Raw genomic sequence first — 41818 nt, 5'->3', positions numbered from 1 at the left:
GTACGGCTTGCGCTCACTCACCCGGCCATCTCAGCACACCCACGCCCACCAGCTAGGCATAACGCTACAGATTCACTCGATCACACTACGACATCAGGGGCATAGACCCGCGGACCGCCCTCTCAGAGTGCGTTCCGCGAGCTGATGCCCCTTTCGTCGTTGCGGTTGGGTTAGGTCGACTGGTCGGAAGCTCGCCGGTCGGGCCATCGGCGCGGCTGCGTGAACAATCCCGGCTCGGTCTCCACGAGAATGCCGCGGCTGGCCAGGCGTTTCAGCTTGGCGCGGACGTTCTGGATGTCGTTCTGCGTCAACGGCAGGTCGCCCCAGGCCAGGCAGTCCACGCAGCTGCGGACGCGGTTGAGGGGTTTGCGTGGGGACATCTCACACCGGCGGCAGTGAGCGTCCGTTTCGGCGTTTGGGTGTCACCGGCGGCCCGCCCGCCGAGGCCGCCGGCCTCGCCGGCGGGGGGTGCGGTCATCGCGTCAATCCCTTCAGGCGGGCGGCGGCACGCTGCTGACCTGCGATCCACGCGTCCTCGATGTGAGTGCCGGGGACGTGAACGTACTTCATGGTCGTGGCCAGCCAGGCGTGTCCGAGGACGGCCTGGATGGCCAGCAGGTCCATCCCGCCCAGGTAGAGCTGCGAGGCGCAGAAATGCCGCAGGACATGCGGCGTGACGGGGTCGGGCCAGTCCGGCAGGTAGCGTTCGGTGGTGACTGCGAGCGCCGCCCGGAGCGTCTCATCGCCGACCCGGGCGGCGCTGCCGTCGGTGTTCTTGCGTTCCGAGGGCAGCAGCGGGACCCCGGGCCGGGCGTGGTCGTCGCCGAACTGCCCTCACACGTCCTCGATGAACCACCGCAGGGTGGCTGCGGCGTTGTTGATCAGCGGGACCATCCGCTCGCGCGGACCGGAGCCACGGGCTCCCCTGCCGTGACGGACGTGCAGCTTGCCGAAGTGGCCCAGGTTCCACTTGATGTCGGATAGGCCGAGCTTGCAGGCCTCGTTGACTCGCAGCCCGACCTCGCTCATCAGCTTGGCGGCGGTGTAGTTGCGGGCGGCCGGCGCGAACTTGCGGCAGCTGGTCAGCTCTTCGCGCCACCCGGCGAACAGCTGGCCCACCTGGTAGGCGGTGGGCGGGATGCGCAGCCGAGCCTCCTGACGGCCGCGGGGCCGGTTCATCTCATCGATCGGGCATTCGACGACACGGCCGGTCATCTGGTGAATCTCGATCTTGTGCCGCAGATCAAGGAACAAGAAGTAGGTCTTGATGGCCTGCGCTTGCGACAGGCGGGTGCCCCTGGCGGCACCGCGCAGCACCTTGCCGAAGTACACGTCGGCGTCGGTGGGCTCCATCTCCCACAGCGACCGCCCGAACCATGCGCGCACCTGCTCCAGGTGCATCACGTCCGAGGCGATCGTGCCGTCCGACAACCCTGCCGCCGCTCGGGCCAGTACGAACCCGGCCAGCACATCGGTCTCCAGTGCCTCCAGGTCCTCGGCAGTGGCCGGGGCACGGGCCACCCGAAGATCCTTAACTACTGCCAGCGCCAACTCCGGCCACCTCGCCTTCACCATCACAGCAAGACGAACGACCTGGACGATAGACCTTCAGAAACCCTGAAATCTCATCAACACCCGAAGAAGCCGGAGCACCAGCAGATAAGCCCAGGTCCTGCGGCTAGAGAGACCCAAGAGGCTCAGACGAACTCAAGGGATATTGCACAGTCGGCTTCTGACCATCCCGCGTGATTGATCGATCACCGCCGTGGGACGGGTCGTTCCGCGGGCCGGTCAGCGCTTGGCTTTGGCGAAGCGGCTGGTGGCGTCTCGTGGCGGGGAGAACGGCAGGAACGCGAGCTTGATCTCGCGGTCGGGGTCGCCGTTGGCATGCATCACGACGTCGATGCGGCCGTCGTTGTCGTGGGCACCGCGCCGTTTGTAGTTGGGGTGGGCTTCGATGGCGGCCGTGGCGGACTGGACGGTCGCCGTCACGTCCTTGGTCCGAATGAACATCAGCAGGGCGGCCTTGGTATCGCGCCACACCAGAAAGCCGAGCAGAGCCCCGGCCGGCCCACCGGACGACTGATCTTCACCGCCCTGGAACGCATCCGGCTCATCTCCGCCACCGCCACCAGCCCATCCCAGGTCCTGATCCCTGACCTTCTGCAACACCGGCTGCTGGAGTTGCTGAACGTCGATCCCACCCGGCCACGCTGGCTGATGTTGTAATCCGTGATCCAGACGACCAGCCAGCGACAGCATTCACCTACCTGCGAAGAAGCGGGCTAGGGCGAAACGCCGTTCGCCCACTCGGACGCGTGGTCCTGGACGAACTCGTCGAAGGAGCGGGGCGGGCGGCCGGTCAGGTCCAGCACCGCGGTGCTGACCAGGTCGTCCCGGCCGGCGCTGAGGCCGGCGTCCACGGCGGCAAGGGCGGCGGCGAATTCGGCCGGCATGCCGGCGGCCCGGTAGCCGGCCGCCAGCTCGTCGGTTTCGACGGGCAGCACCTGAATCGGCCTGCCGGTGCGGGCGGTGATGATCGCCGCCGCGTCCCGGTAGCTCAACGCTTTCGGCCCGGTGAGCAGGTAGTCGCGCCGGTCGCCCGGCCCATCACTGAGCCACTCACCCCGCCTCTCACTGGGCCACTCACCCTGCCCTTCACTGGGCCTCTCGCTGGACCCGTCATCGGGGTTGGTCAGCAGGGCGGAGGCGGCGGCCGCGATGTCGCGCGCGTCGATCCAGCCCAGCCGGCCGCCACCGGCGGCGGTGTGGATCTCGCCGTGCCGCCGGAGCCGCTCGCCCAGCGGATGCGGGCGCAGGAAGTTCTGCATGAACCCGGACGCGCGCAGCACGACCCACCCGGGCCGGGTCCGTACCCGTGCGGCCAGCTCAAGCGCGCCGGGGGCGTTCGGCAGCACGATGGCGGAGCCGAGGAGCACCACGCGGCGCACGCCGAGCCGCTCCGCCTCGTCCAGGAACGGCTCGACCAGCGGCATCGGATTCACGGCGTTCACCGGAGGCACCAGATAGACGCGGTCCATCGCGTGCAGCGCGGCCCGATGCGTGCCCGGGTCGTTCCAGTCGAACCGGACCGCGTCAGGATCCCCGGCAGATGGGTTGCGAGCGGCCACCCGGACCGGTACGCCGTTGCCCCGCAGCAGCTCCGCCAGCACGCTGCCGGTCTTCCCGGTGCCGCCGGTGACCAGCACGCCGCTCATCGGGCGGCCCCCGAGCGCAGCGAGCCGAGCAACTCGGGCAGCGTCCCGGTCGCCGAGGCGGCGGCCAGCGGGCTCCAGTAGTCCCTGTAGTGCGTGATCAGGCCATCATGGACCGTGATCACGGAGATGTAGTCCATGCGGTAGGGCTCGCCGGTGCGCACCGTGTACCCGTGCGCGGTGAACTCCACCACGATGGTGTCCGGCCGTTGCGTGTGATGCACGGTCACTACAGGTATCTCCCGTACGTCCATCCGTTCCGGATATCCGGCCAGATAGTCACGGACGGCATCCCGCCCCGCCAGCCGCCGCGGCGCGTCCCCCGCAGCGAACGGGAACTCGCCGGTGCCCTGCTCCGCCCACAGATCGGCGATGGCATCCATGTCCTTGGCCAGCAGCAGATCCAGCAGTCGGCGGATCGTCTCCTCAGGAGTGCGTGGCATGTTCGTCCTCCGGTGTCCCGTGAAATGTGGTCATGCCAGCCTGGCCGCGGATCCGGGCGCCGCGGAACGGACGGGTAAGCCCCGGACCCCTGGTCCGTGGCTAAGGCGGCCGCCACTGTGGCAGCCTGGACGGGTGAGCAGAGCTGAACTGGCCGACTTTCTCCGTCGCCGGCGGGAGGCGCTGCGCCCGGACCAGCTGCCGGCCACGGCTGTCCACCCGCCAGGCCGCCGCGCCCGCCGTACTCCCGGCCTGCGCCGCGAAGAGGTGGCCACGCTGGCCGGGGTATCCACCAGCTACTACGAACGACTTGAGCAGGCCCGCGCTCCGCATCCGTCCCCGCAGGTCATAGCCGCGCTGGGCACGGCACTGCGGCTCACCGACGCCGAGCGCGAGCACCTGGCGCGGCTGGCCGGGCAGGCCCCGCCCGCCCCGGAGACCGGCCGGGCGCCGGTGCCCGCCTTCGCCCGCGAGCTGCTGGACCGGCTCGGGCCGGTGCCCGCCTACCTCACCGACGAACGCCAGGACATTGTGGCCTGGAACAACGCGGCAGCCGACCTGATCATCGACTTCGGGTCGCTACCCGCTGGGGAACGCAACGCCGTGCGGCTGTCCATCCGGCTGAACGGCACCCTCTGCTCGGCCGCCGACGGCTCGCAGGGCGAATACGCCCGGCAGACCGCCGCCCAGTTGCGCGCGGCCAGCGCCCGGTACCCGGCCGAACGCGTACTTGGCGAGCTGGTCAACGAGTTCGCCGCGCACAGCCCCGACTTCGCCGCCAGCTGGCGCAACCACGAGGTACGCCCCATACCGACGCTGCGCAAGCACCTGCACCACCCCGAGCTGGGCGCCCTGGAGCTGGACTGCCAGACTCTGCTGCTGCCCGGCACCGATCTGCGGATGGTGATCTACACCGCGCGACCGGGCAGCCCCAGCGCCGCCGCGCTCGCCCGGCTCGCCGCACGCGACACGTAGATCGAAGTCACGCTGTGAGATCGATCGGAATCCGGCGCAAGCCTCCTCCGTAAGCGGGAGCCAACAAAGACTCACTGACCAGTGGGAACCCCGTTGACGCCGGATTTCGTTCCACATCGGGTATCCAGCCGAGATACGGCCCGATCTTGGCACCCATTTCGGCGGTCAACCGTGATCAGTTTGAGTCGCCACCGTATAGTTGCCGGTTCTCCAGAGTCGACTGGTTGACGACGCGGACGAGGGCGTTGATGTCGGCGCGTAGCCGGGACAGCTCGTCCTGGTCTTCCTTGCGGAGTTCCTTGAGCTTGGCCACCTGCTCACGCAGGCGTTCGCGCGCTCCACCCGAGCACGACCAGAAGGAAGACCAGCGGAACCGCGATCACAAGCTTCGTCATGGCTGCCATGATGGCCCGGTGGCGATGGCGCGGCAGAGCCGGTCCGCGTCCCACGCGGGTTCTCCCAGGTCGAGCCGGTCCGGCGCCCGGAACCCGTCCAGCGCCAGGTGAACGTGGCGCCGCCACAGGGACGGGGCGGCGTGCCGGGTGGCCTCGGCTACCGTGCTGCTCGCCCACAACAGCAGGAAGAGGTCGGCGCCGGTGACGTCCGGGCGGACGACGCCGGCCGCCTGCGCCCGCCCCAGCACCCGTTGCGCGAGCGTGCAGATCTCGCTGTGCGCGGTCTCGGTGCGGTCGTCGCCGGGGAAGCGCCGCGCCAGGAAGTCGGCGAACGCCCGGTCCCCGGCCTGGGCCGTACACAGGACTTCGAGCAGGCCGCGGAAGGCCTGCCACGGATCCTCCAGGCCGAGCGCGGCCTCCACCTCCTCGATCACGTGGCACAGCTTCGGCTCGAGCACCGCGCACAGCAGGTCCAGGCGCGTCGGGAAGTGCCGATAGAGGGTGCCGACCACCAGGCCCGCCTCGCGCGCGATGCCGTCGAGGGCGGCCTGCGCGCCCTGCCCGGCGAACGCGCGCCGGGCGCACTCGAGCAGCCGCTCGCGGTTGCGGCGGGCATCCCGGCGAGCGGGCAGCGGGTTCCCCGTGGCAGGCATGAGGTCACCGTAGCAAAGTGCGATACGTATCAACTTTGAGGGTGCTCTCATATTCGCTACAGTGAGCAGCACCCAAAGGTGAGAGCATGCTCATTTTTCGAGACAAGGAGAGCGACATGGCGAAGCTCGGCGGGAAGGTCGCGGTGATCACCGGCGCAACCTCTGGGCTGGCACTGGCGACGGCGAAGCTGTTCGTCCAGGAGGGTGCGCACGTGGTCATCACCGGCCGCCGCCAGGACCGGCTGGACGCGGCGGTGGCCGCCATCGGCCACGGCGTGACCGGCGTGCTCGGCGACGTCGGCCAGATCTCCGACGCGGCCCGCCTGGCCGAGGTCGTGGCGGTCGAAGCGGGCCGGGTGGACGTGCTCATCGCCAGCGCCGGCGTCTGGACGTGGAACGAGCACATCGGCGACGTGACCGAGCAGTCGTTCGACGCCGTGTTCGGGGTGAACGTGCGGGGGACGTTCTTCACCGTGCAGAAACTGCTGCCATTGCTGTCCGACGGCGCCTCGATCGTGCTCATCGGGTCGGGCGCCGCGGACAAGGGCGATCCGGGAACGACCGTCTACGCCGCGAGCAAGGCGGCGCTGCGGTCGTTCGCCCGGACCTGGACCACCGATTTGAAGCAGCGCGGAATCCGGGTCAACGTCCTCAGCCCCGCCGCGATCGACACCGCCGCGTTCGCGGACCTCCCGCCGGGGTTCAAGGAGCAGATTGCCTCGCGGGTGCCCGTCGGCCGCCTCGGTGACGAGCACGAGATCGCCACCGCGGCGCTCTTCCTGGCCTCCGCGGACTCGAGCTTCGTCACCGGCATCGACCTGCCCGTCGACGGCGGGATCGGCCAGGTCTGACCACCGGCAAGGCGCTGAAGGTCAAGAGGCGGGGCTCCGTCCATACCCCCCCGCGGGCCCGGGCTCCACCGCCGGCCCCTGCTCCGGCACCGCTCCCGCACCGCCTCGGCCAGGCGGTCGCGGCTCGTCTGGACGAGGGCCAGTACCAAGTACGAGAGAAAGGGGCAGTGTTCCTGCCCTACCTGAGAGATCGCTGATCAGTGAGTACGGCGGCGGGGTGCCAGGACCTCGGTGACCCTGGCGATGGCTTCGGCGCCGGGTTGGACGTAGCGCATGGCGGTGCGGGGGTTCTTGTGCCGGGTCTTGCCCATGATGAGCGGCTCTGTCGCTGATCTTGGGACGGGTTGGGGATCATGTTCGGATCAGGATCCGCTTCCGCAGGAGATCGAAGTTGGCTCTCCCGTAGCCCTGCCGCTTGACCAGCTTCACTCGCGTGTTCTGCCCTCGGCCTGTCCGGAGTTCCACGGAACCGGCAGGCCGGCGATGATGGCGTCCAGGTCGTAGCGCAGGCCGTGGGCGAAACGGTGCAGGTGGGGCAGATCCTCTTCAGGAACTGCGTCGATCCAGGCGGGCAGACGGTCACCGCGAAGGTCGCGCATCATGGTGGCGAAGCTGCGGACATGGCGAAAAGTGGCATCCAGTTCGGGGCAGGCCTCGCGGACCTGCTGAAGGTCGGGCGCGTCGTCGGGACGAAGATTGTCGGGATGAGTCACGATCCAGGCTGTAATCTTGCGGGGTTTGGGCGTGGGCCTGGGTGGCGGCGGCGCGATACTGCCCTTGCGCAGCAGCCGGATGTAGCGGTCGACCGGGCTCGCACTGCCCTGGTATCCCTGTGCCCGGATCTCACGAAACAGCAGGCTCGCGTTGTGACACCCCTGGCTGAACCGCTCATCCAAATACGGCTTGTAGGCATCCAGCAGCGTGGTCCGGTGCGTAGCGGCGACCAGCAGCTCCTCCAGGCCGGCCGCGCGGGCGTAGCGGCGCACGGCGTAGTAGTCGAGATTCAGATCCCGGCTGATGCCCCTGAGCGAACGGCCCTGAGCCACCAGCTCCTGAACCTCGGCATATCGCCTGGTCGTCCGAGCCACCAGGGCTCGCTCGCGGCCGTGAACGTCCAGATAGCCGTCCGGCGGCTCGGGCGGGACCGCGCGCTCGCCGCCGTTGCCGGGCAGCTCGGCATACGCCTGCTTGACGCAGCCGTGGTGCGCACCGACCGTCTTCTCCACGGCTTCGGTCAGGTTGTTCCACACGTGCCAGCGATCAACAACTTGCAGGGCTTGAGGCGTTCCCGTGCGGGCGGCCTCGGCGTAAGCGCGGGCACGATCCCGGGTGACGATCTCCACCTCCGGGTGAGCGGCCAGCCATGTGGCCACCGGGCCCGCCTCCCGGCCCTGCAGCACCTCCACCGGACGCCGGGCCTCCAAAATCGACCACGATCGTGGCGTAGATATCGCCCTTGCGCAGGGCGACATCGTCCACCGCAACGGCCCGCACCCTCCCGACGGGCGGCTCGGGATGCGATCGGACCAGCCGCAGCAGGGTGTCCTTGGCGACCGGCATCTCGAGCCGAGCCGCCAGCCGGGCGCCCGCGCGGGCGGCCATGCTCACCGCCACTGACGTCAGCAGCTGCCTGAGCAGCGGGGTGAAGTGGGCGTGCGGGCTGGTCAGCCCTTCCACCTGCTCGGCGAACGTCGCCGCCGCGCACCTGGCGATGCGGGAGTAACTCCTCAACGCATCCCGGAACGCACTCCGCATACGATCAACTACCGGATCGTTCCACGTCCCAAGATCAGCGACAGAGCCCGTTTGCTTGTACATGACTCGGCACTGGTAGCCGCACACCGACACCAACCGAGCAGAGCGCTGACAATCAGCGCCCCGATAGATTGTCGCGACCAGGGCCAACACCGGTGCCATGTCGTTGAGCAGGTTGGCGTCGCGTCCGAGATTCGTTGACGGCCCGACGTCAACTGCACGTGTTCCTCGTCGACCGCCTCAGCAAACGACGCGAGGTGATCAGCTTCCGCAGCTCGGTGATCTACGAACGCGTCCAGAACCCCATCCTCGCGCCTCTCCCCGCACCGGGCTCGACTCAGCCGGGTCGGTGGGCCCGGACGGGAAGAAACACGTCCATGAAGACAGCTGACCGAAGTCAGTGGAGTCAGCTACTTCTCCAACGGATCCCCGGAATCTTCGCGTCAGGCCCGGCGGCGACTCGTGCCGGCTCGCAGGCGCGGATGACTCACGCGTCCGGTCGGGCGGCGAGCCCGTCGAGGACGATGCCGAGATGCCGTTCGAAGCGCTGGTCGCCGTCGTCGTGGAGGTGCCCGGCCTCCTTCACCAGTGACGCGCCTTCGCCGAGCCAGGCGTCGCGCTCGGTGGTCGAGTAGCGCGTCGGATCGGTCGTGGTGGACTGGCGCCGCTCCTGCTCCTCGATGACGAAGCCGACGACGAACGCGGTGACCACGTCGAGGGCGTCGTCCGCGTCGACGGGCTTCCAGCCGGCTGCGGTCCAGCGTTCGAACAACGGCTCCTTCATGCGGACCACGTCCGGGTCGGTGATCCGGGTGCCGCTGAAGATGCGGGCCCCGTCGCGGTGGAGCAGGTACTCCGAGCGTAGGACGCGGGCGTAGGCGGTGAGGTCGTCGCGCCAGCCGTCGGCGGGCGGGACCGCGGCGAAGGCGCTGCTCACGCGACGCATGACCTCGGTGGCCATCTCGTCGAGCAGCTCCTGCTTGTTGCGCACGTGCCAGTACAGGGCGGGTGCGCGGACGCCGAGCCGGGCGGCGAGCGCGCGGACGGTGAGAGCGTCCATGCCCTTGTCGTCGAGGAGGTCGAGCGCCGCCGCAATGATCCGCTCCCGAGTGATGCCCTTGGTCATACTTGACACCTTAACGTTGTTCAATCATGCTGGCCACAGCGTCTAACTTAGTTAAGGAGACAGGAAATGCGTGCTGCGATCGTCACTGCCCCCGATGTCTCACCCGTCTGTGGTGACTTCCCCGAGCCGGTGGTCCCGCACGGTCACGAACCGCTGCACCTCGTCGGCGCGGGCCTGCACAACGTCGTGCGCGGGCTGGCCTCCGGGCGGCACTACCACCACGGCCGGAGGGTGTATCCGCTGGTGCCCGGGATCGACGCGGTCGCCCGCACCGGTGACGGTCGCCTGGTCTACACCGGATACGCGCGTCCGCCCTTCGGGACGATGGCCGAGCGGCTGGTCGCTCCCTTCCAGGCGGAGGTTCCGGCGGGGGCGGATCCGCTCGCGATCGCCGCGGGCATGAACCCCGCCCTGTCGGGCTGGATGGTCCTCACCGCGCGACGCAAGGAAGTGGGGACGTTGGGCACCGTGCTGGTGCTGGGCGCCACGGGGATGTCGGGCAGCCTTGCGGTGCAGGGGGCGTTGGTACTCGGGGCGGAGCGGGTCGTCGCCGCCGGGCGCGATCCCGCGGCGCTGGAGCGGCTGCGCGGCGCGGGAGCGACGACTGTGTCGCTTCTCCAGGACGGACCCGACGGCCTGGAGAAGGCGCTGGCTGATGCGGTGTCCGAGACGTCGCCCGGTCTCGTACTGGACTACCTGTGGGGACCCGTCGCTGAGGCCACCTTCGCCGTGCTGGGTCGCAGCGGCGAGGACACCGAGGCAAACACGGCCTACGTGCAGATCGGCTCGCTCGCGGGCCTGGAGGCGTCGCTGCCCGCGGACCTGCTGCGCAGCAGACGGATCCGCATCACCGGGAGCGGCGTCGGATCGCGGTCCGCCGAGGAGATGCTCGCCGAGGCGCCCGAGGTCATGGCCCGCTTCGCCGACGGGTCCCTGCAACTGCCCTACACCGCGTTCCCGCTGAGCCGGGTCGGTGAGGCGTGGGCACACACCGGCCGCAGCCGCGCCGTCGTCGTGCCGGACTGAGCCATCCCACAGAACGTGATCGGAGAGAGGAAAGCCATGCAGAAGAGGGCACTGGTGGTGGGGCTCGGGATCGCGGGGATGTCCGCGGCGATCGGGCTGCGCCGGGCGGGTTGGACGCCGGTGATCGTCGAACGAGCAGCCGAGCGTCGGACGGGGGGCTACTTCATCTTCATGTTCCCGGAGGGTGTGCAGGCCGCGGCCGACCTGGGGATCGCCGACCACCTGCACACCCGCAACCCGGAATGGCGACCGGGCGGGAACTCGTGGTCGGTGGATCGTCGGGGCAGGCGGAAGCCGGCTCTTGGATTGCTGGACACGCCCAGCGGGCTGGCGGCGACGCTGCGCGGCGACATCGAGGCCGCGCTGTGGCAGAGCATCACCGGCGACGGGACCGAGGACGCGGTCGAGGTGCGGTTCGCGACCGCTCCGGTCGAGATCACCAAGGGCGCAGGCGGGGTGCAGGTCCTGCTCAAGAACGCAGGCACCGGGAAGCAGTACCGCGAGGACTTCGATCTCGTGGTCGGCGCGGACGGGATGCGATCGAGCGTGCGCCGGATGGTGTTCGGTCCGGACGAGGACTACATGGCGAACTGGAAAGCGATGATCTGCGCGTTCCAGATGAAGGAGCAAGTGCCCTCCTACGAGGCGAGCGACAGCATCATCGTCTCGCGCCCCAAGCGTGCGATGTGGGTGTTCGGACTCGCCGACCACGCGCCCTGCGCGTGGCTGACCTACCGCACAGAGGACATCCCGGACCGGTTCGCCGGGTCGTCGATCGAGCAGGTGCGCGCGGTCTTCTCCGGGATGGACGACGACCCCGTGGTGCGCCACGTCCTGGGCTCCCTGGAGCAGGCCCGTGACCACGTGTTCGACTCGATACACCAGGTGCGGATGCCCCGGTGGAGCAAGGGGCGGGTCGTGCTGGTGGGGGACGCGGCCTGGTGCATGAACACCTACTCGGCCATGGGCTCCTCGTCCTCACTGCGCGGCGGCGCCGCGCTGGGCGTGGCCCTGCGGGAGCACCCCGACGACCTCGCCGCCGCTCTGGACGCCTGGGAGGCCGGCCTGCGGCCCTACATCACCAGGCAGCAGCGCTCCGCGCGGATCAAGCAACAGAGGTTCGTCCCGTCCAGCCGCCTGGTCGAGGCGCTGGGTTCGGTCGTTCTCGATCTGATCCGCAGGGTCGTCCACCGCCGAATGGCAGCGGAGTACACCGCAGCGGCGGCCGCTGCCCTGTCCGGCACGGCGCGGTGACCGCCATGCGGAAGAGGGCGTTAGTGGTCGGGCTCGGGATCGCGGGGATGTCCGCGGCGATCGGGCTGCGCCGGGCCGGTTGGACGCCGGTGATCGTCGAACGGGCGCCTGAGCGGCGTACCGGAGGCTACTTCGTCGGGCTGTTCCCGGAAGGTCGGCGGGCCGCTGTCGACCTGGGCATCGCCGACCACCTGCACACCCGCAACCCGGAACGGGCGGCCGGCGCGAATTCGTGGTCGGTGGGTCGTCGGGGTGGACGCAGGCCGGCTCTGGGATTCCTGGACCAGCCCGGCGAGCCCGCAGCGGTGCTGCGCGGGGACATCGAGGCCGCGCTGTGGCAGAGCATCACCGGCGTCGACGTGCGGTTCGGGACCACTCCGGTCGCGATCACCGAGGGGCCTGCCGAAGTCCAGGTCCTGCTCAAGAACGCCGGCACCGGTGCGCAGTCCCACGAGAGCTTCGACCTGGTCGTCGGCGCGGACGGGATGCGCTCGAGCGTGCGCCGGATCGTGTTCGGTCCGAACGAGGACTACCTGACCACCTGGAACGCGATGATCTGCGCCTTCCAACTGAAGGAGCAGGCGCCCTCCTACGAGGCGAGTGACAGCATCATCATCGCGCGTGCGAAGCGGGCGGTGTGGGTGTTCGGGCTCGCTGACCACGCGCCCACCGCGCTGCTGACCTACCGGACGACGGACATCCAGGACCAGTTCAGCGGGTCGCGGGTCGATCGGCTGCGCTCGGTCTTCTCGGGCATGGACGATCCCGTGGTGCGGCACGTCCTGGACTCCCTGGAGCAGGCCCCGGACCACCTGTTCGACTCGGTGCACCAGGTACGGATGCCGCGGTGGAGCAAGGGGCGGGTCGTGCTGGTGGGGGACGCGGCGTGGTGCATGAACCTCTACTCGGGCATGGGTGCCACGTTCTCGCTGCGCGGCGGCGCCGCGCTGGGCGTGGCCCTGCGGGAGCACCCCGACGACCTCGCCGCCGCTCTGGACGCTTGGGAGGCCGGGCTGCGGCCGTTCATCACCAAGCACCAGCGCACCGCGCGGCTCAAGCAGCAGATGTTCGTCCCGTCCAGCCGTCGGGCCGAGGCGCTGCGGTCGGTCCTCCTCGGCCTGGTCCGCTGGATCCGCGGCCGCCGGCCGGCGACGGAGGCGGGCGGTCCGCACGCCCCGGCGCTGTCCGGCACGTCGCGGTGAGAACGATGTCCGTGTCAAGAAGGAAAGGGATCCGCCATGACGAGGCGTGACGCCAGGCCTGGGGCGCCACGGGCATCGCCGGGCTCGCGCCCCTGCTCGTCCCGCGTTCGGCCCTGCCGATGATGCTGGGGATGCTCGGACTGTCACGATCGTCGCGGGCCCGCGCAACCAGGTCACCAAGCCGACCAAGCGGCTTCCCTTGCCGGCCTGAGGCAACGGGCACCCAGCCCGTTGGTCATTTCGCGCGCCACTCGTTCGCGTGCTCCGAGACGAATCGCGCGAAGGTGCGGGGCGGCCGGCCGGTCAGGTCGAGCACCGTCGTGCTGACGCGGTCTTCGCGCCCGCGCCGGATCCCGTCCTCGACGGGTCGCGAGGGCAGCGGCGAACTCGGTTTGCAGGCCGACGGCCCGGAAGCCCTGGTTGGCTGAAGGATCCCCATCGGGTCGGGCGCAGTCGAATGCCCGAAGATGATCAAGGGGGCGGCTCTCCGGTCGGCGTTTTCATGAGGTCATGACTGATCGTCAGGCTCGACGGGGCGGGCGTCTCCAACTGGAAGGCCGTACCGTTGTGGCTGCGTGTCTCGCTGCGGTAGCGCCCGGGCGTGCGTCCGTGGGCTCGGGTGAAAGCGCGGGTGAATGCCGGTACCGATCTGTAACCGACCGCCTCGGCGATGGTCTCGAGGGAGCCATGACTGTCGCGTAGCTGCACGGCGGCCAGATCCATGCGCCAGTTCGCCAGGTACGCCGCGGGGGTGTATCCCGTGGCGGCCGGGAAGCGGCGGGCGAGGGTCGCACGGGAGACCGAGATGGCTTTTGCGAGCGTCGAGGTCGTCCAGGGGATGGCCGGATTCGCGTGCAGGTGCCGTAGCGCTTTGCCGATGACGGGGTCGTAGAGGGCACCCAGCCAGGTGCCGAAGCACTCAGGAGGATTCACCGCGAGCCAGGCGCGCAGCATCTGCACGAGCATGATGTCGATGAGGCTTTTCAGTACGGCAGGCGTGGCGAGCTGCGGTTGGGCGAGTTCCCGGGCGAGCATGCGCACCGTGTCGGTCAGCCCGGGCGTCCCCGCCTCGGCCCGCACGTGCACGGGACCTGGTAACAGGGTCAGGATCTGGGTGAGCGCGGCCGGGTCACAGTCGTAGTGAATGGTGACGATCCGCGTGGTCGCGGGCTGCGACCCGAGGCTGATCACCTCACCGGTGCCGCGCCCGCGAGCGGCCACATGCTCGCATCGACCGCGTCCGGCGCTGCCCGTGTCCGTGGGGTCGTCGGTGAGGCCGTGCGGGGTGTCGGCGGGCAGCAGGACCACGTCGCCGGCCGCTAGTTCCACCGGTTCGTGTCCGGCGACCGTGAGCCAGGTACTGCCTGCGGTCACGGCATGCAGTGCCGCCCCGGGATAGTCGTCCAGGGTGATCGCCCATCGGCCGCCTGCTTCGACACGGGTGCTCAGTGCCCCCTTGACGCCCGAGATCGCCAGGGCGTCGGTCAGTGGATCCATAACGTCGACGTTAGCACCTTGATCAGACGCAGATGAGGCAGATAATCAATCATCTGAGCTGTGCGGGCATGGTTCGCCTCAGTGGTTGCCACATATGGTCTTGGGAGCCGGGACTCACATCCGGCATCATCGAGAAGGAGTCACCATGGACTACCACAGCTGGGCAGGCCTCGAGATCACCGTCGCGGACGGTGTGGCCACCGTGTCGCTCGACCATCCGCCTCTCAATCTGATGGACGGCGTGCTGCTGCCGTCACTGCGTGGGTTCGCACATCAGGTGCGCACCGATGCGGCCGTGCGGGTGATCGTGTTCCAGAGCGCCGATCCGGAGTTCTTCAGCGCTCACGGCGACATGGCCTACCTCACCGACCCGGAGGCCCTGCCCGCCGCCACCCAGGCCGCGATCGACGCCGCGCCGGGCGCCGTGATCCCCGACGGCCTGAACATCCTCCAAGCCATGGGAGCCGAGGTCCGCGACCTCCCGCAGGTCACCATCGGCAAGGTGGCCGGTTTCGCCCGGGGCGCCGGCAACGAGTTCCTGATGTCCCTCGACATGCGGTTCGCCGCGATCGGCAAATCGGGTCAGGCCCAGCCCGAGTCCACCCTGGCGATCCTTCCCGGGGGCGGTGGCACGGTGAACATGACCCGCCTGCTCGGCCCGGCCCGGGCCCTGGAACTGCTCATCGGTGGCCAGCTCGTCGGCGCCGAAGTGGCCGAGCGCTACGGCCTGGTGAACCGGGCTCTGCCCGCCGACGAGATCGACTCCTTCGTCGACACCCTGGCCCGCCGGATCGCGGGAGTACGCCCCGAGGTCGTTGCCGCGATCAAGGCCACCGTCAGGGCCGCGACCCCGCCCGCCCCCAACACGGCCTACGTCGTCGAAAACGCCTTCCTGTACTCACTGTTCACCGAGGACATGGTCGAGATCGCCCGGAAGCAGCTGGCCGCGGGCGTGCAGACCCGTGACGGCGAGCGGGATCTCGAGGGGCTCGTCGACAACCTGTGACCTGGGTTCTGGCACGCATCTCAGCGGTAGGGCCCCACGTCCCGGAAGCTCGTCGCCCGAGCCGCGCTACCCACCAACCAGACGGTCAACGCGGCGACCGTCCTCGGCACCGGCGCCGGTGCCCATCCTGACCGCGGACCCGGCCGAGCCGACCCGCCTCTACCGCTTCGCCGGCGAGCGGGAGCAACTGGCCTCCGGGCCCGCACTTACGAGGCGTACCTGGCCGAGCTCGCCACCCCGGCCGAGTCCGACTCCGACATCGTCGGCGTGATCTTCGCGGGCCCCCGCAACCAAGTCACCGAGTTGACAAACGGCTCCCCCCTGCTGAGCTGACGGGAGGTGGCCGGGCGCCGGCCCACCGACTGTCACGCGGCTTCCGGTGCCTCCAGAACCAAAGGAAGCATCGTGAGGATTTCGGCGGCGTGTTCCAGCGCCCGGACGTCGACCCGCTCGTCGGTCTGGTGCGTGAGGTTCGGGTCGCCGGGCCGCACAGGAGAGTGGGAACGCCGGCCGCGGGCTGCTGGAGGGAAGCGTCGGAGAAGTAGCTGACCCCGCGGACTTCGGGCGGGGGCGCCGAGATCGCGGACCCTGCTGGTTAACTCGCCTCAGGCTGCGAGAGCGAGTTCTGCCAGTTCGAGGCGGGCAAGGTGGCTGGTGCGGGTCCGGTCGAGCGGGTTCCCGTTCCACCAGGCGTCCAGGCGGATGAGGTTGAGCGCCACGGCGGAGAAGACGTGTTCGAGGTGAACCTTCGCCAGTCCTCGGTAGCGGGCTCGGCGGACTCCGGTGACCGCGACGGCCTGGCGTATGGTGCCTTCGACTCCGGCGCGGAGCTTGTATTTGTCCTGCCAGCCCTTGGTGGTCTGATCAGCACGTGCCTGGTCAAGGGCTTGTTGAAGGGGGCGGGCGCGGATGGTGAGCTGGCGTCCGCCCTTCTTGGCCGAGGTGCACAAGGAGCGAACCGGGCACGGCCGGCAGATCTCGCCGCTGAATTTGACCACGATCGCCTCGGTGTCGCGCTGGGCGCACGGGCTCCACGAGGAACTCGCCCGTCCTTGCGGGCAGGTGACCTGTTCGGCGTCCCAGCCGATGGTGAACGCCGCACGGTTGTAGCCGGCGGCGGCGCGGGCTTGCGATGAGTGATCCAGCAGAACCGGGGTGATGAGCGCGATCCCGAACCTCTGGCGGGCATCGACGAGGAGTTCCGCAGACGGGTAGCCGGAATCGAGGTAGTGCTCGCCGGGCAGCAGCCTGCGTGCCGCGAGCATCTGATGGATCTTCTCGGTCATCTGGCTGTTGGGCACGGTCGCGTCCGTGGTGGCGACGTTCGTGATCAGGTTGGGCGGCACGATCGTCTTGCCGTTCGTGCCGGCGGGGGTGTGGCACGTCTCGCTGACGTGCAGCTTGTAACCGTTCCAGAACATGTCGTCGCCCTTGGCCGCCCACCGGGCATCAGTGTCGTAGGGGGAGGTCAGCCGCACTCTGACCGGCGGCAGTCCCTCTCCGCCGTCTTCGAGGGGCCGCCGCCGCTGAACCACCTCCCGCCCCTTGTGGTCGGTGACGCGCACATAGTTTTGGATCAACATGACCTGCAGCGCCTGCACCGCGGGCAGATTCCGTAACCAGGCCGGGGAGAACGGCGCATACACCGCTTCCACCAGCGCATAGCCATCGGCGCCGTAGGCGCGCGCAAGCTCATCGCGCTTCGTCTCCGATCCCGGCAGCCGCCAGGAGTCAACCCGTGCGCGACTGGCAGCACGCCCGCGGCCCGCACGTGACGAAGATGCCGGCCACGGGCCGCTTCCCGGCCGTGGCCACGTTCGTGCACGACGGCACGGACGTGGACGCCGAGACGTCCTTCGCGACCGGCCTCGACTGGGTGCTCGACGCCGTGGCCGCCAAGCTCGACCGGCCGCCGGCGTGACGTTCGAGATCTTCAGGAACGGCCCGCGACGTCTGCGCCTCAGCGTACGGTGATGACCAGCTTGCCCGTCGTGCGGCCCGTCTCCCCCTGAGCGTGGGCCCGGGCGCCCTCGGCGAGGGGGAAGGTGCCGGAGACGTGCGCGCGGAGCCTGCCCCAGGCGGCGAGGTCGGCGATGGCGCGCATCCCCGCCTGGTCGTGCTCGACGATCAGGGTGACCGCGCGCACCCCCGCTTTCTCGGCCGCGGCGCGGGTGTCCTCGGCGCCCCGCAGCAGGGAGACGAGGACGCCGCCGGGGCGGAGCACGTCCACGGAACGGGTGGTGGTCTCCCCGCCGAGCGCGTCGAGGACGACGTCGTAGCGCTCCTCGGTGCCGGCGAAGTCCTCGACGCGGTAGTCGACGCAGGCGTCCGCGCCGAGCTCGCGCAGGAAGTCGTGCTTGGGGGCGCTGGCCGTACCGGTGACGTGCGCGCCGCGCTCCTTGGCGATCTGCACGGCGAGATGACCGACGCCGCCGGCCGCCGCGTGGATCAGCACCCGCTGCCCGGCCCGCAGGCCCGCCGTCTCGACGAGGGCCTGCCAGGCGGTGAGCGCGGCGAGCGGCAGGGCGGCCGCCTGGACGTGGTCGATCTCCGCGGGCTTGGCGGCGAAGGCGCGGGCGGGGCCGGCCACGTACTCGGCGTGGGAGCCCGCCCCGTGCGGGTAGGGCAACATGCCGAACACCTCGTCGCCGGGCTGGAAGAGCGTGACACCCGGGCCGGTCTCCACCACGGTGCCGGAGACGTCCCAGCCGAGGGTCAGCGGCGGGGGCGGCAGGAAAATACTCAGGGCGCGGTGCTTGAAATCCGTGGGGTTGAGCCCCGCCGCGTGCACGGCCACGAGGATCTCCCCGACACCGGGCACGGGCCGCGGAACCTCGGTCAGCCGCAGCACCTCCGGGCCGCCGAGGGCCGTCTGGTGCAGGGCGAGCATGGTGGGGGCAGCACTGCTGTACGTCGTCGTCATGCCTCGATCCTGGCCGTACGGTCGCGCCCGGGTCGATGGCAAGAAGGTCAGCCTCCGATACATTCATGCCATGCCTGCCGATCCTTCCACCCGTCCCGCACCTCAGCGGCTCCGTGAGCTCGCCTGCCGCGCGGCCGCGCTGGCCCCGCCCCCGCGACCCGATGCCCACAAGGTCGTCGTCCTCGCTCTCGACGGCGTCTACCCCTTCGAGCTCGGCATCCCGCACCGGGTGCTGGGCTCCGCCGACGGCCGCTACGAGGTGCTGTCGGCGAGCGTGGACGGGCAGCCGGTGCGTACCGATGCCGACCTGACGATCGTCCCCGGGCACGGTCCCGAGGTGCTGGCCGAGGCGGACACGGTGATCATCCCTCCGTGCGCGATCTCCGTGACCTCGCCCACCGCCCCGGACCAGCAGGCTCTCGCCGCCCTGTCGCGCGTCCGCCCCGGCACCCGCCTGGTGTCCATCTGCACCGGCGCCTTCCTGCTGGCCGCCGCCGGTCTCCTGGACGGGCGCCGGGCCACCACCCACTGGGCGCTCACCGAGATCTTCCAGGAGCTGTTCCCCCGGGTCGAGCTGGACGCCGGGGTGCTCTTCGTCGACCACGGCGACGTGCTGACCTCCGCGGGGGCGGCGAGCGGCGTCGACGTCTGCCTGCACCTGGTGCGCCAGGACCACGGCAGCGAGGTCGCCAACCAGGTCGCCCGCCAGTGCGTCGTGCCGCCGTACCGGGACGGCGGGCAGGCGCAGTACATCGAGCGGCCGCTGCCGCCGGCGAGCGAAGCCGGCACCGGGCCGACCCGCGACTGGGCGCTGCGGCGGCTGGAGCTGCCCCTGTCGCTGGACGAGCTGGCCGCGCACGCTTCGATGAGCACCCGTACCTTCGCCCGGCGCTTCCGGCAGGAGACCGGTCTGAGCCCGGGCCGCTGGCTGACCCAGCAGCGGCTGCGGCGGGCGCGGCACCTGCTGGAGTCCAGCGACCTGCCGGTGGAGCGGGTCGCCCACGAGGTCGGCTTCGCTACCGCCACCTCACTGCGGCGGCATTTGGCGGCGGAGGCGGGGGTCGTCCCGTCGGCGTACCGGCGCACCTTCCGCGCCTCGGGTCCGGCCGGTAGCGGCCGGTCAACCTGACCCGGCGCTTCCCGGCGCCTCGGGTGCGGCCGAGAGCGGCCGGTGAATCCGGCTCCTTGGGTGCGGCCGGTGAACCTGGCCGGTGCTTCCCCGCCAGCCCGTTCACGGGCCGGGCAGCGCGATCACGCTCGCCTGCGGTAGTGGTACCAGCCGGGGCCCGGTGCGGGCCGGGGTGACCAGCGCGCACCGAGGAGCGCGGCGAGATCGGTCGCGTCGATCCCGGCCGGGCCGACACCGAGGCGGCGCGGGGCGGCGGCCCGTACCAGCAGATCGGCGCCGGGTGCAGCGAGCGTCTCGACCGCGGCGGCCCATCCGGGCCGCCGCCGGGATGGGATGCCGTGCAGGCAGCCGTTGTCGAGCACCAGCGTGACGGTGCCGCCGAGCCGGCCGCCGGGGTCGACGCTCGCCGGGTCCGTGACGTCGGCCGTCCGCCACGTCACCGACGCGCCCGGATCGAGACGCCGCGCCGCCGCCACCGCGGGCGCGGCGTAGTCCACGGCGGTGACCGTCCAGCCGCGCGCGGCCAGGGCGCGGGCCTGCCCGCCGGTGCCGCGGCCGAGGTCGACCGGGTGATCCATGCCGCCTCGCACGTCGGCCCCGCCGGGATCCTGCCCCGGGCGGGCACGCTGGGCTATGACATCGTGGCCAGTTCGAGCGCCGTCGTGGAGGCGTGCCTGGCGGCCGACGTCCCGCTGTGCGTCTTCAGCTCGGCGGAGGTCTACGGCCGCAGCGGCGTCCTGGACGAGCGGGACCCTCTCCGGGTGCCCACGGCCTACAACGCCAGGTCGCCAAGGCCGTGGTCGAGGCGATGACGGTCAACAGCATGGCCCGGGGGCTGCGGGCGGTGGTGATCCGCCCGTTCAACGTCGCCGGGCAGCGGCAGTCGCGCGCCGGGGGTTTCGTGATGCCCACCTTCGTGCAGCAGGCGCCGGCGAGCCGACCGTCAACATCGGCAACCCCGCCAATCGCACGACGATCGGCAGGCTCGCGGAGCGGGTGCGCGACCTGCTCGGCAGCGACTCGCTCATCATGCACACCGACGGGCGGCGCCTGCACGGCGGCGCCTACGCCGAGGCGGAGTCGTTCGAGAAGATGCCGGCGCTGCGCGCGGCGACCACGGCGGACTACTACGAGACCCGCGAGGACGTCAGGGGGCGCTATGCGCCGCTTTGACCGTGTTCTGCTGGTCTCGCCGCACGCCGATGACGAGCTGCTCGGGTTCGGCTACGAGATCGCCTACGGGGATCGGCAGCTCACCGAGCGCCTGGACACCGTCGGCCTGCGCGAGCTGGTGGACCTGCTGCAGGAGCGGATGGACCGGCTCCGTCCCGATCTGCTGCTGCTGCCCAGCGGCGACGACTACGACCAGGACCACGCGGCCACCTTCCGGGCCGGGTTCGCGGCGGCCAGGCCGATCGGCGGCCAGTTCGGCAAGTGGCTGGTCCCGCACGTCATGGCGTACGAGATGACCATCTGTCCCCTTCTCCAGTCGATGTCGCCGAGTTGCATGGCGGCGACCTCACAGACACGCAGTCCCAGCCGGGACAGCGCGGTCAAAATCGCGAAGTCGCGGCGGCCGAGAGCGGTGTCGCGATCACAACTGGCCAGCAGCAGATCGGCTTGCCCAGGTTGCAACCGCCCGGGCAGAGAACTCAGCCTGCGGTTGGCAACGGTGGGCACCGCCGTAGCCAGGTCCCGATTGATCCGGCCGGTCACGAACAAGAAGCGCAGCAGCGACCGCAACGCGGTCACCATGCTCTTGGCGTCGGGGACGCTACGCAGTCCTGCCTGGTCGAGCACGAACTGGGAGACCTGGGCCGCCGACAGCCGGTCCAGCCCGCCGTCCAACGGGCTGGACAGCAGAGTCAGGAAGGTGCGGACAGCGATCAGGTAGCGGCGGATGGAGACCTTGGCCAGCCCACGCTCATGCACGAGAAACTGCCGATACTCCCGCACCAGCATTGCCACGTCAGGGCGGAGGTCCAGCGGCACCGGCTCCGGCGGCGGCACCACGCCGATCTGCCGGAGATGAACCAGTAGCGGTGCAAGCCCTCGCCTGCTGCGGAACTTGCGGTACTCGCCCCGTCGGTCTCTCAGAAACCGGTCGGCGACCTCCTCGGTCAAGTCTTCCGGCCGCAGCCGACGCTATTATCCCGACCGGGCCATCCGCCACCCCACCTCGACAGCGTCAGCTCGGGATAACCCCGATCGCGGAATAATATGAGACTCTACCCGCCAGCTCCCAAGCCGTGATTCACATCGCGTCGATCAACAATCTGACCATGCGTATAACGGACGAGACCACTCCAACCTGGCGAGGCACCTACTAGAACATAAGCCGCAATCTACTCAAATCAAACGCCCTCTCACATCACGGCTGGGCGGTGCCGCTGTTGGGGTCGGCGGTTACAAGGCCGGTCTGGTAGGCGATGACAACGAGTTGCGCGCGGTCGCGTGCGTCCAGCTTGGTCATGGCGCGCTGCACGTGGGCGCGGACAGTGAAGGGGCTGAGGTACATCCGATCGGCGATCTCCAGATTGGACAGACCGGTCGCGACGAGAGCGACCATCTCGCGTTCGCGCGGGGTGAGGGCGGCGAGTCGTTCGGGATGGCGTGCTGCGGTACCGGCCGGCGTAGCGAGGAAACGGGTCACGAGGGAGCGGGTCGCCGCGGGGGACAGGAGGGTGTCACCGCTGGCGATCGTGCGTACGGCGTCGAGCAGGTCTTGCGCCTCGATCCCCTTGCCGATGAAGCCGCCGGCCCCTGCGCGCAGGGCTTGTGCGACATACTCGTCTGTCTCGTACGTGGTGAGGATCAGTACGCGGGTGGCACGCAGATCCGGATCCGCGCAAATCTCCACGGTGGCGGCGAGGCCGTCCGTGCCGGGCATCCGGATGTCCATGATCACCACGTCCGGGCGCAACGTGCGGGTCAGGGTCACCGCCTGCCTGCCGTCGCCCGCCTCGCCGACCACGACGATGTCGTCGGCGCTGTCGAGGAGGGTGCGGAAGGCGCCGCGTAGCAACGCCTGATCGTCGGCGAGGAGAACCCGGAGCGGCACAGTGTCATCCCCGGCCGCCCCACCGGTGTCCGGCTCGTCGCCTGGTGCGTTGTGGATCATCGGCCCTCGCCATCGGTCGCTCCGTCGGTTATCCGCGCTGTGTTCTCGGCGGCGGGAAGAGGCAGGTGGGCGGAGACGAGGAAACCCCCTTGGGGACGTACACCCGCGGTGAGAGTTCCGCCGGCCGCAGTGGCCCGTTCACGCATTCCGATCAGACCGTAGCCGGGCGGGTGCGCTTGTAGCTTACGGAGTCCCCCGCCATCGTCGGTGATCGTGATGGTCACGTGGTCGCGGTTCCAGGTGAGGCGCACCTCGGCGCTGCCGGTGGCGGCGTGCTTGGTCACGTTGGTCAGGGCCTCTTGGATGATGCGGTAGGCGGTGAGGTCGATGGACGGTGGCAGCGGCCTGGCTGTGCCGTCCTCGTGCATCGACACCGCCAGGCCCGCGCTGCGGAAGGTCTTCAGCAGCGTGGGGACCTGCGACAGCCCGGGCGCCGGATCGGTGAGTGCGGATGTGTCGTCGGGCTGGCGCATCAGACCGACAGTGGCCCGCAGTTCGTCGAGGGCTTGGCGAGTGGTCCTGACCAGTTCGTTCAGGCTCGTGCGGGTCTGTTCCGGGCGGGTAGCGAAGAGGTGGGCGGCGACGGTGGCCTGCGCGTTGGCCAGGGTGATCTGGTGGGCCACCAGGTCGTGCAGCTCGCGAGCGATGCGGAGCCGTTCCTCGGCCACCCTCCGGCGGGCCTCCTCGTCCCGGCTTTCCTCGGCCCAGCGTGCCCGTTCCTCCATGATCTTCAGGTATGCCAGCCGGTGCCGCGTCGAGCGACCGAACATGGCGGCCACGAGCGGCGCCGCGGCCACGGTCGCCAACCTGCTGATATCCGCCCACGAGAAGTCGGGTTCGAAGAAGGGAGGTACGGCGGCCAGCAGCGTCGCCGATGGGAGCAGGACGGCGAGCACCAGTCGTCGTTCGGCGCGTTTGGCGAGTGAGTAGGCGCTGATGGCGGCAGGGGCCAGCATGAGCGGGGTTGACAGCGAACCCATCGGCGCGACGACCATGCCGCACACGGTCGTGGAGATCAAAGTGGTCACGGGCGCGCGGTGCCGCGCCAGGAGCAACCCGGACGACACCGCGGCGAGGAAGTAGGCCGGCACTGGTGGGAGTGTCACCGTGTCGTCGACCTGAAGCGCCCCACCGAGCAGGCAGAGCACGAACGCCACCGCGACGGCCGTTCCCTCCCGCCACCACGACCCGACCGGCGGCGCGAGTGAACTACGCGAGTTCGTCATCGACGTCCATCCACCGCAACACTCGTTCAGCCTAGAGGGCGTCTCCTGATTCCGCGCAGCCGCCGACGATCAGCCTTGCCGCACGTGTGTAGTGCGTCCGCACCAGAGAGCGAGCCGGGCTGGTCCGCGTGCACCAGGCGAAGACGGTCTCGGCGAACGATGTGCGGCACCGCGGTGCCCGGAAGAGTTGGTGGCGGAATTGTCCGGCAAAGCGGCAGGAATAAACGTTGAAGAACACCGGAGACTACGCCGACGCGATTCGGCTGACGGCCGTCCGCAAGGTCTATGGAAGGCGCGATAACCAGGTGGTGGCGCTGGAGGAGGTGACGACGCAGTTCGGCCGAGGAACCTTCACGGCGATCATGGGGCCGTCCGGTTCCGGCAAGAGCACCTTGTTGCAGTGTGCGGCCGGGCTCGATCAGCCGACGTCCGGCTCGGTTCTGCTCGAGGAGCACGAGCTCAGCGAGATGAACGAGACCGAGTTGACAAAACTACGGCGAGACCGGATCGGCTTCGTCTTCCAGGCGTTCAACCTGCTTCCGGTCCTAACCGTGCGGCAGAACGTGACGTTGCCGCTGCGGCTCGCCGGCCGTAAACCGAAACGGGGCCGGGTTGCGCAGGTCCTCGACCAGGTCGGCCTTGCCCAGCGGAGCAACCACCGTCCGGCGGAGCTGTCCGGCGGACAGCAGCAGCGGGTCGCCATCGCCAGGGCGTTGATCAGCGACCCCGCCGTCATCTTCGCCGACGAGCCGACCGGTGCGCTGGACACCAGGACCGCGCGAGACATTCTCCAGCTGCTGCGGCATTCCTCGCGGGTGGCCGGTCAGACGATCGTGATGGTGACCCACGATCCGGTCGCGGCGTCGTACGCCGACCGCGTCCTGTTTCTCGCCGACGGGCGGCTGGCCGGTGAGCTGCACTCGCCGACCGCCGAATCCGTTGCCGACCGAATGACTCACCTGGGCGCGTTCGCCGTCGAAGGCCCCCGCCCGCAGCCGGCGAGGAACCGAGGAGGGCAGCGTTGATGCTGCAGCTCGCTCTGCGTACCTTGCGGTTTCGCGCGGGCATGTTCGTGGCGGCCTTTCTCGCCATGTTCCTCGCGGCGGCCATCATGATGGCCTGTGGCGGCCTGATCGAGACCGGCATCCGCACGGATGTGCCGCCGCAGCGGCTGGCCTCGGCCGACGTCATCGTCACCGGCGACCAGGAGTACCGCGGCTCCGGCGGCGACACTGACGAACCTCCTATCCTGCCCGAGCGGGTCCGCATCGACGCGGGGCTGGCGGACACGATCGCGGCGCTGCCCGGCGTACAAAAGACCAAGAGTTTCGTCTTCGAGGGAGCCCCACCGCCGGGTACCGTCGACGCGATCGGTGTGCAGGCCAAGCCGGGAGCGGACGTCAGCGAGCTCCAGGAGCGAATCGACGCCAAGCTGGGCAGCGGAACCGTCACCCTGGTGGGCGACAAGCGGGGGCAGGCCGAACTACGCGAGGCCAAGGCGAGCGGCGTCACCGTGATGGCTCTGGCCGGTGTCCTCACCGCCTTCGCGATCCTGGTGTCCATCTTCGGGGTGGCCTCCATGCTCGCCCTTTCGATCGCCCAGCGCCAGCGGGATCTGGCGTTGCTGCGAGCCGTGGGAGCGACACCTCGTCACCTGCGCCGGCTGATCTCCCGCGAGACGTTGCTGCTGTCCATACTCGCCACCTCACTGGCCTACTTTCCGGGCCGGTTCCTGGGCCAGTTCATGTTTGACCAGCTGGTCGAGCGCGGGATCGCCGCGGACGGCTTGGCCTTCCGGCAAGGCTGGATTCCGACCGTGGCCGCCATGGCGGTGGCGATCCTCGCGGCCCTTGCCGGTGCCCTTGGCGCCGGCAGAAGGGCGTCGCGCGTCAAGCCGACCCAGGCGCTCGCGGAGGTCTCTGTCGAAGGCAAGCTGATCGGCCGCGGACGCATGCTGCTGGCGGTGGCTTCCCTGGCCGGTGGAATCGCCATGATGATCGTGACCATCGCCGTGATGAGTGGACCACTCACGCCGGCCACCGCCGCGCCCGCCGTGATCCTGCTCGCTATCGGATTCGCCATGCTCGCACCCGTGCTGACGACGATCACGACCTTTGCCGTGCAGTGGCCGGTGCGCGCGCTGGGAGGGGCGACCGGCCAGCTCGCCGTGCTCAACGCACGTGGCCGCGGCGGCCGGATGGCGGCCGTGTTGGGCCCCGTCATCCTGTTGACCGCGGTGTCGACTGGCATGGTGTACCTCCAGACGACCAATGACGAGGCCGATCGGCGGGGCTTCGCCGGCAACCTGGTCGCCGACGCCGTGGTGACCAGCCGGGACCGTTTCGACGCGGGCCTGGTGGCACGTATCAACGCCTTGCCGCACGTCGCCGGTGCCTCGGAGTACGTCAGCAGCGTCGGCTTCATCGAGAAGCCGGATGAGAGCTCGCCGATGACCGAGGGCTGGACCCTCCAGGGCGTCACCGCCAAGGGCGCCGAGGCCACCACACCGGTCCAGGTCACTGCGGGCAAACTCGCCGACCTGCGCCATGACACGATCGCGATCGGGAGCCGGCACGCCGAGAAGCTGGGCGTCGGCGTCGGCGGCACCATCACGCTGCGGATGGGCGACAACACCACTCTCGACGTGCGGGTGGCGGCACTGTTCTCCGCTCCGGACGGCTACAACACCATGTTGCTTCCCGCCGACACCCTGGCAGCTCACACCACTGAGGGACACGCGACGCGAATCCTGGTCAAAGGCGACAAAAACACTGACCCCAAACAATTGGTGGCGGACCTGACCAAGGCGACCTCCGCCGAGGGCGGTCTGAGGGTGACCGGCCGAGACGTCCTGCTCAGGGAGTTCGACGACCAGAAGACGACCGCCAACTTCGCGATCTACCTCACGGTGATCATGATCGCGGGGTACGCGGCGATCACGGTGATCAACACGCTGATGTCGAGCATGACGGCGAGGAGGCGAGAGTTCGGGCTGCAGCGGCTCGCGGGCTCGACTCGTGGTCAGGTGCTGCGGATGGCCGGCTTGGAAGGGGCGATCCTGGCGGTCGGCGGCATCGCGCTGGGCACCGTCGCCGTCCTCGGGATTCTGGTGCCCGTCAGCCTCAAGCGCCTCGGCTCGGTGCTGCCCGCCGGGTCCCCGTGGATCTACGTGTTGACGGCCGCGCTGACTGTTCTGCTGACGCTCGGAGCCGCGCTCCTGCCCGCATGGCGGGCGACGCGCGGCCGGCCGGCCGAGGCCGCGCTCGCCATCGAATAGCAACCTTCTTCCGTTGCCCCGGGCCGGCTCCCTGTGCGCCCAGACGGTCCCGGGGCCGGAGAGGACGACTCGACGGCCCGTCCCAAGTAACGCGCGGCGGTGCCGATTCCTCACTCACCATGCCATCACGGAAAGGACGCTCATGACCACAACCCTGGCTCCCCCGGTGCGAATCGGGAAGGCCGCGGTCTGGGCCCTCGGCATGCTGGCGGTCGCCAGCGGTGCCCTGGAGTCGGTGGTGCAGCCGACGCTCCCGCTTCTGCAACGCGAACTGGACATTGGGCCCACTGGAGGGGCGCTGCTCAACATCCTGCTCCCGATCACCGGCGCTCTCGTCACACCGTTGGCGGGCAGGTTCGGCGACCGCTACGGCGGAAAACGGGTCCTGATCCCGCTGATGATCGTGGTGTGTGTCGGCGGCATGGCATCCGCATTGGCGCCGGGCCTGCCCGTGCTACTGGCCGGCCAGGTACTGCAGGGCGCGATGGTGGGCGCGCTGCCCCTGTCGTTCATCATCATGAGCAAACACCTGCCCGCGGGCGAGTCGAAGGCGGCCATCGGGGTGGTCAGCGGACTGTTCGTGGGCGGTGGGATGCTGGGCACGCTGCTGGCAGGGCCGGTGGCGGAACAGTTGTCCCGGCACTGGATGTTCGCACTCCCGACGGTCGCCGTCATCGTGGCCACCCTTCTGGTGAACCGGCTGGTGCCGAAGGACCCGGCGGACCGGTCGGACGACGCCGGAGTCGACTGGCCCGGCCTGGTCCTGCTGAGCGGGGTATTGATCACGCTCATGTTCGTGATCAACTTTGCCCTCGACCTCGCTTCGCAGCCGCTCGTGCTTTTCGGCCTCGTCGTACTCCTGGCCGTCCTCGTGGCGGGCTGGATCGCCGTCGAGCGTCGCGCGGCCTCGCCGATGATCGATCTTCGCATGCTGGCTCGGCCGGTGATCTGGAAGTCGAGCGTGCTGACGTTCATGATCTGCGTCGGTACCTCAATGTCGATCTTCCTCGTCACGCAGATGTGGAGCAGGTCCGGTGCCGGGTACGGCTTCGGGGCCGGCGCCACCGAGATCGGCTTCTTCCTGTTGCCCGGCACAGTGGTCGCGGCGCTGGCGGGGCCGGTGGGCGGGAACTGGGAGCGGCGTTCCGGCTCACGTGCCGTGGCCACCGCTGGGGTCGTCGTCATGGCGGTCGCGCTGATCGCCATGGCGGTCGTGCACTTCGAGGCGTGGCATCTCGTCGTCGGCAAGGCACTGGTCGCACTGGCCAACGGCCTGATCGTCACTGCGATGACGACCAGCATCGCCACCTCCGCCGCCTCGAACGAGACCGGCGCCGCCACCAGCCTGATCTTGGTGACCCGCGTGCTCGGAATGGCGTCGGGCGGGATGCTCGGCGGCGTGCTCCTGGCCGCCGGGACCCCGTCCGGGTCGGATGTCGCGGCCGAATCGTCGTACATCACCGGATTCATCCTCGCCGGCGTCATCACGGCGCTGGCCTTGCTCGTCACCCGCACCATGAACAAGGGAGCCAAGGCATGACCCTGATGAACACCCGTACCACGCCGAAGGGCAGGGTCCTGATCTCCGGGGCCAGCATCGCCGGGCCCACGCTCGCGTACTGGCTGAACCGCTACGGATACGCGGTCACGGTGGTGGAGAAGGCGAGCGCGGTTCGTAGCGGTGGTTATCCCATCGACGTGCGCGGTACCGCGCTGGAGGTCGTCAAGAGGATGGGGATCCTGCCGCGGCTGCGGGACGCGCACATCGACCTGCGCCGGTTGACCTTTCTCGACGCGAACGGCAGTGAGGTAGCCTCGGTCCACCCGCACGCGGTCACCGGCGGTGTCGAGGGACGGGACCTGGAGGTGCGGCGCGGAGATCTGACCGATGCGCTCTATACGGCCGTCCGCGACGACGTGGAGTTCCTGTTCGACGACTCCATCGAGACCCTCGACCAGTCCGGCGGCGGGGTTGACGTCGCCTTCCGCGGCGGCGGCCGGCGCACGTTCGACATGGTGTTCGCCGCGGACGGCATGCACTCACATACCCGGGCGCTCGTGTTCGGCCCCGAGGAGCAGTTCCACCGGTACCTCGGCTACTGCTTCGCCGTCTTCCCCATGCGCAACACCCTCGGGCTCTCCCACGAGACCGTCATGTGGAACACCCCGGGCAGGGCCGCGGCGCTCTACGCCGTAGGGGAGGACGAGGAGGTGCACGCCTTCCTGAACTTCGTCCAGCCGGAACCGCCGCTCGAGGCGTTCGCGAATCCGGAAGCCCAACGGGATCTCGTCGCCGCGGTCTTCGCCAACGCGGGATGGGAGGTCCCCGGAATGCTGGCCGCCATGCACGAGGCGGAGGACGTGTTCTTCGACGGCGTCAGCCAGATCCGCATGCCCCGCTGGTCCAGCGGCAGGGTCGCGCTGGCGGGCGACGCCGCGTACGCGCCCTCGTTCCTCACCGGACAGGGCTCCAGCCTCGCACTCGTCGGCGCGTACATGCTCGCCGGTTCCCTGGCCGGCCAGGACTACTCCGCCGGGCTCGCCGCCTATGAAGCCGGCACGCGCGAGTTCGTGGCAGTGAACCAGGGGCTGGTCAGCGAGGGCGGCGCCGCGCTCTTCCCGGTCACAGCCCAGGCTTTGGAACAGCGCAACGACAGGCTGCGCAAGCTCAGCGCCATGCCCCCCACCGAGCCGCGACCGGCCCATTCGGCCCTCACCCTGCCCGAATTCACGCCCGAGGCCCGTGCGGGAGCCGGGAGCGCCGCGCAAGATTGAGACCGGACTTCCGACCTGGGCCGGGCCATCCCCCTTCCGCGACGCTCCATCCTGGTGACTCATATCGCGAGGCGCCGCTCGCAGAGCAGGCCGTCGATACGGCGGGTCAGCAGGTCCTGGGCGGGCACGGTCCCGCTTCGAGCCCACCGACCTCGCCCCGCCGTGGATCGAAGTCGAGCACCCGCTCGAGTCCCTCAGAGGGCTGGCCGAGGAGATCAGGGCCTGACACTGCAAACGCTCCTACTACTCACCAGCAAAATCAGCGCTGAGCTCGCGGCGCTGCCGGTACCTTTCGACCATGGCGTCGACGATGCCGTCCGGCAGCTCAAGGGCAGCAAGGGCCGCGTGCTGGACCGCCGTGTTCAACGAGCCGTTGTGGGTCCGGTGCACGTGGGCGGCGGCGTCCACCACCTCGCGCGGCCCGGTCAGGTAGCCCACCCGCAGTCGGTCATCGCGTACGTCTTGGAGAACGACGGATTCGAGAAAATCATCATTGCGGCGCCGGGAAGGGCCTCGGCCAAGGCGTCGAGGTCCCAGTGCAGGTCCGGGGCGAGCGGAACGAAGTCCACGGTCCCCCCGGCCAGGACGACCAGGTCGGCGTAGAGCGAGTAGGCGGGCTCGGGGATGACCACGCGGTCGCCGGGGCCGATCATCGCGAGCGCAACGGCCGCCAGCGCGGCCGTTGCGCCGTGGGTGACCAGGATGTCGTCCGTGGTCCAGGTCCGGCCGGGGCCAGGGCCGGGCGCCGTGATTGGCGGCGTAGTTCCCCCCATCCGGAACGCCGGCGGCACGGTGGTCGTCGGACCGGTCATCGGCTCACCGCCGTATGCCCGAAGCGCGCGGCGAGGATGCACCGCCGGAGCACCTCCTCCTTCTCGACGATCCCGTCGACCGCGTCCACGACCTCCTTCACGCGGTGGCGTGGGATGACGACGACGCCGTCGGCGTCACCGACGAGCACGTCACCGGCCCCGCCACCACCACGCCGCCGACCGCCACCGGGACGCCGATGGCGCCAGGCCCGTCCTTGAAAGGCCCCGCGGGGGTGACCGCCCGCGCGTGAACGGGCAGGCCCATCGCCGACAGCGCCCGGACGTCGCGGACGGCGCCATCGACCACCGCGTCGGCCACCCCGGCGTTCACCATGAACTCGCCGATGAGGTCGCCGATCAGTCAGAAGTCAACCCCCGAGAGACTTCCAGGCGAGACCACTTAGGCCCAGTTTGACACCCTTCAGGCAGACGGAGGGTGCGGCCGGTTGCTGGAGGACAACGGTAGGCGACGCCGGCGCGACCCTTGCGGCTGAGCATAGGCAGCAGCATTCCGGTCCACGCATGTGTCAGACCGGATCCCGGCCCTGGCCGCCGACCCTAGACAGGGCGCCTTCGACCACGTCGCGGAGTTGTGCGCGGGCGGTGATGCCCAGTTTGGGGAACACCCGGTAGAGGTGGGAGCCGACCGTGCGCGGCGAGAGGTACATTCTCTCTCCGATCTCACGGTTCGTCAGGCCGCGGGCCGCGAGCTGGACGATCTGCTGCTGCTGGGGACTGAGCTCAGTGAGAGCGCCGGGCGCCACACTGTCGGCGGCCTCGATGCCGGCGGCGCGCAGTTCCGCCTTCGCCCGCTCCATCCATGGCCGAGCGCCGAGCCGCTGGAAGGTGTCGAGTGCCATGGTCAGCAGCGGGCGGGCCTCGGCGATGCGACGCTGCCGCCTGAGCCACTCACCGTAGTCCAGCCGTGTCTGTGCCCGCTCGAACGGCCACTGCTCGCCCGCATCGTCCGCCAGCGCCGCCTGGAAGTACGGTTCCGCGTGGTCCCGTTCGGCGAGCAGGGCGCGGCCTCGGTTGAGCAGTGCGGTGATCCGTACCGACATGCCGGTACCCAGGCGCCACGCCGATCGCTCCAGTAGGTCGGCGGCGTCCTCCCGCCGTCCCAGGCGGACGGCCGCCGCGGCGAGTTCGGCCAGGACGGTGTAGGAGACGTGATAGTGAACCGGATCGCCGTCGCCGGTGAAAGCGGAGCGGAACTGCGCGTACGCGGTGTCGTAGTCGCCCTCGGCCACGGCCGCCAGGCCCAGGGCCCGGCGTGCGAAGACCACGATGGAGCGGCTCTCCAGCGGGTCGACGAGGGCCAGCGCCCGCTCGGCACCGTGTCGCGCGTCGCCAGTCTCGCCGAGCAGCGCGAGCGCCGTCGCGTCCAGCGCGTACGCACATGCCTCGGCGTGGTCCAGCCCGGCCGCTGACGCCACCGCCGAGATGTCGGCGGCCACCGAACGGGCCTCGGTCCATCGGCCCTGATCCAGGTAGGTCCAGCCGACGGCGGAGCCCAGGCCGTCCGGCAGCGAGCCACGGGCCTGCCACCGGTCGTACGCCTCGTCGAAGGTCCTGGCGGCCAGGGCGGTCTGGTCCAGGATCCACGCCACGATGGCGAGCGTGGTCAGACTGCCGGCGCCGTCCCTGGCCTCGGCGATGAGTCCGGGCAGCGCCGGAGCCAGGGAGGCCCCCGCGCCGTTGGGGTCGGAGACGGCCTGCACCCAGGCGCGCAAGGGGCCCCTGGCGGTGAGGTCCGGCACGGCGGAGAGCAGGCTCTCGATCCGTTGCCGCTGTGGCTCCTCGCCCGAGTAGTAGCGGACCACCGCGGCCGCGGCGAGCGCGTCCAGCACGCGGGGCGAGTGAACGGCCGCCGCCTCGTCGGCGACGCGGGTCAGCAGGGCGAAGGCCGCCGCATGAGGCCGGCGCAGGGACCTGAGCCGCCCGGTGGCCAGCGCGGCACTGCCGATCAGTGACGGGTCGTCACTGTGCTCGCGAACCTCGGCGGCCAGCCGTTCCACCCAGCCGAGCTGACCGGTGAGGACGGCCATGTCGGCGGCCTCGGTCAGCAGCCGCGCCTGGTCCGCGCGGCGCGGGCTCAGCTCCGCCGCGCGTTCCAGAGCGGCGGCGGCGGCCGCGTAGCCACCCCGGCGCCGTGCCCGGCCGGCCGTCTGCCGCAGGGCGGCCGACACCTCCTCGTCGGGACGCGTGGTCGCGGCGGCGAGGTGCCAGGCCCGGCGGTCGGGCTCCTCGCTCAGCTCCGCGAGAGCGAGATGCGCATGCCTGCGTTCCTCGAAGGAGGCGGCATGGTAGATGGCCGAGCGGATGAGCGGGTGGCGGAAGGAGATCCAGGGGGCGTCCTGGCGTACGAGACCGGCTCGCTCCGCGGGTTCCCACGCCTTGTCGCCGGCTTCGGGGAGTCCGCGAGAGGCCGTGGGCGCGTCCGTCGCGTCAGCGGCCGCGAGCAGCAGAAGGGGGCGACGGGTCGCCTCCGGCAGGAACCGCGCCTGCTCCGCGAAGATCCGCTCCAGTCGATCGGTGACGGGCAGCGGGCCCGCCACGCTGCCGCCGCCTGAAGGCCGGGTCGCGTCGGCGCGGGCGAGTTCGACCAGGGCCAGCGGGTTGCCGGCCGACTCCTGAAGGATCCGTACCCGGGTTCGGCCGGTGGGCGGCGCTGGCTGCCGGTCGAGCAGGCGATTCGCCTCCCCTCCGCTCAGCGGGCCGATCTCCAGGCGCTCGAATCCCTTGTCGAACCCGGGCACCGCAGCCTCGGCGCGTGCACCCAGCAGCAGCGTGACGGGTTCGCCGTCCATGCGCCTGGCCACGAAGGAGAGAACGTCCAGCGATGCCCGGTCGATCCACTGGGCGTCGTCGACCACCACGAGCAGCGGCGCCGGCTCCGCCAGGTCCGACAGCAAGGTGAGAACGGCCGATCCGGTGAGCACGCCGTCTGGGGCCTCGGTGCCCTGGTCCAGCCCCAGGACGGTCCGGAGCGCGGAGCGCTGCCACGGCGGCAGGCTGTCGAGCTCGCCGAGCACCGGGCGGACCAGTTGGTGGAGGCCTGCGAATCCCAGATGGGCCTCAGACTCGCTGCCGGCCGCTCGCAGCACCCGTCCGCCCTCGCGCCGCGCGTGACCGGCCGCGAAGTCGAGCAGCATGCTCTTGCCGGCACCGGGGTGGCCCGTGAGGATCAGGACTTCGCCGCGGGACCGGTCAGCGGCGATCCGCCGCATGATTTCCGCGGTCTCGGTTTCCCGGCCCACCATCGGCAGATCAAGATCGTCTGCCGAGCTCTTTCTCCGGGCCCTTCTTCCGTTTTCCACGAACGCTCCAGAGATGTGCTCGAATGATCGCGCGGGGTCATCAACGCGTGCGGCGTCCGGGATATTCCGCCGTCCGATGCCCCTGCCAGCGGTTCTTCAGTCGAGTGACTGATACCGGCCCGCGCCCGTATTGCGGACGATGGTGAGCATCCGGCCGCGACCATCAGAAAGCGGCCTGTCACGGTCCTGGTGTTCCTTGCTCGCGAGGACACGCAGGACGTGACCAGTGATTCCGTCGGAGTGCGGAAATGAACAGCATCAATACTTCACGTTCCCTGAGCCGGCGCGGCTTTGTCGGAGCAGCGGCTGGTATCGGCGCCGCCGGGCTGCTGGGAGGCGCGCTGGGCCGACCGGCCACCGCCTCCGCCGCAGCCTCCGAGAGCCGGACCCGCGTCGAGACGATCGAACTGGGCAAGGTCACCGTTACTCGTGTCATGGAGTACAGCGGACCTGTCGGCATGACCTCACGCCAGTTCTTCCCCGGAAGTCCGAAGGAACTGTGGGAGGAGAACGAGGACTGGCTGAGCCCGGACTTCTGGGAGCCGGGCACCGACATGGTCTACTCCGCTTTGCAGACCTGGGTCCTGCGCAGCGGGGGCAGGACGGTCCTGATCGACACCGGTGCCGGGAACGACAAGTTCCGTCCGTACGCCAACCAGTGGCAGTACATGGACACGGGCTTCCTGCGCCGTCTGTCCCGCGCGGGAGTCAGGCCGGAGGACGTCGACGTCGTTGTCAACACCCACCTGCACAACGACCACGTCGGCTGGAACACCCGGCGCGAGGGCCGTGACTGGGTGCCCACCTTCCCCAACGCCACCTATCTGATCCCGAAGATCGAATTCGACTTCTGGAACCCCGCGGGCCCTGTGCGGCCGAAGTACTGGCAGGGTAACCAGAACGTCTGGGAGGACAGTGTGCTCCCGGTGCATGAGGCGGGCCTGGTGAAGCTGTGGGAGGGCTCGTACACCCTTGACTCCGCCCTGAAGCTGGACCTCGCCGCCGGACATACTCCCGGCTCGTCCGTAATCCGGCTGGAGTCGGGAAACGACAGAGCGGTGTTCATCGGCGACCTGCTCCACACCCCACTGCAGCTCGAACACCCCGAGTTCAACAGTTGCTTCGAGGAGGACGAGAAGCAGGCGCTCGCGACCCGGCGCCGCGAACTGGAGTGGGCCGCCGATCACAAGGCCCTCATCCTGCCCGCGCACCTCCCCGGCCACGGCGCCGCAGAGGTGGCGCGCAGCGGCGGAAGTTTCCGGATCAAGGAGTGGGCGGGGTTCAGCCGTAGCTGACCCGGCCGTCGGAGGACCTCTGTTCGCTCACGGAAGGATGTACGGAGACCGTCATGCGGGCAAGAAAGACGGCGTTGCTGTGGGAGCGCTTCGCCGCCGCCGACCCCGGGCTGATGCGGCTGGCCTCCGCGATGCGCGCCGTCCTTGGCGCCGCCGCGTCCCTGACCGTCCTGGCGGCCCTGGGGCAGTCCGGCACGGCGTTGCTGGCCGGCGGGTTCACCGCGATGGTGACCTCGCTGGCCATCAGCGATCTGCATTCGCGCAACCAGCTCATCACGCTGGGGATAGGGGCTCCGGTGTCCCTCGCGGCCCTGGCCGCAGGAGCCGTGCTGAGGCCGTACCCGGTCACGGCCGCAATCGTGTTCCTGCTGCTCATCTACCTCGCCGTCCTCGCCCGCCAGTACGGCGCCAGAGGGCAGGGCGTGGGCGTCTTCGGTTTCATGGGCTTCTTCCTGGCGCAGTTCGCCGGGGCACGAGCGAGCGAGCTGCCGGCGATGGGTGGGGCTGTAGTCGTCGCGTTCTGTGCCGTCGTGGCCGTTTTCTACGGCACGGGATTCATGACGTCGTCCCGTGTTCTCGCCCGCCTGCGGCGCACCTTCAACGCGCGACTGCGCGACGTCCTGCGAGACACGGCCGTCCTGCTCAGCACCGCGCAGGACACCGGCACGCTGAGCCAGTCGCTGGAGCGCCGTCTGGACCGGCTCCACGCGGCTGCGCTCCTGATCGGGGACTTTCTCGATGAGCGCGCGGTCGGCGAGGCCACCGACGGCCGGATCCTGCGGCACGTCACACGCGCGGAGGTGGCCGCCCAGCGACTCGTCGTACTCGCCGTCCGCGCGGCTCGCACACCACGTGACGCACCCGCCCTGTTACCGGACTGTCTTCGGGAGATCGACGAACTGGCCGCGGCCATGCGCCTTCCCGGCCCGCGCGTCGTCTCCCCGACGGGGATCGGGGCGACTCCGTACGAGCCCGCCGCACCGCGGACCGCCGGGCGCTGCCGCGAGGCGGACCCTGAAGGCCGGAGGCGGGGAACGACCCGGCAGGCCCTCCGGGTGACCGCCGCCTCCACGCTGTCCATCCTCGGTGGTCACCTGTTGTCACCCGACCACTGGTACTGGGCCGTCATGGCCACGTGGGTCGTGTTCATCAACACCGAGAGCACCGGCGAAGTCCTCCTGCAAAGCGCGCGCCGAGTGGCGGGCACAGTTCTCGGCGCGGTGTTCGGCTACGGCCTGGCCACCCTGGCCGGACCGTACGGCCCGCTGCTCCTGGTGCTGCTGCTGGCGTGCATGTTCGGGATGTTCTACACGCCGGCAGACGCCTACTGGGCGGTGACGTTCTTCATCACCGGCATGCTGAGCATGCTGCTCGCGCTGCTGGACACCTTCTCGACGGCCGTGCTCGTCCTGCGCGTGCAGGAGACCGCGCTGGGAGTCGCCTGCGGCGTCCTCGCCACCGTGGTCGTGGCGCCCCTCACGGTCCGCCGGGCCGGCGACGAGGAACTAGTCCGCTTCCTGCTGGCCCTCAGCCGTCTGCTGGACGCGACGACGCGGAGCCCGAGCACCGGCACCACGACGAGCCTGATACGCGCGTCCCATGATCTCGACCGGGCGCTGGAGTCCTTCCGCAAAGCCTGTCTGCCGCTCACCCACCCGTTCAATCCCCAGCGCGGCCGTCGTGATCGAGCTCGCCACCTGCTGGAACGGCTGGAAGCCTGTGCCTACCACGCCCGGAACCTGGCCGTCGTGGCCGGGCGCCTCCCGCAGGACGACGAGTACGCCACCCGGATCACCGCGGCGGCCGACCGCACGCAGGGGAGGGTGACGCGCCTGATCCGCCTCGCGCGACGCCGGCGGCGCACCGCCTCCCACCCGGAACGCCTCAAGATCGCCGGAGCGCTGTCGCTGCTCTCCGGTGAACGGCGTACGCGTCGCGGGCCACTGTCGCCGCAGGAGCGCCTGCTGCTCCATCTGAACCGTATCGACCTGATTCTGACGGCGCTCGCACGAGCCTTCGACCCGCCGGCGCCGCCTGCTGAGCGGGTCGGCACACCGCGTTGTGCCCAGATGCAGTCAGGTGACTCATACCGCTGTCCACCACGGCCGGCGCACCATGGATGAGCAGGCGTGACCCCCTGAGGACGGGGACGCCTCCGCCGGGGTCACAGCACCACCGGCACACCGCCCCGCAGGAGCGCGGCACCCCCTGAACCCGTCATGAGGGGCCGCTCAGCCATGCCGCGGCCGAGCACGCGGAACCGATCGAACTGGAGACAATCGTGGACACCATCACCCTGGGCGATGTCACGCTGACCCGGGTCTGGGAGTACTTCGGCCCTGTTGACATGACGCCTGAGGCGTTCTTCCCGAAGAGCCCGGCGCAGGCGTGGGAGGCCCACCGTTCCTGGCTGGCGCCGCACTTCCTGAACGCCGAGACCCGGATCGTCAACTCGGCGATCCAGACCTGGGTGCTGCGCAGCGAGGGAAGAACCATCCTGGTCGACACCGGCGTCGGCAACCACAAGGATCGCCCGTACGCACCCGTGTGGAACCGGTTGGACACCGCCTTCCTGGACAATCTCGGCCGCGCCGGGGTCCGTCCTGAAGACGTCGACATCGTGATCAACACGCACCTGCACATCGACCACGTCGGCTGGAACACCTACCTTGATGGCCGGACCTGGGTGCCGACGTTCCCCAACGCCACCTATCTCATGTCCAAGACGGACTTCGACTTCTGGAACCCTGCCAACGACCACAAGCCCATGCTGGGCCGCGGTAACCAGAATGTCTTCGAGGACAGCGTCGCCCCCGTACACGAGGCCGGCCAGACCCAGCTCTGGGAGGGCAGCCACCGCATCGACGGCAATCTGCGCCTCGACCTCGCCCCTGGCCACACGCCGGGCTCGTCGGTGCTGACGCTGGAGTCCGGGCCGGACCGGGCGCTGTTCGTCGGCGACCTGCTGCACAGCCCGCTCCAGATCCACGAACCCGATTCCAACAGCTGCTTCTGCGAGGACCCCGCCGAGGCCCGCGCCACCCGCCACAAGCTCCTGGGCTGGGCGGTCGACAACAACGCCCTCGTCATTCCCGCGCACCTGGGCGGCCATGGTGCCGCGGAAGTCATCCGCGAGGGGGGCAAGTTCGCGATCAAGGGCTGGGCGCCCTTCGCCCCGTACACCGAGCAGTTCTGAGCCCCCGGAAAGGCACCACCGTGAACCACCGCCCTGACCCCGTCGTCGCCACCGCCCAGGGAGCCGTCCGTGGTCTGCGCCAAGGCGCGGCCCTCACCTTCCTGAACATCCCCTATGCCGCCCCACCTCGCGGCGCCGGCCGTTTCGCGCCGCCGCGGCCGCACGAGCCGTGGAAGGACGTGCGGGACGCCACGGCGCCGGGTCCCAACGCGCCGCAGTCCGAACGCAAGCTCGGCAGCGTGGATATGTCCCCCTATTTCGGCGCCGGTTGGAGCCGCGGGCAGGACTATCTCACGGTCAACATCTTCGCGCCCGCCGCCGGCGGCGACGAACTGCCGGTCATGGTGTTCGTCCACGGCGGCGGATTCGTCGCCGGCTCGACGCGATCCACAATGTACGACGGCTCCGCGTTCGCCCGCGACGGCGTCGTCCTGGTCACTCTCAACTACCGGCTCGGCATCGCCGGGTTCCTCGACCTCCCCGGCGCGCCCGCCAACCGCGGCCTGCTCGACGTGGTCGCCGCGCTGCGCTGGGTCCAGGAGAACATCGCAGCCTTCGGCGGCGACCCGCACAACGTCACCCTCTTCGGCCAGTCGGCCGGGGCGACCATCGTCGGCGGCGTCCTGGCCACCTCCGATGCCGCGGGCCTGTTCCACCGGGCGATCGTGCAGAGCGGCAGCGGCCTGGGCGCGTTCAGCACCGAGCAGGCCGCCCGCGTCACCAAGGCGGCGGCCGAGGCCCTGGGCATTGAGCCCCACGTCGGCGCGTTCGCCGACGTCTCCGACGAACGCCTGGTCGAGGCCGCCTCCCGGCTCGCGGGCATCGATCTGCGGACCGACACCCACGGCGACCCGCTGATCGGACTCAGCCCGTTCAGCCTGGTCCTCGACATACAACCCGCCGCGTCCGTCGCCGTCGGCTTGAGCGCCGACGTCGACCTGCTCGTCGGCACCAACACCGAAGAGGGGAACCTCTACCTGGTCCCGGTAGGCAAGTACGCCACCTCGACCGCCGCCGACGTCGACGAGGCGGCGGCGCGCTCGCACCCGGATCCAGCACGGCTCGTCGAGGCATACCGCGAGTCGCGCCCCGAGGCGTCCTTCGCGGAACTGCGCTCCGCCATCATGGGCGACGCCCTGTTCGGCGCGGGCAGCCGCGCTCTGGCCGGCGCACACGCCGCCCATCCCGGGTCCGTCACCTACGCCTACGAGTTCGCCTGGCGCTCCCAGGCCCTGGACGGAGAGCTCGGCGCCACCCACGCGGTCGAGCTGCCCTTCGTCTTCGACCTCGCGGACCGGCCCGACCTGCACGGCCCCAACGCCCTGCTCGGTCCCGGCACGGCTCCCGCGGGCCTCGCCGCCCGCGTACACGAGACCTGGATCCGGTTCGCCAGGACCGGCGACCCCGGCTGGGATCCGTACGACGCCGAACGCGGAGCGACCATGCGCATCGACACCGAGTGGACCCAAATCGACGGCCCCCGCACCCGCGAACGCCAGGTCTGGAGCTGAGGAACACCATGACCAGAACCGTCATCAGCACCGAGAACGCCCCCATCCTGGGGGCCCCGCTGTCCCAGGGCATCCGCAAGGGCCCCATCCTTCAGGTCTCCGGGCAACTCCCCTTCGACCCGGACACCGGCGAGGTCGCCGGCGCCACAGTCGCCGATCAGACCGCGCAGACCCTGCGCAACGTCGATGCCGTGCTCAAGGCGGCCGGCGCGGGCTGGGAGGACGTCGTCATGCTGCGCGTGTACCTCACAGAGCCCGCCCATCTGGCCGAGATGAACCAGGCGTACGCGGAGGCTGTCGGCGCGCCCTTCCCCGCCCGCACCACCGTGTACATGCGGCTTCCGCCGGGACTGCTCGTCGAGATCGACGCCCTGGCCGTGCTGGACGACTGATCACCATGGCCGGTCATCTGACACGGGCGTGCGCCGCCCTGAGGGTCGCGCCGGCGCACCTGCCCGACGCTCTGTGCGTACTTGCCGGACGACCGGCGCCTCCTCCTGGGCCCCATCCCGTACGCCGGATCCACGAGCGGGTCCTTCAGGCGGTGGGGTCGCTGCCGCCGGGCGCGCTCCAGCCGGGCGATGTGTACGCGGCCACGGACGTACAGGCGGGTCTCCTGAACGCCGAGATCCCGGCCCCCTCCGACACGGCGGCCCTCTGCATCCGGCGCACGGTCGACGGTGTCGGCCCGGCCGACCTGTGGAAGCTGGCCCGCGGCACCGCGATGACCCGGGACGACCTCCTACGGGGCGCCGCCGCAGTCCTGGCGCCGGGATACCCCGGCGCCGGAGATCCGTTGCGCGAACTCGCCGCGCACACCCTCGCGCAGGAGGTCGCCGAACGGTCCCCGTGCCACTGGGGCCGCGACCACACCGAGGTGGTACGAGCCGCGCTGTATCGGATTCTGGCTGACCTCGCGGACACCCTCCTGGAGGTGTCGGACTCCACCCCGACACCCCTGGACTGGACCGTTCACGACAGCGGCCGCCGGTACTGCGCCACCACGGCGGGGCGCGGGGTGACACACGACGTACTGGTCCGGACAGCTCGGAGCACTCCCCCGGCGGCGGCGCCCGTCTGGCATCGTCACCCCCCACGCCCCGCCTGGCTGTGGAGGATCACCGGCGGACCGGCCGGCCGCGGCTCCCGAAGTTGTGCCCCCTTCCCCTCCGCATTCGCGGCACAGCACGCCGCCGAGTGCGCGATCACCGCACTCACCGCCGGGAGATGCGGGCTGTGACCAGCGTCGGCACGTGGGACTGTGCCGGCCACCGCGCTGTGCCGTCGACAGGGCGTCCCGGCTTGGTGGGTGCCACGCGCTCGAGTCCGCGGGGAGGAGATGAGGACGGCGGGTACAGCCATGAGCCCGGCCAGGACGGTGTCCCGCTCGGAAACACGATTTCGTGCTCCGAGCTGGGGTTTAGTTGCGCTATCAGAGCGGCGGCTGCGACCATCGCAAGGTTGTTATCGCTGGTCTACCGGTTGGTGAGGTGCCTGTTCGGCCTGCTGATGGCAGGTCGCGAGTGCCAGTGCCGAAGATTTGGTGCGTGCCCCCGGCAGGATTCGAACCTGCGGCACCCGCTTTAGGAGAGCGGGGGTAGAGCAGTCCGATCACCTGTGTTGACCTGCCGAAACGCCCTGCATGGCTCGTATCGTTTGCTTGATCATCCCGCGCATGTCCCACCGCGGCGTTCATGACGTCTGCTTGCAAACAGTCCCCCTCTCCCTTCCGGTGACGCCACACAGGCGTGAAAATGGGGGTGGGTTGCCCGCCGACGCCGGAGCTTCTTCTGGGCCGCATGAGCCCGTCTAACAGTCTGGCGCCGGGGCCCGACCC

The 41818-nt window shown here is 70.0% G+C and carries 45 protein-coding genes, 1 tRNA gene and 2 pseudogenes; 23 read left to right on the top strand and 25 right to left on the bottom strand.

What is annotated here, in order from left to right; all coding sequences use genetic code 11:
* Nucleotides 1-170: 170 nt before the first annotated feature.
* The 6 genes from ACTWPT_RS55875 to ACTWPT_RS55850 form a co-directional block, all read right to left on the bottom strand.
* The gene (locus ACTWPT_RS55875; RefSeq protein WP_443185702.1) at nucleotides 171-380 is read right to left on the bottom strand and encodes a hypothetical protein; all 210 of its coding nucleotides are present in this window, start codon (nucleotides 378-380) and stop codon (nucleotides 171-173) included.
* A gap of 94 nt (nucleotides 381-474) precedes the next feature.
* Nucleotides 475-699, bottom strand: a complete 225-nt coding sequence (locus tag ACTWPT_RS55870) for a tyrosine-type recombinase/integrase (protein WP_443185705.1) — start codon at nucleotides 697-699, stop codon at nucleotides 475-477.
* A 135-nt stretch (nucleotides 700-834) separates the two neighbouring features.
* Nucleotides 835-1521: a hypothetical protein gene (locus tag ACTWPT_RS55865; RefSeq protein WP_443185701.1), complete on the bottom strand. Its 687-nt coding sequence runs from the start codon at nucleotides 1519-1521 to the stop codon at nucleotides 835-837.
* A 270-nt stretch (nucleotides 1522-1791) separates the two neighbouring features.
* The gene (locus tag ACTWPT_RS55860) at nucleotides 1792-2262 is read right to left on the bottom strand and encodes a hypothetical protein (protein WP_443185700.1); all 471 of its coding nucleotides are present in this window, start codon (nucleotides 2260-2262) and stop codon (nucleotides 1792-1794) included.
* A 23-nt stretch (nucleotides 2263-2285) separates the two neighbouring features.
* Entirely contained in the window at nucleotides 2286-3218 is a 933-nt protein-coding gene (locus tag ACTWPT_RS55855) for an NAD(P)H-binding protein (protein ID WP_443185699.1), read from the bottom strand.
* Nucleotides 3215-3658, bottom strand: a complete 444-nt coding sequence (locus ACTWPT_RS55850) for a nuclear transport factor 2 family protein (RefSeq protein WP_349451400.1) — start codon at nucleotides 3656-3658, stop codon at nucleotides 3215-3217. The genes ACTWPT_RS55855 and ACTWPT_RS55850 overlap by 4 nt, the downstream gene beginning before the upstream one ends.
* A 133-nt stretch (nucleotides 3659-3791) precedes the next feature.
* Here ACTWPT_RS55850 and ACTWPT_RS55845 point away from each other — a divergent pair, with 133 nt between their 5' ends.
* On the top strand, nucleotides 3792-4631 hold the full coding sequence (locus tag ACTWPT_RS55845) for a helix-turn-helix transcriptional regulator (RefSeq protein ID WP_443185698.1): 840 nt from the start codon (nucleotides 3792-3794) through the stop codon (nucleotides 4629-4631).
* 175 nt (nucleotides 4632-4806) lie between these two features.
* Here the strand turns inward: ACTWPT_RS55845 and ACTWPT_RS55840 are convergent, their stop codons facing one another.
* Together ACTWPT_RS55840 and ACTWPT_RS55835 are read right to left on the bottom strand one after the other, a co-directional pair.
* Nucleotides 4807-4944, bottom strand: a complete 138-nt coding sequence (locus tag ACTWPT_RS55840) for a hypothetical protein (protein WP_443185697.1) — start codon at nucleotides 4942-4944, stop codon at nucleotides 4807-4809.
* Nucleotides 4945-5022: 78 nt separating this feature from the next.
* Nucleotides 5023-5679, bottom strand: coding sequence for a TetR/AcrR family transcriptional regulator (locus ACTWPT_RS55835; protein ID WP_443185696.1), 657 nt, complete (start codon nucleotides 5677-5679; stop codon nucleotides 5023-5025).
* An 86-nt stretch (nucleotides 5680-5765) separates the two neighbouring features.
* Between ACTWPT_RS55835 and ACTWPT_RS55830 the strand changes: the two genes are divergently transcribed.
* Nucleotides 5766-6530, top strand: coding sequence for an SDR family oxidoreductase (locus ACTWPT_RS55830; RefSeq protein ID WP_443185695.1), 765 nt, complete (start codon nucleotides 5766-5768; stop codon nucleotides 6528-6530).
* 425 nt (nucleotides 6531-6955) lie between these two features.
* On the opposite strand, the gene ACTWPT_RS55825 is transcribed toward ACTWPT_RS55830, so the two are convergent.
* A complete protein-coding gene (locus tag ACTWPT_RS55825) occupies nucleotides 6956-8002 on the bottom strand; it encodes a transposase (protein ID WP_443185704.1) in 1047 nt (348 codons plus the stop codon).
* Nucleotides 8003-8076: 74 nt separating this feature from the next.
* On the opposite strand from ACTWPT_RS55825, the gene ACTWPT_RS55820 reads away from it, so the two are divergent.
* The gene (locus ACTWPT_RS55820; RefSeq protein WP_443185694.1) at nucleotides 8077-8253 is read left to right on the top strand and encodes a hypothetical protein; all 177 of its coding nucleotides are present in this window, start codon (nucleotides 8077-8079) and stop codon (nucleotides 8251-8253) included.
* Nucleotides 8254-8772: 519 nt separating this feature from the next.
* Here ACTWPT_RS55820 and ACTWPT_RS55815 read toward each other — a convergent pair.
* Nucleotides 8773-9411, bottom strand: a complete 639-nt coding sequence (locus tag ACTWPT_RS55815; protein WP_443185693.1) for a TetR/AcrR family transcriptional regulator C-terminal domain-containing protein — start codon at nucleotides 9409-9411, stop codon at nucleotides 8773-8775.
* Nucleotides 9412-9477: 66 nt separating this feature from the next.
* Between ACTWPT_RS55815 and ACTWPT_RS55810 the strand changes: the two genes are divergently transcribed.
* From ACTWPT_RS55810 to ACTWPT_RS55800, 3 genes are read left to right on the top strand one after another with little or no spacing between them, the layout of a single operon-like run.
* Nucleotides 9478-10437, top strand: a complete 960-nt coding sequence (locus ACTWPT_RS55810) for a hypothetical protein (protein WP_443185692.1) — start codon at nucleotides 9478-9480, stop codon at nucleotides 10435-10437.
* Nucleotides 10438-10473: 36 nt separating this feature from the next.
* On the top strand, nucleotides 10474-11691 hold the full coding sequence (locus ACTWPT_RS55805; RefSeq protein ID WP_443185691.1) for an FAD-dependent monooxygenase: 1218 nt from the start codon (nucleotides 10474-10476) through the stop codon (nucleotides 11689-11691).
* 5 nt (nucleotides 11692-11696) lie between these two features.
* Nucleotides 11697-12893 (top strand): FAD-dependent monooxygenase, encoded by a 1197-nt coding sequence (locus ACTWPT_RS55800; RefSeq protein ID WP_443185690.1) that lies wholly within the window; start codon nucleotides 11697-11699, stop codon nucleotides 12891-12893.
* A gap of 235 nt (nucleotides 12894-13128) precedes the next feature.
* On the opposite strand, the gene ACTWPT_RS55795 is transcribed toward ACTWPT_RS55800, so the two are convergent.
* Both ACTWPT_RS55795 and ACTWPT_RS55790 read right to left on the bottom strand, forming a co-directional pair.
* On the bottom strand, nucleotides 13129-13368 hold the full coding sequence (locus tag ACTWPT_RS55795; RefSeq protein WP_443185689.1) for a hypothetical protein: 240 nt from the start codon (nucleotides 13366-13368) through the stop codon (nucleotides 13129-13131).
* On the bottom strand, nucleotides 13365-14390 hold the full coding sequence (locus ACTWPT_RS55790) for an AraC family transcriptional regulator (protein WP_443185688.1): 1026 nt from the start codon (nucleotides 14388-14390) through the stop codon (nucleotides 13365-13367). Before ACTWPT_RS55790 ends, ACTWPT_RS55795 begins: the two co-directional genes overlap by 4 nt.
* Nucleotides 14391-14535: 145 nt before the next feature.
* Here ACTWPT_RS55790 and ACTWPT_RS55785 point away from each other — a divergent pair, with 145 nt between their 5' ends.
* Nucleotides 14536-15396: an enoyl-CoA hydratase/isomerase family protein gene (locus ACTWPT_RS55785; protein ID WP_443185687.1), complete on the top strand. Its 861-nt coding sequence runs from the start codon at nucleotides 14536-14538 to the stop codon at nucleotides 15394-15396.
* A gap of 204 nt (nucleotides 15397-15600) precedes the next feature.
* Nucleotides 15601-15729: pseudogene (locus ACTWPT_RS55780) on the top strand (DUF2000 family protein); the annotation flags it as partial.
* A gap of 32 nt (nucleotides 15730-15761) precedes the next feature.
* On the opposite strand, the gene ACTWPT_RS55775 reads toward ACTWPT_RS55780, so the two are convergent.
* Complete coding sequence (locus ACTWPT_RS55775) at nucleotides 15762-15887, bottom strand: hypothetical protein (RefSeq protein WP_349451412.1); 126 nt, start codon at nucleotides 15885-15887, stop codon at nucleotides 15762-15764.
* Between the two features lie 114 nt (nucleotides 15888-16001).
* Nucleotides 16002-17051, bottom strand: a complete 1050-nt coding sequence (locus tag ACTWPT_RS55770) for a transposase (RefSeq protein WP_443185686.1) — start codon at nucleotides 17049-17051, stop codon at nucleotides 16002-16004.
* Between the two features lie 83 nt (nucleotides 17052-17134).
* Between ACTWPT_RS55770 and ACTWPT_RS55765 the strand changes: the two genes are divergently transcribed.
* Nucleotides 17135-17317 carry a hypothetical protein gene (locus tag ACTWPT_RS55765; protein ID WP_443185685.1) on the top strand — a complete coding sequence of 61 codons (183 nt, stop codon included), beginning with the start codon at nucleotides 17135-17137 and terminating at the stop codon, nucleotides 17315-17317.
* Between the two features lie 39 nt (nucleotides 17318-17356).
* Here ACTWPT_RS55765 and ACTWPT_RS55760 read toward each other — a convergent pair whose 3' ends face one another.
* Nucleotides 17357-18319: an NADP-dependent oxidoreductase gene (locus ACTWPT_RS55760; protein ID WP_443185684.1), complete on the bottom strand. Its 963-nt coding sequence runs from the start codon at nucleotides 18317-18319 to the stop codon at nucleotides 17357-17359.
* A 139-nt stretch (nucleotides 18320-18458) separates the two neighbouring features.
* On the opposite strand from ACTWPT_RS55760, the gene ACTWPT_RS55755 reads away from it, so the two are divergent.
* A complete protein-coding gene (locus tag ACTWPT_RS55755) occupies nucleotides 18459-19448 on the top strand; it encodes a GlxA family transcriptional regulator (RefSeq protein WP_349451445.1) in 990 nt (329 codons plus the stop codon).
* Nucleotides 19449-19570: 122 nt separating this feature from the next.
* Here ACTWPT_RS55755 and ACTWPT_RS55750 read toward each other — a convergent pair whose 3' ends face one another.
* Nucleotides 19571-20026 (bottom strand): methyltransferase domain-containing protein, encoded by a 456-nt coding sequence (locus tag ACTWPT_RS55750; RefSeq protein ID WP_443185683.1) that lies wholly within the window; start codon nucleotides 20024-20026, stop codon nucleotides 19571-19573.
* Here ACTWPT_RS55750 and ACTWPT_RS55745 point away from each other — a divergent pair.
* Entirely contained in the window at nucleotides 20018-20260 is a 243-nt protein-coding gene (locus ACTWPT_RS55745; protein ID WP_443185682.1) for a hypothetical protein, read from the top strand. The two genes, ACTWPT_RS55750 and ACTWPT_RS55745, sit on opposite strands and share 9 nt — an antisense overlap.
* Before the next feature lie 184 nt (nucleotides 20261-20444).
* Complete coding sequence (locus tag ACTWPT_RS55740) at nucleotides 20445-20621, top strand: hypothetical protein (protein WP_443185681.1); 177 nt, start codon at nucleotides 20445-20447, stop codon at nucleotides 20619-20621.
* On the opposite strand, the gene ACTWPT_RS55735 is transcribed toward ACTWPT_RS55740, so the two are convergent.
* Together ACTWPT_RS55735 and ACTWPT_RS55730 are read right to left on the bottom strand one after the other, a co-directional pair.
* Nucleotides 20596-20823, bottom strand: coding sequence for a hypothetical protein (locus ACTWPT_RS55735; RefSeq protein WP_443185680.1), 228 nt, complete (start codon nucleotides 20821-20823; stop codon nucleotides 20596-20598). The two genes, ACTWPT_RS55740 and ACTWPT_RS55735, sit on opposite strands and share 26 nt — an antisense overlap.
* Nucleotides 20808-21572 (bottom strand): tyrosine-type recombinase/integrase, encoded by a 765-nt coding sequence (locus ACTWPT_RS55730; RefSeq protein ID WP_443185679.1) that lies wholly within the window; start codon nucleotides 21570-21572, stop codon nucleotides 20808-20810. Before ACTWPT_RS55730 ends, ACTWPT_RS55735 begins: the two co-directional genes overlap by 16 nt.
* 95 nt (nucleotides 21573-21667) lie before the next feature.
* On the opposite strand from ACTWPT_RS55730, the pseudogene ACTWPT_RS55725 reads away from it, so the two are divergent.
* Nucleotides 21668-21778: pseudogene (locus ACTWPT_RS55725) on the top strand (IS5/IS1182 family transposase); the annotation flags it as partial.
* 41 nt (nucleotides 21779-21819) lie between these two features.
* Here the strand turns inward: ACTWPT_RS55725 and ACTWPT_RS55720 are convergent.
* Nucleotides 21820-22569, bottom strand: coding sequence for a response regulator transcription factor (locus ACTWPT_RS55720; RefSeq protein ID WP_349451420.1), 750 nt, complete (start codon nucleotides 22567-22569; stop codon nucleotides 21820-21822).
* On the bottom strand, nucleotides 22566-23795 hold the full coding sequence (locus tag ACTWPT_RS55715) for a sensor histidine kinase (RefSeq protein ID WP_443185678.1): 1230 nt from the start codon (nucleotides 23793-23795) through the stop codon (nucleotides 22566-22568). The genes ACTWPT_RS55720 and ACTWPT_RS55715 overlap by 4 nt, the downstream gene beginning before the upstream one ends.
* A 227-nt stretch (nucleotides 23796-24022) precedes the next feature.
* Here ACTWPT_RS55715 and ACTWPT_RS55710 point away from each other — a divergent pair, with 227 nt between their 5' ends.
* The 4 genes from ACTWPT_RS55710 to ACTWPT_RS55695 all read left to right on the top strand — a co-directional run bounded on the left by ACTWPT_RS55710 (nucleotide 24023) and on the right by ACTWPT_RS55695 (nucleotide 29847).
* Nucleotides 24023-24820, top strand: coding sequence for an ABC transporter ATP-binding protein (locus tag ACTWPT_RS55710; protein WP_443185677.1), 798 nt, complete (start codon nucleotides 24023-24025; stop codon nucleotides 24818-24820).
* Entirely contained in the window at nucleotides 24820-27072 is a 2253-nt protein-coding gene (locus ACTWPT_RS55705; RefSeq protein WP_443185676.1) for an ABC transporter permease, read from the top strand. Before ACTWPT_RS55710 ends, ACTWPT_RS55705 begins: the two co-directional genes overlap by 1 nt.
* Before the next feature lie 142 nt (nucleotides 27073-27214).
* Complete coding sequence (locus ACTWPT_RS55700; protein ID WP_443185675.1) at nucleotides 27215-28612, top strand: MFS transporter; 1398 nt, start codon at nucleotides 27215-27217, stop codon at nucleotides 28610-28612.
* On the top strand, nucleotides 28609-29847 hold the full coding sequence (locus tag ACTWPT_RS55695) for an FAD-dependent monooxygenase (RefSeq protein ID WP_443185674.1): 1239 nt from the start codon (nucleotides 28609-28611) through the stop codon (nucleotides 29845-29847). The genes ACTWPT_RS55700 and ACTWPT_RS55695 overlap by 4 nt, the downstream gene beginning before the upstream one ends.
* A gap of 243 nt (nucleotides 29848-30090) precedes the next feature.
* On the opposite strand, the gene ACTWPT_RS55690 is transcribed toward ACTWPT_RS55695, so the two are convergent.
* The 4 genes from ACTWPT_RS55690 to ACTWPT_RS55675 all read right to left on the bottom strand — a co-directional run bounded on the left by ACTWPT_RS55690 (nucleotide 30091) and on the right by ACTWPT_RS55675 (nucleotide 33922).
* Nucleotides 30091-30285, bottom strand: a complete 195-nt coding sequence (locus ACTWPT_RS55690; protein WP_443185673.1) for an aminotransferase class I/II-fold pyridoxal phosphate-dependent enzyme — start codon at nucleotides 30283-30285, stop codon at nucleotides 30091-30093.
* Nucleotides 30273-30659, bottom strand: a complete 387-nt coding sequence (locus tag ACTWPT_RS55685; RefSeq protein ID WP_443185672.1) for an aminotransferase class I/II-fold pyridoxal phosphate-dependent enzyme — start codon at nucleotides 30657-30659, stop codon at nucleotides 30273-30275. Before ACTWPT_RS55685 ends, ACTWPT_RS55690 begins: the two co-directional genes overlap by 13 nt.
* Nucleotides 30660-30756: 97 nt before the next feature.
* Nucleotides 30757-31005, bottom strand: coding sequence for a hypothetical protein (locus ACTWPT_RS55680; protein ID WP_443185703.1), 249 nt, complete (start codon nucleotides 31003-31005; stop codon nucleotides 30757-30759).
* A gap of 181 nt (nucleotides 31006-31186) precedes the next feature.
* Entirely contained in the window at nucleotides 31187-33922 is a 2736-nt protein-coding gene (locus ACTWPT_RS55675; RefSeq protein WP_443185671.1) for an AAA family ATPase, read from the bottom strand.
* Between the two features lie 305 nt (nucleotides 33923-34227).
* Here ACTWPT_RS55675 and ACTWPT_RS55670 point away from each other — a divergent pair, with 305 nt between their 5' ends.
* The 6 genes from ACTWPT_RS55670 (at nucleotide 34228) to ACTWPT_RS55645 (ending at nucleotide 41221) form a co-directional block, all read left to right on the top strand.
* Nucleotides 34228-35274, top strand: coding sequence for an MBL fold metallo-hydrolase (locus ACTWPT_RS55670; protein WP_443185670.1), 1047 nt, complete (start codon nucleotides 34228-34230; stop codon nucleotides 35272-35274).
* A gap of 53 nt (nucleotides 35275-35327) precedes the next feature.
* Nucleotides 35328-37397: an FUSC family protein gene (locus ACTWPT_RS55665; protein ID WP_443185669.1), complete on the top strand. Its 2070-nt coding sequence runs from the start codon at nucleotides 35328-35330 to the stop codon at nucleotides 37395-37397.
* A 158-nt stretch (nucleotides 37398-37555) separates the two neighbouring features.
* The gene (locus ACTWPT_RS55660; protein WP_443185668.1) at nucleotides 37556-38470 is read left to right on the top strand and encodes an MBL fold metallo-hydrolase; all 915 of its coding nucleotides are present in this window, start codon (nucleotides 37556-37558) and stop codon (nucleotides 38468-38470) included.
* Between the two features lie 20 nt (nucleotides 38471-38490).
* Entirely contained in the window at nucleotides 38491-39981 is a 1491-nt protein-coding gene (locus tag ACTWPT_RS55655; protein WP_443185667.1) for a carboxylesterase/lipase family protein, read from the top strand.
* A gap of 8 nt (nucleotides 39982-39989) precedes the next feature.
* Complete coding sequence (locus tag ACTWPT_RS55650; protein ID WP_443185666.1) at nucleotides 39990-40373, top strand: RidA family protein; 384 nt, start codon at nucleotides 39990-39992, stop codon at nucleotides 40371-40373.
* Between the two features lie 5 nt (nucleotides 40374-40378).
* Nucleotides 40379-41221 (top strand): hypothetical protein, encoded by an 843-nt coding sequence (locus tag ACTWPT_RS55645; protein WP_443185665.1) that lies wholly within the window; start codon nucleotides 40379-40381, stop codon nucleotides 41219-41221.
* 311 nt (nucleotides 41222-41532) lie between these two features.
* Here ACTWPT_RS55645 and ACTWPT_RS55640 read toward each other — a convergent pair.
* Nucleotides 41533-41608 (bottom strand) — tRNA-Arg (locus ACTWPT_RS55640).
* Between the last annotated feature and the right edge of the window lie 210 nt (nucleotides 41609-41818).

It is taken from the genome of Nonomuraea sp. 3N208 (genome assembly GCF_052245935.1).
GTDB lineage: Bacteria > Actinomycetota > Actinomycetes > Streptosporangiales > Streptosporangiaceae > Nonomuraea.
The sequence above is the reverse complement of the archived record's forward strand: the minus strand, read 5'-3'. Positions and strand labels throughout refer to the sequence as shown.

Coding starts and splice junctions, on each gene's coding strand:
- ACTWPT_RS55685 (WP_443185672.1), bottom strand. CDS start 30,659: ATGACCGGTCCGACGACCACCGTGCCGCCGGCGTTCCGGATGGGGGGA.
- ACTWPT_RS55835 (WP_443185696.1), bottom strand. CDS start 5,679: ATGCCTGCCACGGGGAACCCGCTGCCCGCTCGCCGGGATGCCCGCCGC.
- ACTWPT_RS55695 (WP_443185674.1), top strand. CDS start 28,609: ATGACCCTGATGAACACCCGTACCACGCCGAAGGGCAGGGTCCTGATC.
- ACTWPT_RS55830 (WP_443185695.1), top strand. CDS start 5,766: ATGCTCATTTTTCGAGACAAGGAGAGCGACATGGCGAAGCTCGGCGGG.
- ACTWPT_RS55800 (WP_443185690.1), top strand. CDS start 11,697: ATGCGGAAGAGGGCGTTAGTGGTCGGGCTCGGGATCGCGGGGATGTCC.
- ACTWPT_RS55715 (WP_443185678.1), bottom strand. CDS start 23,795: ATGACGAACTCGCGTAGTTCACTCGCGCCGCCGGTCGGGTCGTGGTGG.
- ACTWPT_RS55790 (WP_443185688.1), bottom strand. CDS start 14,390: ATGGATCCACTGACCGACGCCCTGGCGATCTCGGGCGTCAAGGGGGCA.
- ACTWPT_RS55805 (WP_443185691.1), top strand. CDS start 10,474: ATGCAGAAGAGGGCACTGGTGGTGGGGCTCGGGATCGCGGGGATGTCC.
- ACTWPT_RS55665 (WP_443185669.1), top strand. CDS start 35,328: ATGCGGGCAAGAAAGACGGCGTTGCTGTGGGAGCGCTTCGCCGCCGCC.
- ACTWPT_RS55855 (WP_443185699.1), bottom strand. CDS start 3,218: ATGAGCGGCGTGCTGGTCACCGGCGGCACCGGGAAGACCGGCAGCGTG.
- ACTWPT_RS55645 (WP_443185665.1), top strand. CDS start 40,379: ATGGCCGGTCATCTGACACGGGCGTGCGCCGCCCTGAGGGTCGCGCCG.
- ACTWPT_RS55705 (WP_443185676.1), top strand. CDS start 24,820: ATGCTGCAGCTCGCTCTGCGTACCTTGCGGTTTCGCGCGGGCATGTTC.
- ACTWPT_RS55810 (WP_443185692.1), top strand. CDS start 9,478: ATGCGTGCTGCGATCGTCACTGCCCCCGATGTCTCACCCGTCTGTGGT.
- ACTWPT_RS55785 (WP_443185687.1), top strand. CDS start 14,536: ATGGACTACCACAGCTGGGCAGGCCTCGAGATCACCGTCGCGGACGGT.
- ACTWPT_RS55700 (WP_443185675.1), top strand. CDS start 27,215: ATGACCACAACCCTGGCTCCCCCGGTGCGAATCGGGAAGGCCGCGGTC.
- ACTWPT_RS55825 (WP_443185704.1), bottom strand. CDS start 8,002: ATGTCGCCCTGCGCAAGGGCGATATCTACGCCACGATCGTGGTCGATT.
- ACTWPT_RS55850 (WP_349451400.1), bottom strand. CDS start 3,658: ATGCCACGCACTCCTGAGGAGACGATCCGCCGACTGCTGGATCTGCTG.
- ACTWPT_RS55675 (WP_443185671.1), bottom strand. CDS start 33,922: ATGGTGGGCCGGGAAACCGAGACCGCGGAAATCATGCGGCGGATCGCC.
- ACTWPT_RS55720 (WP_349451420.1), bottom strand. CDS start 22,569: ATGATCCACAACGCACCAGGCGACGAGCCGGACACCGGTGGGGCGGCC.
- ACTWPT_RS55650 (WP_443185666.1), top strand. CDS start 39,990: ATGACCAGAACCGTCATCAGCACCGAGAACGCCCCCATCCTGGGGGCC.
- ACTWPT_RS55760 (WP_443185684.1), bottom strand. CDS start 18,319: ATGACGACGACGTACAGCAGTGCTGCCCCCACCATGCTCGCCCTGCAC.
- ACTWPT_RS55875 (WP_443185702.1), bottom strand. CDS start 380: ATGTCCCCACGCAAACCCCTCAACCGCGTCCGCAGCTGCGTGGACTGC.
- ACTWPT_RS55670 (WP_443185670.1), top strand. CDS start 34,228: ATGAACAGCATCAATACTTCACGTTCCCTGAGCCGGCGCGGCTTTGTC.
- ACTWPT_RS55815 (WP_443185693.1), bottom strand. CDS start 9,411: ATGACCAAGGGCATCACTCGGGAGCGGATCATTGCGGCGGCGCTCGAC.
- ACTWPT_RS55750 (WP_443185683.1), bottom strand. CDS start 20,026: ATGGATCACCCGGTCGACCTCGGCCGCGGCACCGGCGGGCAGGCCCGC.
- ACTWPT_RS55860 (WP_443185700.1), bottom strand. CDS start 2,262: ATGCTGTCGCTGGCTGGTCGTCTGGATCACGGATTACAACATCAGCCA.